A 57,198-nucleotide genomic window follows, 5' to 3' on the forward strand; every position below is an offset into this window, starting at 1 on the left:
CCGTCCCGGCCGCCGGGGCCCCTGCCGGGTCGGCCGCGGGCGCCGTCGCGCTCGGCGAGTCGGCCGAGCCGCCGGCCCCGGTCGACCGTCCCGGTTGGGCCGGCCCGCTCACGGAGCGGGAGCTCGAGGTGGCGATGCTCGTCGCGCGCGGGGCATCCAATCGCCAGGTCGCCGAGCGCCTCTTCGTCTCGGTGCGCACGATCGAGGTGCACGTCGGCCGGGTGTTCACCAAGCTCGGCGTGCGCTCGCGCGTCGAACTCGCGGTGCTCGCCCACCGCGGCGGGTCGGCGCTCAGCGCGGCGAGCTGAACGCCGTCGGGCGGGCGCTCGGCTCGCCCCGCGGATGCCCGTCGGTCGGCCTCTACGTAGTCCTGCGTATGCGGATTCCGCGGACGCGCCTGCGGCATCCGCGTCGATACCGTCGAGCCGCCCGCGCGTCCGCGCCGGCACTCCGACGAGGGGAACGACATGTCTTCGACACGAACCGGTCGGCGCAGCAGGCTGCGCTCGATCCTGGCCGCGGCAGGGCTCGCGGCCGTCCTGGGGGCGGTGCTCTCGCCGGTGGCGCCCGCCGCGACGGCCGCCGACTGCCCGCCTGCCTGGCAGAGCACGGCGGTCTACACAGGCGGCGCCGAGGTCTCCCACGAGGGGCACGCGTACTCGGCGAAGTGGTGGACGCAGCACAACGAGCCGGGTGCCGAGCAGTGGGGCCCGTGGGCGGACCAGGGCGCGTGCGGCGCGACCGATCCGACCGATCCGACCGATCCGACCGACCCGACCGACCCGACCGACCCGACCGACCCGACCGACCCGACTGATCCGACGGACCCGACCGACCCGACCGACCCCGGCGCCGTCTGGACCGACAACCCCGACGAGGGCTGCCGCCCCGACGGGCTCTACCAGACGCCCGGCATCGACGTCCCGTACTGCACGGTGTACGACGAGGACGGCCTCGAGCAGCTCCCGAACGGCCTCGACCGCCGCGTCATCGGCTACTTCACGAGCTGGCGCACCGGCGCGAACGGCGCCCCCGCGTATCTCGCGAGCGACATCCCCTGGGACAAGCTCAGCCACATCAACTACGCCTTCGCGCACATCGACGCCGACGGCGACGTCTCGGTGAACGAGGATGCGCCGGGCAACGCCGCGACCGACGTCTCCTGGCCCGGGGTCGCGGGCGCCGAACTCGACTCGACCCTGCCCTACGACGGTCACTTCAACCTGCTCAACCGCTACAAGGCCGAGCACCCCGGCGTGAAGAGCCTCGTCTCCGTTGGCGGCTGGGCCGAGACCGGCGGCTACTTCGACGCGGACGGCGACCGCGTCGCGAGCGGCGGCTTCTACACGATGACGGAGTCGCAGTCGAAGATCGACCGCTTCGCGGACTCGGCGGTCGCGTTCATCCGCGAATACGGCTTCGACGGCGTCGACATCGACTACGAGTACCCGACGAGCAACGCCAAGGCGGGCAACCCCGACGACTTCGCCATCTCGGATGCCCGTCGCGCCACCCTCTTCGCCGGCTACGAGTCGCTGCTGAAGACGCTGCGCGAGAAGCTCGACGCCGCGAGCGCGGCCGACGGGCAGCACTACCTGCTCACCATCGCGGCGCCCGCGAGCGGCTGGCTGCTGCGCGGCATGGAGGTGCACCAGGTCGGGCAGTACCTCGACTACGCGAACCTCATGAGCTACGACCTGCACGGCGCGTGGAACGAGTACGTCGGCGGCAACGCGGCGCTCTTCGACGACGGCAAGGACGCGGAGCTCACGGCCGGCGGCGTGTACGGCGCCTACAACGGCATCGGGTATCTCAACACCGACTGGGCGTACCACTACTTCCGCGGGTCGATGCCGTCGAGCCGCATCAACATCGGCGTGCCGTTCTACACGCGCGGCTGGACCGGGGTGACGGGCGGCACGAACGGCCTGCACGGCAAGGCGCCGCTGCCGGACCAGTCGCAGTGCCCGAACGGCACCGGCAACTCGATCGGCTCGACCACGAAGTGCGGCGCCGGCGCGGTCGGCATCGACAACCTCTGGCACGACTCCGACCCGCAGGGGCTCGAGGTGCCCTCGGGCGTCAACCCGATCTGGCACGCCAAGAACCTCGAGGACGGCGTGGTCGGCGACTACGCGGCGAGTTACGGCGTGCCGACGAGCATCGTCGGCGACTACACGCGCCACTTCGACCCGGTCACGAAGATCGAGTGGTGGTGGAACCCGTCGACCCGCACGTTCCTGACGGGCGACGACGACCAGGCCATCCAGGCCAAGGCCGACTACGTCGCCGACACGGGCATCGGCGGCGTCATGATCTGGGAGCTCGCCGGCGACTACGGCTACGACCAGGCGGCCGGGCAGTACGAGATGGGGGACACGCTCGTCAGCCGACTGCACACGACGCTCTCGGCCGCCGGCCCTGCTGACGGGGCGAAGTCGAACACGGCTGCGCCGACGAAGGCGATCGACCTGAGCGTCGACTTCGGCGAGTTCGCGCTCGGCGACAACAACTACCCGATCAACCCCAAGGTCACGTTCACGAACCGGTCGGCGACCGCGATCCCCGCGGGCTCGACGATCACGTTCGACACGGCCACGAGCGACACCGGCGCGATGGGGGAGCAGAACGGGTGGGGCATCGTGAAGGTCTCGAGCGACCACACGGGCGACAACGTCGGCGGCCTCGACGGCGACTTCCACACCTACCGGATCACCGTACCCGCGGGCGGCATCCTGGCCGGCGCCTCCGTGTGGACGAAGTTCTCCTGGCGTCTGCCGATGTCGTCGCCGTCGAACTTCCGGGTGGCGATCGGCGGGGAGACCTACGCGATCCTGCAGGACGGCGTCCGGGGAGTCTCCCTCGTCGAGCCCGCCGGCTCGGGCGGCGGCACGCCGGGCACCGGCGGGGGCACGGGCACGTGCGACGCGGCCGCGTGGAGCGTCTCGGCCGTCTACGTCGGCGGGGCCGTGGTGTCCTACGGCGGGGCCGAGTACACCGCGAAGTGGTGGACGCAGGGCGAGACGCCCGGCGCCGCCGCGGTCTGGGGCAGTGCCGCGGCCTGCTGAGCGACGTTCCACCTGACGTGTGGGGGCGGGTTCCGGTGTCCGGAACCCGCCCGTACGCGTTTCCACGTAGTCGCCCGCCGCCCCGATATGTGGATCCCGCGGACGACGCCGCCCCCGAGGCGTTCCTAGCGTGGGCAGCGCCCCGCGATGCACCCGCATCCACCGGACGAAGGATGGACATGCACACTCAGAGAACCGGACGGCGGGGCCTCGGCGCCCTCGCCGCCGTCGCGACCGGCGCGCTCGTCGCCGGCCTCGCGGCCGTCGGCGGCATCGCGCTGCCCTCGAGCGCCGCCGAGCCCGAGAGCGCGCCGAGCGCCCTGAACGGCTACCGCAACGTCGGGTACTTCGCCCAGTGGGGCGTCTACGGCCGCGACTTCAAGCTCAACCAGCTGGATGACTCGGGCGCCGCCGCCGACCTCACCCACATCAACTACGCGTTCGGCAACATCCACTATCAGAACGGCACGTGCTTCATCGCGAACAAGGCGCAGGGGACCGGGCCGACCGGTTCCGACGGCGCCGGCGACGCCTGGGCCGACTTCGGGATGGGCTACACGAGCGCGAACTCCGTCGCCGGCACCGCCGACGCCTGGGACCAGCCGCTCGCCGGCAACTTCAACCAGCTCAAGCAGCTCAAGGCGAAGCATCCTGGTCTGAAGGCGATGATCTCCCTCGGCGGATGGACCTGGTCGAAGAACTTCTCGACGGTCGCCAAGACGGATGCCTCCCGCAAGAAGTTCGTCTCGAGCTGCGTCGATCTCTACCTGCGCGGCAACCTGCCGGTCATCGACGGCCGAGGGGGCACGGGCGCTGCGGCCGGCGTGTTCGACGGCATCGACATCGACTGGGAGTGGCCCGGCTCGCCGAACGGCGAGGTGGGCAACGTCGTCGACGCGGTCAACGACAAGGCGAACTTCCGACTGCTGCTCAAGGAGTTCCGCACGCAGCTCGACGCCCTGACCGCCGAGAACGGCCACCCGTACCAGCTCTCCGCGTTCCTCCCGGCGAACCCCGCCGACATCGCCTCGGGCGGTTGGAACGACCCCGAGAACTTCGAGTACCTCGACTACGGCAACATCCAGGGCTACGACCTGCACGGCGCGTGGAACCCGACGCTGACCGGTCACCAGGCCAACCTCTTCGACGACCCGGCCGACACGCGCCCGGCGGCGCAGCGCTTCAGCGTCGACAAGGCCGTGCAGGAGTACCTGAAGACCGGCATCGACCCGGCGCAGCTCGGCCTCGGCCTGGCCGCCTACGGCCGCGGCTGGCAGGGCGCGACCTCGGCGAACGCGTGGGGCCCGGCGACCGCCGCCGGTCCCGGCACCTGGGAGAAGGGCAACGAGGACTACTCGAAGCTGAAGACCCTCGGCACCGACTACTACGACGCCGCGCTCGGCGCCGCCTGGCGCTACGACGGCAACCAGTGGTGGTCGTACGACAGCCCCCGCTCGATCGCCCGCAAGGCGCAGTACATCGTCGACACGGGCCTGGGCGGCGGCATGTTCTGGGAGCTCGACGGCGACCGCGAGGGCGAGCTCGTCGGCACGCTCGCCGACGCGCTGCGCGCCGCCCCGACCGGTCCCGGCAGCGACCCGACCGGCCCGACGGATCCCACCGACCCGACGGATCCGACCGACCCCACCGATCCGACCGATCCGACCGACCCGGGCGAGTGCGCCTCGACCGCCTGGTCGTCGAGCGCGGTCTACACGGGCGGGGCGACCGTGTCCTACCAGGGCAGCGAGTACTCGGCGAAGTGGTGGACGCAGGGCGAGACGCCCGGCACCGCCGCGGTCTGGGCGCTCGTCGCGGCGTGCGACCCGACCGACCCGACCGATCCCACCGACCCGACCGACCCGACCGACCCCACGGACCCGACCGACCCGGGCGAGTGCTCGGCCGCGGCCTGGAACGCGGCGACGGCGTACAGCGGCGGCGCGGTCGTGAGCTACAACGGCTCGACCTACTCGGCCAAGTGGTGGACGCAGAACAACGTCCCCGGTGCCGAGCAGTGGGGCCCCTGGGCGCTCCAGGGCGCCTGCTGACCCGGCGCTGAGACGACGGATGCCCCGGAGAGAACGTTCCCTCCGGGGCATCCAGCGTGCACGGGCATCCCGCTGGTCGAGTCGCGACGACGGAGCGAATCGAGACCCCGCAACGCGCCTCGCCGGGTCTCGATACGCTCCGCTATTCGACCGACGGTTCGATCAACCGAAGCGGCCGGAGACGTAGTCCTCGGTGGCCTGCACGGTCGGGTTCGAGAAGATCGTCGTGGTGTCGGAGTACTCGATGAGCTTGCCGGGCTTGCCGGTGCCGGCGATGTTGAAGAACGCCGTCTTGTCGCTCACGCGCGAGGCCTGCTGCATGTTGTGGGTCACGATGACGATCGTGTAGTCCTGCTTGAGCTCCTCGATGAGGTCCTCGATCGCGAGGGTCGAGATCGGGTCGAGCGCCGAGCAGGGCTCGTCCATGAGGAGCACGTCGGGCGAGACCGCGATCGCGCGGGCGATGCAGAGTCGCTGCTGCTGGCCGCCCGAGAGACCCGAGCCCGGGCGGTCGAGGCGGTCCTTGACCTCGTTCCAGAGGTTCGCGCCCTGCAGCGACTGCTCGACGAGCGTGTCGGCCTCGGACTTCGACATGCGTCGGTTGTTGAGCTTCACGCCCGCGAGCACGTTGTCGCGGATCGACATCGTGGGGAACGGGTTCGGCCGCTGGAAGACCATGCCGACCTGACGGCGCACGAGCACCGGGTCGACGCCGGGGCCGTAGAGGTCGTCGCCGTCGATGAGCACCTCGCCCTCGACGCGCGCGCCGGGGATGACCTCGTGCATGCGGTTGAGGGTGCGCAGGAACGTCGACTTGCCGCAGCCGGACGGGCCGATGAACGCGGTCACCGACCGGGGCTCGATCTCGATGTTCACGCCTTCGACGGCGAGGAACTTCGAGTAGTAGACGTTGAGGTCCTTGACTTCGATTCGCTTGGACACGTGGATTTCCTTCGTGAGGGGGTCAGCGGCCGAACTTCGGCGCGAAGAACTTGGCGATCAGGCGGCCCGCGAGGTTGAGCAGCATGACGATGAGGATGAGGGTGAGGGCGGCGGCCCACGCGCGGTCGAGGTACGCGGAGGCCGGGTTGCCCTGGTTCGCGTACTGCGTGTAGACGTACACCGGCAGCGACTGCATGCGGCCCTCGAAGAGGTTGTAGTTCATCGACTGGGTGAAGCCCGCGGCGATGAGGAGCGGTGCCGTCTCGCCGATGACGCGGGCGATCGAGAGCATGATGCCCGTCACGATGCCCGCGATCGAGGTCGGCAGCACGACCTTGACGATCGTCAGCCACTTCGGCACGCCGAGCGCGTAGGAGGCTTCGCGGAGCTCGTTCGGCACGAGTCGCAGCATCTCCTCGCTCGAGCGCACGACGACGGGGATCATCAGGATCGACAGCGCGACGGCGCCGGCGATGCCGAGCCGGATGCCCGGGCCGAAGAAGAGTGCGAACAGGGCGTAGGCGAACAGGCCAGCGACGATCGACGGGATGCCGGTCATGACGTCGACGAGGAACGTGATGCCGCGCGCGAGCTTGCCGCGGCCGTACTCGACGAGGTAGATCGAGGTCATCAGGCCGATCGGGATCGAGATGATCGCGGCCGCGCCCGTCATGAGGAGGGTGCCGACGATGGCGTGGAGCGCGCCGCCGCCCTCGCCGGTCACGTTGCGCATGGAGCTCGTGAAGAACTCGAGGTCGAAGCGATTGAGGCCGAGGCTGACGACCGTGTACGCGACCGAGATGAGCGGGGCCATCGCGAGCAGGAACGCTCCCGTGACGATCGCGGTGACGAGCCGGTCGGTCGCGCGACGGCGGCCTTCGACGAGGTAGGAGAACAGCCACACCGCGAAGGCGTAGACGATGAGGCCGACGATGAGCGCGCCGGCCCAGTTGTACTCGCCGGTGCCCGTGGCGAGGACGCCGAAGACGATCGCGGACAGGGCGAGCGAACCGACGAGGATGAGCCAGGGAGTCCTCGGCTTGAGGTGGCCCGCGGTGAGCGCGCTCGGGATGCCGCCCTTGGGCGTGCCGCCGGGCGTGCCGGAGCCGGGCGCCGAGGTCTGTGCGGTCTCGGTGGCGGTCATCAGTTGGCTCCCGAGAATTCCTTGCGGCGGTCCACGATCCAGCGGGCCACCGCGTTGACGGCGAAGGTGACGATGAAGAGGATGAGGCCCGTCGCGATGAGCACGTTGACGTTGAGGCCGTACGCCTCGGGGAAGCTCAGGGCTATGTTGGCGGCGATCGTCGTCGGATTGACCGAGGTCAGCAGTTCGAACGTGACGACCTGGGAGGCCGAGAGCACCATGGCGACGGCCATCGTCTCGCCGAGGGCCCGGCCGAGGCCGAGGACCGAGGCCGACACGATGCCCGAGCGGCCGAACGGCAGCACGGCCATGCGGACCATCTCCCAGCGCGTGGCGCCGAGGGCGAGGGCCGCCTCCTCGTGGAGCACCGGGGTCTGCAGGAAGACCTCGCGGCAGATCGCGGTCATGATCGGGAGGATCATGACGGCGAGCACCATCGCGGCGGTGAGGATGGTGCGGCCGGTCGCGGACGCGGTGCCGCCGAAGAGCGGGATCCAGCCGAGGTACTCGTTGAGCCAGGCGTAGACCGGCACGACGGCCGGCGCGAAGACGCCGATGCCCCACAGGCCGAAGACGACCGAGGGCACCGCGGCGAGCAGATCGACGATGTAGCCGAGCACGGCCGCGAGCCTGCGGGGCGCGTAGTGCGAGATGAAGAGGGCGATGCCGATCGAGATCGGCACGGCGAAGACGAGGGCGATCGCGGCGGCCCAGACGGTGCCGAAGACGAGCGGCCCGACGTAGGACCAGAAGTTCGTCTCCAGGATGCTGGCCTCTTCGTTCGTCGCGAAGAGGGCCGGGATCGCCTGGACGATGAGGAAGATCGCCACGGCGGCGAGCGCCACGAGGATCATCGAGCCCGCGAAGACCGCGGAGCGCGAGAACACGAGATCTCCGAGCCGGGCTTTCGCCTTGATCGGAGCGGGGGCGGTGGTCATCTGGGTTCGATTCCTCGGATTCTGGAGGGTGATGGCCCGGCGCCGCACTCGTGGTGCGGCGCCGGGCCGATTCGACTTACTGGATGGAGTCGATCGCGGCGACGACCTGCTCGCGGAGCGAGTCGGAGATCGGGGCCGAGCCGGCCGCGGAGGCCGCCTCGTCCTGGCCCTCGGCGCTGGCGATGTAGGAGAGGTAGGACTTCACGAGCTCGACGTTGTCGGCCTCGGCGTACTCCTGGCAAGCGATGAGGTAGGAGACCAGGACGATCGGGTAGACGCCGGCCTCCTCCGAGGTGCGGTCGATGTCGATCGCGAGGTCGCCCTCGGCGCGGCCCTCGGCCAGCGGCGAGTGGTCGACGATCGCGGCCGCGGCCTCGGGCGAGTACGCCACGTACTCGTCGCCGACCTTGATCGAGACGGTGCCGAGGTCGCCGGCGCGCGAGGCGTCGGCGTAGCCGATGGTGCCGTTGCCGCCGGTCACGGTGTCGACGAGGCCCGAGGTGCCCTGAGCGGCCTCGCCGCCCTCGATCGGCCACACGCCGTCGGCCTCCCACGTCCAGACGTCGGCCGCGGTCGCACCGAGGTACTCGGTGAAGTTCTCCGTCGTGCCCGAGTCGTCGGAACGGTGGACGGGCGTGATGGCGAGGTCGGGGAGGTCGACGTCGGGGTTCTGGTCGGCGATCGCCGGGTCGTTCCAGTTGGTGATCGTGCCGGCGAAGATGCCCGCGACGGTCGCCGCGTCGAGGTCGAGCGACTCGATGCCCTCGACGTTGAAGATGACGGCGATCGGGGAGATGTAGAGCGGGAGCTCGACGATCGAGGTGTCGGGCGCGCACTTGGCGAAGCCGCCGGCCTCGAGCTCCTCGTCCTTGAACGCGCGGTCGGAACCGGCGAAGTCGCTCGCACCCTCGAGGAACGTCTCACGACCGGCGCCCGAACCCGAGGGGTCGTAGTCGATGGTGACGTCTTCGTTCGCCGTCTGGAAGGCGGCGATCCACGCCTGCTGGGCGGCGTCCTGCGAGGAGGCGCCGGCGCCGACGAGGTTGCCCGAGAGCGTCGAGGCGGACTCGCTCGGGTCGGAGGAGGAGCCGCCCTCGTTCGCGGCGCAGGAGCTGAGCGCGAGCATCGCGACGGCGGCGATGGCGACGGGGGCGCCGAAACGCTTGAAGTTCACGTGATTACCCTTCCGGGGATTCGTCTGCAGGATTCGGGCCGGTGCCGACCCGCAGGCGACGTTAGGCAGCAGGCTTTACGAGATTCCCCCGCGGCGGTGAACTCCAGGTGAACGAGGGTCGACCGGGGAGTGCACGCGCCTGGGAAGGCGCCGGAAACGTCCTGCCCGTCCCCGTTCGGGGGTGCGCAGGGCTCGGCGAGGCGGGCCGCGTCGTCGTGCATCAGCCGATCACGGCGATCGCAGCCTCGACCCGCTCGCGGAGCGAATCGGAGATCGGCGCCGAACCCGCGGCTGCGGCGCCGGCCTCCTGCCCCTCGGGGGAGGCGACGTAGGCGAGGTACTCGCGCACGAGCGCGCCGTCCTCCGCGTCGAGGTAGTCGGCGCACGCGATGAGGTAGCTGACGAGCACGAGCGGGTAGACGCCCGACTCGGTCGTCGAGCGGTCCACGGCGATGGCGAGGTCGACGTCGCTGCGGCCGGGCTCGAAGGGGGAGTGGTCGGCGACGGCCGCGGCCGCCTCCGGCGAGAAGGCGACGAACTCGTCGCCCACGCCGAGTCGCACCGTGCCGAGGCCCCCCGCCCGCGAGGCGTCCGCGTAGCCGATCGCGCCGGAGCCGCGGCCCACGGAGTCGACGACGCCCGAGTTGCCCTGGGCCGCCTCGCCGCCCTTGATCGGCCAGACGCCGTCCGCCTGCCAGGTCCAGGCGTCCGGAGCGACGGCGCCGAGGTACTCCGTGAAGGTCTCGGTCGTGCCGGAGTCGTCGGAGCGGTGGACGGGCGTGATCGCGATGGCGGGCAGTGCGACGTCGGGATTGGTCGCGGCGATGGCGGGATCGTCCCAACGGGTGATGGTGCCGGCGAAGATCTCCGCCAGGACGTCGGGGGACAGGTCGAGCGAATCGATCCCGTCGAGGTTGAAGATCACGGCGATGGGGGCGATGTAGAGCGGGAGCTCGACGATGTCGGAATCGGGGACGCACGCGGCGAACGCGCCGTCGGCGAGCTCGTCGAGCGTGTAGGCGCGGTCCGAAGCGCCGTAGTCGGCCGCGCCCTCGATGAAGGTCTCGCGGCCGGCGCCGGAGCCGTTCGGGTCGTAGTCGATCGTGACGTCGGGGTGCGCGGTCTGGAACGCGGCGATCCACGCCTGCTGGGCGGCATCCTGCGCGGACGAGCCCGTGCCCACGAGGTTCCCGGAGAGATCGGAGTCCGTCGCCGCCTCGCGGGCGGCCCGCTCGTTGGCCGCGCAGGACGAGAGGAGGAGCGCGACGGCGACGGCGAGTGCGGCGGCCGGGATCGGGCGCAGGGCGTTCACTGGGGTTCCTCCGCGGGGGTTCGGGCGACGAACGGCCCCGAACGCGCGCGTGCGACTCGCCGGGGCCATGCGTCGAGCGTCCCTTCTTTCGGTGAACGGGAGGTGAACGACACGCGACGCGACGGTGCTCCGGGCTGGGAGGGTGCTCCGACTCCTCGATTCAGGTGCGGGGCGGGTACGTCTCGATCGAGATGATCCCCGACGCCGGATTGGTCTTGGAGAGGTGCACGACCGAGAACCCGCCCGGCTCGAGCGCGGCCGCGTCGTCGAGGTAGGACCCGAGCGGCGTGCCCGTGGCGAGCGCGATCTCGCGCAGCACGTCGGGCAGGACGGGCCGGTGGGTGCAGAGGACCGCCGTCTTGCCCGAGCGCACCCGCTTGCCGACGATGCGCCGCACCGTCCCGTTCCCGTTCTCGTGGGCGGCCTGCCCGAGTCCGGCCTCACGGCGGATGTCGATGGTGAGCGCCGCGGCGAGCGGCATGACCGTCGCGACGCAGCGCGTCGCATCCGACGTGACGATCCGCTTCGGGCCCCAGGCGGCGACCGTCGGCACGAGGGCGGCGGCCTCCCGCACGCCGAGGGCGACGAGCGGTCGCTCCACGTCGGCGCCTGACCACGTGCCGCGCGAGCGCGCCTTGCCGTGCCGCAGGACGATCAGGGAGAAGGTCTCGGTCACGTCCTGCGCGACGAGCTGCTCGAAGGCGTCGAGGACGGCGACGTCGGTCTTGTAGGTGAGATAGGTGCGCGCCCGCTTGAGCGTGACCCACTCGATCGCCGCGATCTCCGAGTTCGGCCGGAACGTCGAGTGCAGGATCGCGGACTCCCGCGCCTTCGCCGACCAGTAGTGCACGATCTTCTCGCGCCCGTTCGGCATCCGGTAGCGCGAGACGGCGACCGAGGCGCCGAGGTGCACGGCGAGGCCGGTCTCCTCGGCGATCTCCCGCACGGCCGTCTGCGGCAGTGTCTCGCCGGGATCGACCTTGCCCTTCGGGATGGTGACGTCGCCCTGCGCGGTGCGGTGCACGACGAGGATGTGCAGCTTGCCGTCGATGAAGCGCCAGCACACGGCGCCTGCGGCGTAGATCGCGGTCTCGCTCACCGGCGGCCCCCCGTCCGCGAGCGGTGGGCGACCTGCTGCATCACCCGCAGTTGGAGGTCGTCGAGGGGGCGGCCGGCGTCGTCGAGGTGGTGGCGGGTCCAGGTGCCGTCGGCGTCGAGCTGCCAGGCCGACGTGCTGGGGTCCATCGCGAGGTCGAAGAGCGCGGTGATCTCCTCGATGTGGTCGGCCTGCGTGAGGCGCACGAGGGCCTCGACCCGGCGGTCGAGGTTGCGGTGCATCATGTCGGCCGAGCCGATGAAGACCTGGGGATCGCCGTCGCCGACGAAGGAGAACACCCGCGAGTGCTCGAGGTAGCGCCCCACGATGCTGCGCACCCGGATGTTCTCGCTGAGCCCGGGGATGCCCGGTCGGAGCGAGCAGATGCCGCGCACCCAGACCTCCACAGGCACGCCCGCGTTCGAGGCGCGGTACAGCCCGTCGATGATGGCCTCGTCGACCATCGAGTTGACCTTGATGCGGATGCCCGACGGCTTGCCCTCCTCCGCGTTGCGGATCTCGGCGGCGATGAGCTTCAACAGCCCCTTGCGCAGGTGCAGCGGGGCGACGAGCAGTCGCTTGAACTTCTTCTCGATCGCGTAGCCGGAGAGCTCGTTGAACAGGCGCGTCAGGTCTTTGCCGACCTGGTCGTCCGTCGTGAAGAGGCCGAGGTCCTCGTAGATACGGCTCGTCTTCGGGTTGTAGTTGCCCGTGCCGATGTGGCTGTAGTGGCGCAGCACGCCGCCCTCCTGGCGGATGACGAGCGCGAGCTTGCAGTGGGTCTTGAGCCCGACGAGGCCGTAGACGACGTGCACGCCGGCCTTCTCGAGCTTGCGAGCCCACGTGATGTTCGCGGCCTCGTCGAAGCGCGCCTTGATCTCGACGAGCGCGAGCACCTGCTTGCCGGCCTCGGCGGCGTCGATGAGCGCCTCGACGATCGGGCTGTCGCCCGAGGTGCGGTAGAGCGTCTGCTTGATGGCGAGCACGTGCGGGTCGGCGGCGGCCTGCTCGAGGAAGGCCTGCACGCTCGTCGCGAACGACTCGTACGGGTGGTGGACGAGCACGTCCTTGCGGCTGACCGCCGAGAACACGTCGATCGGGCGGTTGGGTTCGCTCGGCTGGAAGGCCGCGGCGGTCACGGGCGGCTGCGGCGGGTAGTGCAGCTCGGGGCGGTCGAGCTTGGAGAGGTCGAAGAGGCCCCCGAGGTCGAGCGGCGCCGGCAGGCGGAAGATCTCCTGCTGCGAGATGTCGAGCTCGCGGACGAGGAGCTCGAGCGTGGCGCCGTCCATGTCGTCGGAGACCTCGAGCCGGATGGGCGGTCCGAACCGACGGCGCAGCAGCTCCTGCTCGAGCGCCTTGATGAGGTTCTCGGTCTCGTCCTCCTCGATCTCGACGTCTTCGTTGCGGGTGACGCGGAAGACGTGGTGCTCGATGATCTCCATGCCGGGGAACAGGTCGCCGAGGTGGTTGGCGATGAGGTCCTCGAGGGCGATGTAGCGGGCGTCCTCGACGGATTCGCCCGGGTCGACCCGCACGAAGCGCGAGAGCATCTGCGGCACCTTGACGCGCGCGAACTCCTGCTTGCCGGTGCGCGAGTTGCGCACGATGACCGAGAGGTTGAGCGAGAGCCCCGAGATGTAGGGGAACGGATGCGCCGGGTCGACGGCGAGCGGCATGAGCACGGGGAAGAGCTGCCGGGCGAAATAGTCGGAGAGGTGCGCCTGCTCGGACTTCTGCAGCTCGTCCCACACGACGACGCGCACGCCCGCCTCGGCGAGCGTCGGCTTGACGAGCTCCTGATAGGCGAGGGCGTGGCGCTCCTGCAGTTCGTGCGCGCGGCGCGAGATGTCCGCGAGCACGTCGTGCGGCGCGCGGCCGACGTTGGTCGGCACGGCGAGGCCCGTCATGATGCGGCGCTTGAGGCCCGCGACGCGCACCATGAAGAACTCGTCGAGGTTGGAGGCGAAGATCGCGAGGAAGTTCGCGCGCTCGAGGACCGGCAGCGTCGGGTCCTCGGCGAGCTCGAGCACCCGCTGGTTGAACGCGAGCCAGCTCAGCTCCCGGTCGAGGTAGCGCTCGACGGGCAGATCGGGTGCGCCGTCGAAGTCGAACGGCTCGAAGTCGTCGTCGAAGTCGCTCGCGGTGCGGTCTTCCTGCTCGAGGTCGGGGCTCATCCGCCCATATTGGCATGCGGCCCCGACGCGAGACAGCCGCCGGGTGACGCCCAGGTGAACGCCGGGTGACGGGAAGCGTCGCGCGGCTCGACCCCTGGAGCGGGGTCTCAGCCCGCGGACACCGGCTTTGCCGGTTCGTCTTCCTCGTGGACGTTGAAGCGGTACCCCACGTTGCGGACGGTGCCGATGAGCGACTCGAGGTCGCCGAGCTTGGCGCGCAGGCGCCGCACGTGCACGTCGACCGTTCGGGTGCCGCCGAAGTAGTCGTAGCCCCACACCTCGCTGAGCAGCTGCTCGCGGGTGAAGACCCGCGACGGGTGCGCGGCGAGGAAACGGAGGAGCTCGAACTCCTTGTAGGTGAGATCGAGGGGCTTGCCGTGCACCTTGGCCGAATAGCTCGCCTCGTCGATGACGACGCCCGACGTCTGGATGCGCTCCGACTGCGGCGCCGCCTGGGCGCGGCCGAGCGCGAGCCGGATGCGCGCGTCGACCTCGGCGGGCCCCGCGGTCTCGAGCACGACGTCGTCGACGCCCCAGTCGGCGTTGACCGCCGTGAGGCCGCCCTCGGTCACGATGAGCAGCAGCGGGACGCTGAGCCCCGTGGTGCGCAGGATCTGCGAGAGTGCGCGGATGCCGGCGAGATTCGTCCGGGCGTCCAGGAGGACCAGATCGGCGTCGGGCGCTCTGACGAGCTGCTCCGGCGAGGCGGGGATGATCCGCACCCGATGGGACAGCAGAGAGAGCGCCGGGAGGACCTCATCGTCGGATGCCGGCGACAGAATCAGCAGCTGCGCCACGCGACCCCTCCTCGTCAGGTTGACTCATGCTACGGGATAGCCGGGACCGGCTCCGCCACTCGGGGCGGCGGGAACTCGCCGGGTTCGGGTGTCAGAATGCTACCTGGGCGTGAACGACGCGTTTCGCCGATGGGGGATCGGCGACGGGACAGGCCCGGGGAAGGTCGAGATGGAGCACGTTGACGGACGACGTCGCTGGGGCAGCATCCTGCTGGTCTGGGCGGTCGCGCTCGCCGGGGCCGTTTCGGTCGTGGCGTTCGAGTTGGGCGGCGCCCACGTGCAATTCGGCACGCACTCGCTCGGGGGCTACGACGCGCTCGTCGCGGTTCTCGCGATCTGCGTGCTCGTCGGTCTGATCGTCGAACTGGCCACCCGGCGTCCCGCCGGATTCGTCTTCCGCCTCACGACCTCGTTGGCCGGCGTGGTCGCAGTGCTGCTGCTCGCGGCGATCGTGCTCCTGCCCGCGTTCCTCGCGGGCTGACGGTTCGGCGCCGATCGGCCCCGAGCCGACGGCCGGAAGCCCCGCGCGCGCGGCGTAGACTCGCACGCATGGACCACAACGCACTCTTCGCGCTCGAGCTCGCGTTCATCGGGCTGCTCGGACTCGCCAGCCTCGCCATCGCCTACATCGCGGGCGTCGTCGTCTTCAAGCTCTTCAAGGGCCAGCGCTAAGAGGTCCGGCCGTGCTCGAGCTGCCCGTCGACCTCCCGCCCGAACTCGTCCCGCTCTCGTGGCTCCTCGGAGTCTGGGAGGGGACGGGCGTCATCGACTTCGCCACCGGCGACGGGGACGACGACCGCGTGACCCGCGAGTTCGGGCAGCGCCTGAGCTTCAGCCACGACGGACTGCCGTGGCTCAACTACCACTCCTACGCCTGGCTCATCGGCGAGGAGGACGCGGACCCCGAGCCACTCGTGACCGAGACGGGCTACTGGCGTCTCGACCGTCCGCTCGGCGCCGGCGACCCCGGTCCGGCGATGCTGCCGGGCACCGGCGAGTCCGCCTATCCCGACGCCGAGGCCGTCGAGTCCCTGCGCAACGCCGACGGCGGGTTCGATCTGCAGGTCCAGCTCATCCATCCGACGGGCGTCAACGAGCTCTACCTCGGCCAGGTCAAGGGCCCGCGCATCGACCTCGCGACCGACGCCGTCATGCGCACGGCCGGCGCCGAGGACTACTCCGCCGCCACCCGCCTCTACGGGCTCGTCGACAATCACCTGCTGTGGGCGTGGGACATCGCCGCCCTCGGCCGCCCGCTCGCCACGCACGCCTCGGCCCGGCTCGCGAAGGCCGACTGATGGCCTCCCCGCTGCTCGGGCTGCCCGGTGCCGTCGCCGCGGACGGCATCGACGAGGGCGTCGTGGCCCACTACGGCAACCCGTTCGTCGAACAGCGCCGTCTCGAAGACGGTCGCGCGCTCGCGGAGGTGCCGCGCGGCATCGTCGCGGTCGCCGGCCCCGATCGGCGCAGCTGGCTCGACTCGATGACGAGCCAGTCCCTCGCGAGGCTCGCGCCCGCCGAGTCGGCCGAGACCCTCTTCCTCGACCCCAACGGGCACGTCGAGCACGCGGTGCGCGTCGTCGACGACGGCGAGACCGCCTGGCTCGTCGTCGAGCCGGCCGAAGCGGCGCCGCTGGCGGCGTTCCTCGACCGGATGCGGTTCATGCTCCAGGTGGAGGTCGCCGACCGCTCGGCGGAGTTCGCCGTGCTCGCGGGCGCCGACGGCCCGGTCTGGGACGCCGCACCGGAGGCGGCCGCCCCGCACGGCACGCCGCTCGAGTGGCGCGACCCGTGGTCGGACGCGCCGACGCCCGGGGGGCATCCGTACGCGAGCGCCGACGGGCATCCGGGGCAGTTCTGGCACTGGCGCGAACGGCTCGTGCCGGTCGACTCGCTCGGCGCGCTGGCGCAGGATGCCCGTGCCGGCCGCATCGAGCTCGCGGGCTCGCTCGCGGTCGAGGCGATCCGCGTCGCCGCGTGGCGACCGCGGTTCGCGACGGAGGTCGACGCGAAGACGATCCCGCACGAGCTCGACTGGCTGCGGAGCGCGGTGCACGTGAGCAAGGGCTGCTACAAGGGGCAGGAGACCGTCGCCAAGGTGCTGAACCTCGGCCGGCCGCCGCGGCGGCTCGTGCTGCTGCACCTCGACGGCTCCGACACCGTGCTGCCGGTCGCGGGCGACCCCGTGTTCGCCGACAAGACGGCGGCCGACGGCTCGCTCGACCGCCGCGAGGTCGGCCGCATCACGACCGCCGTGCAGCACCACGAACTCGGTCCCGTGGCGCTCGCGGTCGTCAAGCGCGCCGTGCCCGGCGACCTGCCGTTCGTCGTCATCGCGCACGACACCGAGGTCGCGGCGGCCCAGCAGCAGATCGTGCCCGCCGACGCGGCGCCCGCCGTGGACGTGCCCCGCCTGCCGCGCCTCGGCGCCCGTCCGTGATCGCGGTCAGAGACCTCCGACCCGCCCTGAACCCCCGTGCGCGCCTGCGTGCCGGCGGCACCCGCCTCGTCACGTCGATCCCGGCGATCGTGCAGATCACCGTCACCGCGGTCGCGTCGTGGTCGTTCGCGCACTTCGTGCTCGGCCACCAGCAACCGCTCCTCGCGGGAGTCGTCGCGATCTCGGCGCTCGGTTTCGTCGGCGACGCCCGGCCGAAGCGCGTCGCGGAGACGGTCGTCGGCATGGCCCTCGGCATCTTCCTCGCGGAGGCGCTGCTCGTGGTGGCCGGCTCCGGTCCGTGGCAGTACGCGCTCGCGCTCGCCCTGACGCTCGCCATCGCCCGGTTCGTGTCGTCGGCGCCCTCGTTCACCGTGGCGGCGGGCCTGCAGTGCACGCTCATCATGCTTGTGCCCGCCGTGCCGGGCGGGCCGTTCCTCCGCACGATCGACGCCGTCGTCGGCGGCGTCTTCGCGCTCGTGGCGACGGCGCTCCTGCCCCGCGCACCCTGGCGCACCGCCGTGCGCGCGGGCCGTCGGGTCATCGCCGACCACCTCGCGGTCTGGCGTCGCCTCGCGGAGTCGGTCGAGTCCGGCTCGTCGGTCGACGCGGAGGCCGCCCTCGCCGCGGCCCGTGCGAGCGACGACCACGTGCGCGACTGGGCGGAGGCCGTCGACTCCGGCCTCGCGATCGCGCGGGTCTCGCCGTTCACGCCGCGCGCCCGTGCGGAGCTGCCGCGCCAGCGGGAGATGCAGGCGGCGTTCGACCTGGCGACGCGGAACCTCCGTGTCATCGCCCGCCGCACGGCCTGGCTCGAGCGCGACGGACGCCCGGTGCCGGCGCTCGCCGATCTCGCCGGGCGCATCGTGCGCGCGCTCGAGCTCATCGACGCCCAATCGCTCGACCCCGAGAACCTCGCGGCCGCGCGGGCGACGCTCGCCGATCTCGTGCGCCACCTCGACCCCGCCCGGGTGCTGCCGCACGGCACGGTCGACGAGCTCAACGTCGCGCACGCGCTGCGGCCCTACCTGATCGACCTGCTGCAGGCCACCGGGATGCCGCTCGACGACGCCCGCGGGCTCCTGCCTGAGCTGTAGCGGCTCGGGAGCGACGTCGCTGGTCGAGTAGCCGAGCGTATCGAGACTTCGCTGGTCGAGTAGCGAAGCGTATCGAGACCTGATGAGGCGCCCTGCGAGGTCTCGATACGGCGCCGGCGCGCCTACTCGACCAGCGGACGCGGCGCCGGCGCGCCTATTCGACCAACGGACGCGGCGCGACCGCGGCCCAGTCGAGGGTGAGCTCGCCGAGGCGGTGACGCCGCACGCCTCCACGGACCGGCCAGCCGCCGGAGCGCAGCGTCTCGACCGCGGCGATCCAGCGCTGGGTCGGGCTGTAGACCGAGAGGGCGGCGTGCAGTCGCCAGGCGCGGTCGAGGTCGCCGAGCAGCGCATGGATGCGCTCGCCGGGCACGTTGCGGTGGATGAGCGCCTTCGGCAGCCGCTCGGCGACGATCGACGGCACGTCGAGCCCGCGCAACCGGAGCGAGATCGTGAACGTCTCGGGGCCCGCGGGGGAGAGGCCGACCCACGCGGCGACCCGGCCGATCTCGTCGCAGGTGCCCTCCACCAGGAGGCCGTCCGGCGCGAGGCGCGCGCGCATCCTCGACCACGCGTCGGCGACCTCGGCCTCGTCGTACTGGCGCAGCACGTTGAACGCGCGGATGACCGCCGGCCGGCGCCCGCCCGCCACCGGCACCTCGAAGCCGCCGAGCGCGAACGACACCCGCGCGTCCGGCGCGAAGCGCCCGCTGCCGAGGCCGAGCCGGATCTCGGCGAGCTGCGCCGTCGCGCGCGCGACTCGGGCGGGCTCGATCTCGAGGCCGAGCACGTCGACGTCCGGCCGCGCCGGCGCGAGCCGGGAGTGCAGCTCGAGCGCCGTCGTGCCGCTCGCGCCGTATCCGAGGTCGACGACGAGCGGGTCGTCGGCGCGACGCAGCGCCGGGTGCGCCGCGATCCAGCGATCGACACGGCGCAACCGGTCGGTGCCGGTCGTGCCGCGCGTCACCTGTCCGATGGGCATCCGGCAATTCTCCTGGATGCTCCCCGAACGTTTCCCGACCGTCCCGCCGTCATCCGCCGAATGCGCCGGCCCGCCCGTCGGTAGGCTGGCCGTATGGCTTACACGCTCGTGCTGCTGCGTCACGGCAACAGCGAATGGAACCAGAAGAACCTCTTCACCGGCTGGGTCGACGTGCGGCTGTCCGAGCAGGGCCGCGCCGAGGCGAAGCGTGCGGGCGAGCTCCTCGCCGAGTCGGGCCTGCTGCCCGACGTGCTGCACACCTCCGTGCTCTCGCGCGCGATCCAGACCGCCGACATCGCCCTCGACGAGGCCGACCGCCTGTGGATCCCGGTCCGCCGCTCGTGGCGCCTCAACGAGCGCCACTACGGCGCGCTCCAGGGCCTCGACAAGGCCGAGACGCAGGAGAAGTACGGCAACGAGCAGTTCATGCTCTGGCGCCGCTCCTTCGACGTCCCCCCGCCCGTGCTCGACGACGACTCCGAGTGGTCGCAGGTCGGCGACCCGCGCTACGCGGACCTGGCCGACTCCGACCTGCCCCGCACGGAGTGCTTGAAGGACGTCATCGCCCGCATGCTGCCGTACTGGCAGTCCGACATCATCCCCGACCTCGAGACCGGCAAGACCGTGCTCGTGACGGCGCACGGCAACTCGCTGCGCGCACTGGTCAAGCACCTCGAGGGCATCGGCGACGCCGACATCGCCGAGCTCAACATCCCGACGGGCATCCCGCTCGTCTACCGTCTCGGCGACGACTTCATGCCGCTCGCCCCGGGCGAGTACCTCGACCCGGAGGCCGCCGCCGCCGGCGCCGCCGCCGTGGCCGCGCAGGGCGACAAGAAGTAGGTCCTCGCACGTCGAAGCGCCCCGCCCGATCGATCGGGCGGGGCGCTTCGCGTTGCGGGCATCCGGCGGGCGTCGGATGCCTCGCGCGTCAGTTCGCGGGCTCGGGCACCCAGTCGCCGGTCGCGAGGTACTGCACCTTCTTGGCGATCGCGACCGCGTGGTCGGCGAAGCGCTCGAGGTAGCGGCTCGCGAGGGTGGCGTCGACGGTGTCGGACGCCTCGCCCTTCCAGCTCTGGCCGAGCACCTTGTCGAAGACCGAGAGGTGCAGGTCGTCGACGAGGTCGTCCTCGTTGCGGATCTGGTCGGCGAGCTCCACGTCCTGCGTGTCGAGGAGCTCGGCGAGCTTGCGCGCCATCTCGACGTCGAGCCGGCCCATCTCGGCCATCGTCGGGCGCAGCGACTTCGGCACGACCTTGTCGGGGTAGCGGTAGCGGGCGAGCTGGGCGATGTGCGTCGCCATGTCGCCCATGCGCTCGAGCGACGCCGAGATGCGCAGCGCGCTCACGACGATGCGGAGGTCGCGCGCGACCGGCTGCTGCCGCGCGAGGATCGTGATCGCGAGCTCGTCGAGGGCGACGGCCCGGGCATCGATGAGGTGGTCGTCGGCGATGACCTCCTCGGCCAGCGCGACGTTCGATTCGTTGAACGCGGTCGTCGCCTTCTCCATCGCGTCGGCGACGAGCCGGGCGATCTCGACCAGCCCGGTCTGCACCTCGTGCAGCTCCTGCTGGAACACTTCACGCATCTTGATTCCGTCCTGTTCGCCGCGCGCGCGGGGGTGCGGCGCGTCGGGCCCGTCCAGTGTTCCCGGCGAAGGTGAACGGCAGGTGCCGGTCCGCTGAACAATCTCCAACCTAGCGCCGGAGAGCGCGAAACCGCCGGAGAGCCCGATTTCGCGCGGTTATGCTCGCACTATGCAAGACGCCTGGGTGGTGCTCGCCGCGCTCGCGATCGGGGCCTTCCTCGGCGCCGGGTTCGTCGTCATCCTCATCATCGCCCGCGAACGCGGCGAACAGGCCCAACGGGTCGTGAACCCCGTCGTACCGGAGGGCGTCGATCAGGTGATCGCCGCCCTCGACTCGGCCGGCATCGTGCTCGACCCGTCGAACAACGTCGTCCGGGCCTCGCCGGGCGCGCTCTCCCTCGGCCTCGTGCGCGGGCTCGCCGTGACGAACCCGGAGCTGCTCCGGTTGGCCGGGCTGGTGCGCGCCGACGGCGAGACCGTGCAGGAGGAGATCGAGGTGCCGCGCGGCCCCTACGGCGACGCCTCCGTCACCCTCCTCGTGCGGGTGGCCCGGCTCGGCACGCGCTTCGTGCTGCTGCTGGCCGAGGACCGCACCGAGGCCAAGCGCCTGGACGCCGTGCGCCGCGACTTCATCGCGAACATCTCGCACGAGCTGAAGACCCCGATCGCGAGCGTCGGCCTCCTCGCCGAGGCCGTCGACCAGGCCGCCGACGAGCCCGAGCGGGTTCGCCGCTTCGCGAGCCGTCTCTCCGAGGAGTCGAGCCGGCTCGCCCGCATCACGAACGAGGTCATCCAGCTCACGCGGCTCCAGGCGAACGACGCCGTCGCCGAGCGAGCACTGCTCGACCTCGACGAGATCGTCGCCGTCGCGATCGACCAGAACCGCGTCCTCGCCTCCGGCAAGCGCATCGAGCTCGCGCTGCGCACCCGCAGCAAGGCCCGGGTGTGGGGCGACCGCGAACTGCTCATCGTCGCCGTGCACAACCTCGTCGCCAACGCGATCGCGTACTCGCCCGAGGGCGGCCGCATCGGCATCGGCACCGCCCGCCGCGACGGCATCGTCGAGATCTCCGTGACCGATCAGGGCATCGGCATCCCGGAGGAGGACCTCGACCGCGTCTTCGAGCGCTTCTACCGCGTCGATCAGGCCCGCTCCCGGCACACCGGCGGCACGGGCCTCGGCCTGGCCATCGTGAAGCACACCGCCGAGGAGCACGGCGGCGATGTGCGCGCGTGGTCGACCCTCGGCCGCGGCTCCACCTTCACCATCCGCCTCCCCGAAGCCGCCTCCGCCGCCGACGCGGCGGACGCCGGCGCCGAACGACCCCGACCCAGAAGGACAACCGCGTGACCCGCATCCTGCTCGTCGAAGACGAGATCTCGCTCTCCGAGCCGCTGTCGTTCCTCCTCGAGCGCGAGGGCTACGACGTCGAGGTGGCCGACGACGGCAATGCCGCGCTGGCGGCGTTCGACCGCGGCGGCGCCGACCTCGTGCTGCTCGACCTCATGCTCCCGGGGCTGCCCGGCACCGAGGTGTGCCGCCAGCTCCGCACCCGCTCGACCGTGCCCATCATCATGCTGACGGCGAAGGACTCGGAGGTGGACATCGTCGTCGGGCTCGAGCTCGGCGCCGACGACTATGTGACGAAGCCGTACTCGACGCGCGAGCTGCTCGCCCGCATCCGGGCCGTGCTCCGCCGTCGCATCGACACGCTCGAACCCGACGACGCGATCCTCGCGGGCGGTCGCGTGCGCATGGACGTCGACCGCCACACGGTCGAGGTCGACGGCGGTCCCGTCGCGATGCCGCTCAAGGAGTTCGAGCTGCTCGAGCTCCTCATGCGCAACGCCGGCCGCGTCATGACGCGCGGGCAGCTCATCGACCGGGTCTGGGGCTCGGACTACTTCGGCGACACCAAGACGCTCGACGTCCACATCAAGCGCATCCGCGCCAAGATCGAGCAGACGCCCTCGGAGCCCGAGCAGCTCGTGACCGTGCGCGGCCTCGGCTACCGCTTCGAGGCCTGAGGGCCCGAGTACCGCGAAGGGCGGATGACGCGGCTGCGTCATCCGCCCTTCGACGTCGTCGGGGGTCGGCTCAGCCGAGCAGGTCCTCGTACTCGGGCAGCGTGCCGTCGAGCACGGGAACGAGCTTCTCGACGCCCTCTTCGCCGCCGTACTGGAAGTAGAGCGGGGTGAGCGAACCGGCGTCGGCGCCGAGGCCGGGCAGTTCGATCGCGGGCTCGGCGTCGTCGGCGCTGCCGCCGAAGACGGTCATGGTGCCGGCCGGCACCTCGACCTCGACGGTCTCGTCCTCGTACTCGATGCCGAGGGTCACGTCGGAGTCGGAGTCGTTGGCGATGGAGACAGCGAGCACCGCGTCCTCGCCGTCGTCCGTGATGACGAGCGCGTTGCGCACCTCGAGGTCGCCCACCGAGAGGTTGACGCCGTCGCTCGCCTCGTACTTCTCGGTCGTCGCCTGGTAGGTCACGAAGGTGCAGCCGGACGCGCCGAGCGCGATGCCGGCGGCGAGCAGAACGGATGCCGCGAGACGGGCCTTCACTGAACCTCCAAGTGCAGTTGTCACGGTCGACGTCGACCGCTCGAACCGCGGCCGCGTTCCGCGCGACGGCCAGTCGCCGGGCACGGAGAAACCGCAGGAAGTCTATCCCATGGCAGCGCGCTCGGACGGTGCGCATGCCGGGGACGGGCACCTTAGCACGAAACCGCTGTGGTATCCTGATAGACGCCGAAAGGACTACTATTCATGCTTTTTGAGGTTGGCGAGACGGTCGTCTATCCGCACCACGGTGCAGCGACGATCACCGAAGTCAAGAAACGCATCATCAAGGGCGAGGAGAAGCTCTACCTCAAGCTGAACGTCACGCAGGGAGACCTCGTCATCGAGGTGCCCGCCGAGAACGTCGACCTGGTCGGCGTTCGCGACGTCATCGGCAAGGAGGGCCTCGACCGGGTCTTCGAGGTACTGCGCGCTCCCTTCACCGAGGAACCGACCAACTGGTCGCGCCGCTACAAGGCGAACCTCGAGAAGCTCGCTTCGGGGGATGTCATCAAGGTTTCCGAGGTCGTTCGCGACCTCTGGCGCCGCGATCAGGACCGCGGCCTGTCGGCCGGGGAGAAGCGGATGCTGGCCAAGGCCCGGCAGATTCTGATCTCCGAGCTGGCGCTCGCGGAGAAGACCGACGAAGAGGCGGCGTCGCTCGTCCTCGACGAGGTCCTCGCTTCCTGAGCGATCCGAACGGGCCGATCCCAGAACCGGGATCGGCCCGTTCGTCGCGCCCGGGGGTGCTCCGCCGTCGCGGCGGGCGGTGACTACGCTCGGAGGGTGACCTCCCCGCGCATCGCCGTCATCGTCGTCGCCGCCGGCAGCGGCAGCCGGCTCGGCCATCGGCTGCCCAAGGCGTTCGTGCCACTCGGCGATCGCACCGTGCTCGACACGGCGCTCGACCCCGTGCTCGGCATGGCCGAGACGCCGGTCGTCGCGGTCGTCGTCCCCCCGGACTGGGAGGAGCGGACGGCGAGCCTCCTCGTCCCGCGCGCCGAAGCCGCGGGAGCGCCGCTCATCGTGGTGCCCGGCGGCTCGGAGCGCTCGCACTCGGTCGCCGCTGGCCTCGCGGCGCTGCCCGACTCGGTCGACGTCGTCCTCGTGCACGACGCCGCCCGACCCTTCGCCCCCGCCGCCCTCTTCGACGAGGTCGCCGCGGCCGTCCGCACCCGCGGCGTCGGCATCGTGCCCGCCGTGCCCGTCGTCGACACGATCAAGCGCGTCGAGGGGGAGCAGGTGCTCGAGACCGTCGACCGCAGCGAGCTGCGCGCCGTGCAGACCCCGCAGGGCTTCCCCCGCGGCGCCCTCGAGCGCGCGTACCGCCTCGCCGACCGGGAGCACACGGACGACGCGGCGACCGCCGCCGCCGCCGGGCTCGCCGTCGAGACCGTGCCGGGCGACGCCCGGGCGTTCAAGATCACCGTGCCCACCGACCTCGCCCGGGCCGAGCGGCACGCGGCCGACGCCGCGGCGACGAGCCCTGACGCCTCCGCCGACGGTGCGGCCGCGCCGCGCGAGGCATCCTCGGCCTCGGACCTGCTCCTGCCGCGCATCGGCACGGGCGTCGACGTCCACGCGTTCGCCGAGGAGGACGGCGCGCCGCTCTGGGTCGCCGGCCTCGAATGGCCGGGGGAGCGGGGGCTCGCCGGCCACTCCGACGGTGACGTCGCCGCACATGCGCTCTGCGACGCGCTGCTCTCCGCGGCCGGGGCCGGCGACCTCGGGCAGGTCTTCGGCGTCGACGACCCGCGCCTGGACGGCGCCCACGGGGAGGTGTTCCTCCGCGAGACGCTGCGCCTCATCGAGGCCGCGGGATTCCGGGTCGGCAACGCGACCGTGCAGCTGATCGGCAACCGGCCGAAGCTCGCGCCGCGCCGGGCCGAGGCGGAGGCCGTGCTCTCGGGCATCCTGGGCGCCCCCGTGTCGGTCTCGGCGACGACGACCGACCGGCTCGGCTTCACCGGCCGCGGCGAGGGCGTCGCCGCGATCGCGACCGCCCTGCTCGTGCCGGCCTGACGCAGCCGACCAGACCCTGCCACGCCGGTCGAGCCGGTCGCGCCGGTCGGAGCCGGTCCCGCGCGCCCTCGACGTCATGCGCGGCGGCCTCCCGGTTCCGCCGCAGGGTGCCCCGGTAGGATTCCCTGGTGACCGTGCGCATCTACGACTCGAAGGCCCAGGGCCTTCGCGAGTTCACCCCGCTCCGCGACGGCGAAGTGGGGATGTACGTCTGCGGTCCCACCGTGCAGTCGAGCCCGCACATCGGGCATCTGCGCAGCGCGCTCGCGTACGACCTCATGCGCCGCTGGTTCGCCTACCGCGGCTTCCGCGTCACGTTCGTGCGCAATGTCACCGACATCGACGACAAGGTCCTGCTCAACGCAGCGGGCACCGAGGAGGAGTGGTTCGCCCTCGCCTACCGCGTCGAGCTCGAGTTCACTGCCGCCTACTCGGCGCTCGGCATCCTGCCCCCGACCTACGAGCCGCGCGCGACCGCGAGCGTGCCGCAGATGCAGGAGCTCATCACCCGTCTCATCGACGCCGGCCACGCCTACGCGGCTCCCGACGGCTCGGGCGACGTCTACTTCGACACCGGCTCGTGGGCCGCGTACGGCGAGCTCACCCGGCAGTCGCGCGACAAGATGGAGGCGGCCGCCGACGCCGACCCGCGCGGCAAGCGGGACCCGCGCGACTTCGCCCTCTGGAAGGGCGCCAAGGCCGACGAGCCCGTCTCGGCGACGTGGGCGAGCCCGTGGGGCCCCGGCCGGCCCGGCTGGCACATCGAGTGCTCCGCCATGTCGACGCGCTACCTCGGCCCGACCTTCGACATCCACGGCGGCGGTCTCGACCTGCGCTTCCCGCACCACGAGAACGAGCTCGCCCAGTCCACGGCGGCCGGCGACGGCTACGCCCGCTACTGGGTGCACAACGGACTCGTGAACGTGACCGGGCAGAAGATGTCGAAGTCGCTCGGCAACTCGGTGTACGCCGCCGACCTGCTCGGCGCCGCGAGCCACCTCGCTGTGCGCTACCTGCTCGGTTCGGCGCACTACCGCTCGACGATCGACTACAGCCCCGACGCCCTCGCCGAGGCGGAGTCCGCCGTCGACCGCATCCGCACGTTCCTCGAGCGCGTCGAGCGACGCCTCGCGGGCACCCGATTCGCCGGGGCGGGCGCGCACGTCGTGCCCGACGCCTTCGCGAACGCGATGGACGACGACTTCGGCGTGCCCGAGGCGATCGCCGTCGTGCACGAGACCATCCGCCGCGGCAACCAGGCCCTCGACGCCGAAGAACTGCACGACGCGGCCGACGCCCTCGGCGCCGTGACCGCCATGCTGCAGGTGCTCGGCCTCGACCCCCGCGACCCCGCCTGGGGTTCGCGCGAATCCGGCGGCGCTGCCGCCCTCGCCCTCGACGCCCTCGTCGAGCGGCTCATCGAACATCGACGCGAGGCCCGATCGGCCCGCGATTTCGCCACCGCCGACCGCATCCGCGGCGAGCTCGCCGATGCGGGCATCGTGGTCGAAGACACCCAGACCGGATCGCATTGGAGTCTGTCATGAGCAAGCCGTCGCGCAGCGGGGCCGTCCGCAAGAGCAGCAAGGGCAAGTCCGTCGGCACGGGCGGCCACGGCCGCAAGTCCCTCGAGGGCAAGGGCCCGACCCCGAAGGCCGAGGACCGCGCCTGGCACGTCGCCGGCAAGCGCAAGGCCGCCATCGAGCGCTACCAGGCGGCCGGCGGCAAGGGCACCCCGGGGGGCAAGCCCAAGCAGGGCACCCCGCGCGGCGCGTCCGGGGCGGCCAAGCGCGGCAAGTCGGGCGACGGCGACGAGATCGTCAACGGCCGCAACGCCGTCGTCGAGGCGCTGCGGGCCAAGATCCCCGCGACGAACCTCTACATCGCCCAGCGCGTCGAGATGGACGACCGGGTGCGGGAGGCGCTGAAGCTCGCGACGAACCGCGGCATCCCGGTGCTCGAGGTCACGCGCCCCGAGCTCGACCGTCTGGCGGGCGAGGGCGCCGTGCACCAGGGCATCGCCATCAAGGTGCCCGCCTACGCGTACGCGCACCCGCTCGAGCTGCTCGACGAGACGCTCGCGAAGGGCACCACGCCGCTCTTCGTCGCCCTCGACGGCATCACCGACCCGCGCAACCTCGGCGCGATCATCCGCTCGACGGCCGCGTTCGGCGGGCAGGGCGTCATCGTCCCGCAGCGCCGCTCCGTCGGTGTGACCGCGTCGGCGTGGAAGACCTCGGCCGGCGCCGCGGCGCGCGTCCCCGTGGCGATGGCGGCGAACCTCACGCAGACGCTCAAGGCCCTCAAGGAGCGCGGCGTCTTCGTGCTCGGCCTCGATGGCGGCGGCGACGTCTCGCTGCCGGGCCTGTCGTGGGCCGACCGCCCGATCGTCGTCGTCGTCGGCAGCGAGGGCAAGGGCCTCTCGCGCCTCGTCACCGAGACGTGCGACGCCGTCGTGTCGATCCCGATCTCCTCGACGACCGAGTCGCTGAACGCCGGCATCGCCGCCTCCGTCACGCTCTACGAGATCTCCAAGCTGCGGGTCGAGTCGGCGAGCTGAGCGCGACCCCGCGAACGCGAGGATGCCCCGGGGCTTCGGCTCCGGGGCATCCGTCGTCCTGCAGGTCGTCGCCGACCGCGGTGCTCAGACCTTCGAGCGCCAGTCGTCCTCGTCGTCCTCGTCGTCGCCGATGGCGGCGATCGGCATCGTCAGCGTGCCCGTCGGCGGGTTCACGAGCGTCGCCTCGTCGCGCCGGTGCCGCAGCACGGTGTTGATGTAGCTCGACACCGCCTCAGCGAGCGGCACGTCGTGGCCGATCTGCTCGGCGAGGTACCAGCGGTGGTCGAGGAGCTGGTGGAAGACCTCGGCGGGCTCGAGTTTGCCGCGCAGGTCGGAGGGGATCGCCCGGATGACCGGTTCGAAGACACGCACGAGCCACTCGTGGGCCACGACCTCCTCGTCGAGGTCCTGCTTGCCGTAGGCGGCGCGGTAGGAGTCGAGGTCGTTGAGGAGGCGGCGGGCCTGGTTCTCGCCGGCGTCGAGGCCGGTGAGTCGCAACAGGCGGCGCTGGTGGTGGCCGGCGTCCACGACCTTCGGCTGGATGCGGACGGTGGAGCCGGCGGCATCCGTGCGGATCGCGAGCTCCTCGATGTCGAAGCCGAGGTCGTTCAGGCGCGTGACGCGCTCGTTGATGCGCCACCGCTCCGCGCCCGGGAAGGACTCGGGGCCGGTGAGCTCGGTCCAGAGGTTGCGGTACGCGGTCACGATGCCGTCGGAGATGCGCACCGGGTCGAGTTCGTCGGCCACGCGGCCGCCCGCCTCGAGGTCGAGCAGCTCGCCCGCGATGTTGACGCGCGCGATCTCGAGGTCGTTCTCGCGCTGGCCGTTCGAGAGCCCGCCCTCGTAGAGCTTGCCGGTCTCGGCGTCGACGAGGTAGGCCGCGAACGCGCCCGCGTCGCGACGGAAGAGCGTGTTCGAGAGCGAGACGTCGCCCCAGAAGAACCCGATGATGTGCAGGCGCACGAGCAGCACGGCGAGTGCGTCGACGAGGCGGGTCGCGGTGTCCGGGCGCAGGGTCTGCGAGAACAGGGCGCGGTAGGGCAGCGAGAAGCGCAGGTGCCGGGTGACGAGCACCGGCTTCAGCGGGTCGCCCTCCGCGTCGGAGCGGTTCGTGATGACGGCGACCGGGTCGACGCACGGGATCTCGAGGCGCTGGAGCGTGCGCAGCATGTCGTACTCGCCGCGGGCCATCTCGGCCGTCGTCTCCTTGACGGCGACGACGTGCCCGCCGAGCTTCGCGAATCGCACGAGGTGGCGCGAGATGCCCTTCGGCAGCGCCGCGATCGCCTCGCTCGGCCATGCCTCCAGCGGCACGTCCCACGGCAGGTCGAGCAGCCCCGGGTCGACGGTCGCGGCGGTGATGTTGAGCGATCCAGCCATACGGGCATCCTCTCAGTTCGGGCGCACGGATGCGCCGGTCGCGCCGGTCGCCGGCGCGGTGGTGCCGAGGCCGGCAGGGGGAGTCGCTGCAGGCGGGCGAACGGCGGATGCCGGCCGGACCCAGAGGTCCGACCGGCATCCGTTCGATTCGGTGCGACGTCAGCCGACGACGACCCGGTGGCCCAGGCGCTCGCCCGACTCGGCGTCGAAGACGTGCACGTGGTGCGGAACCGGGGTCAGGTAGACGGTCTCGCCCGCGAACGGGTGGCTGCGACCATCGACGCGCGCGACGATGTCGGTGCGCTGGCCGTCGACCTCCGAGTGGCCGTAGAGGTAGCCGTCGGCGCCGAGTTCCTCGACGAGGTCGACGACGACCGGCAGGCCCGCGGAGGCGTCGTTCGAGACGGTGATGTCCTCGGGGCGCACGCCGACGGTGACCTTGCCCGCGCTCGTGTGCTCGAGCACGTCGCGCTCGACCGGGACGACGGCCGCACCGAACTTGATGCCGCCGTCGACGATGTCCGCGTTGAAGAGGTTCATCGCGGGCGAGCCGATGAAGCCGGCGACGAACACGTTCTGCGGCTTCTCGTAGAGGTCGCGCGGCGTGCCGACCTGCTGGAGGAGGCCGTCCTTGAGCACGGCGATTCGGTCGCCCATGGTGAGGGCCTCGGTCTGGTCGTGGGTGACGTAGACCGTGGTGACGCCGAGGCGGCGCTGGAGCGAGGCGATCTGGGTGCGGGTCTGCACGCGGAGCTTGGCGTCGAGGTTCGACAGCGGCTCGTCCATGAGGAAGACCTGGGGCTGGCGCACGATCGCGCGGCCCATGGCGACGCGCTGACGCTGACCGCCCGAGAGGGCCTTCGGCTTGCGGCCGAGGTAGTCCTCGAGGTCGAGCAGCTTGGCGGCCTCGAGCACGCGAGCGGCGCGCTCCTCCTTGCCGACGCCGGCGATCTTCAGGGCGAAGCCCATGTTCTCGGCGACGGTCATGTGCGGGTACAGCGCGTAGTTCTGGAAGACCATCGCGATGTCGCGGTCCTTCGGCGGCACGTCGGTGACGTTGCGCTCGCCGATGAAGATGTCGCCCTCGTTGACCTCTTCGAGGCCGGCGAGCATGCGCAGCGACGTGGACTTGCCGCAGCCGGACGGGCCGACGAGGACGAGGAACTCGCCGTCGGCGACTTCGAGGTCGAGCTTGTCGACTGCGGGGCGGGTGCCGCCCGGGTACAGGCGCGTGGCCTTGTCGAACGTGACGGATGCCATCGTTGTCTCTCTCCTTCACCGGCAGGTACGTGCCGGACGATCCGTAGTGAATGGAAATGCGTCGACGACGTCGTCGACACGGGCTTCAGTATACGCAGGCGCGGAGGGTCGTCCGACCGCCCCCCGAGGCGGGACCCGTCCCGACGTTTCACAGCCGGGCTCCCTACTATCGTTGAGGCGCGCCGACGCGCTGCCCGAACCACGCACTGACCGGAGTGACCCCATGACCTACGGCGGATCGAATCAGCCGCGCCCGACTCGCAACGACCGCAGGGACGCGGCGCGCGAGAAGGCGCGGCAGCTCCGCGAGGACCAGAAGAAGCGCGATCGCCGGCAGCGATGGCTGCTGCAGGGCGGCGTCGCCGTCGTCGTGGTCGTCGCGATCGCGATCGTCTCCCTCGTCGTCATGAACTCCATCACCCCCGCGAAGCCGGGGCCGCAGAACATGGCGAGCGACGGCATCCTGCTCGTGCAGGGCGAAGACGGTGCGAGCATCTCCGCCGTCCGCACCGGCGGGGTGCCCGCCGACGGCGAACCCGTGCCGACCGTGCCCGACGCCTCGGGCGACGTCGCCAACATCGTGATCTACGTCGACTACCTCTGCGCGAACTGCGGCGACTTCGAGGCCGCCAACGGCGAACTCCTCCAGACGATGGTCACCTCCGGGTTCGCGACGCTCGAGATCCATCCGCTCGGCATGCTCAAGACGCTCTCGCAGGGCACCCAGTACTCGGTGCGCGCCGCGAACGCCGCGGCCTGCGTCGCGGACGCCTCGCCCGACGACTTCTTCGCGTACCACCAGGCGCTCTTCGCCCAGCAGCCCGAGGAGAACACCCCGGGACTCACCGACGAGGAGCTCGCCGACCTCGCGAGCGACACCGGCGTGGGCTCCCTCGACGCGGTGACGACGTGCATCACGGACCGCGAGTTCACGACCTGGGTCGGCCAGGCGACCGAGCGCGCGCTCGACGGGCCGCTGCCGAACACGGAGGTCGAGAACGTGCAGGGCACGCCGACCGTCCTCGTCAACGGCCTCCAGTACACGGGCGCGAACGACGACAGCGACGAGTTCCGCTCCTTCGTGCAGCAGGCGCTGAGCACCGCCGCCGAGAAGGCGACGCCGACGCCTACGCCGACCCCCGGCGGGTAGCATGTGAGACCGGGCGCGCGTCGCCCAGGCCGGCTTGGCGCAATTGGTAGCGCACCGCTCTTGTAAAGCGGTGGTTGCGGGTTCGAGTCCCGCAGCCGGCTCGCAATGGATGCTGTGCCGAACCCGGCCGCCCCGGTCGGGCGGCACCGCGTGCGGAACGCGCTCGCGCTCGGCGGGGCGGCGCTCTGCGGGGCGCTCATGGCGCTCCAGTCCCGGTTGAACGGTCAGCTCGGCGCGGAGCTCGAGGACGGGTACACGGCGGCGCTCGTCTCGTTCGGCAGCGGACTGGTCGTCATGTCGGTGCTCCTCGCGTCATCGCCGCGCGGCCGCCAGGGCGTCGGCCGGGTGCTCGAGGCCGTCCGCACGGGCGGGCTGCGCCGATGGATGCTCGTCGGCGGCGCCGCCGGCGCCGTGTTCGTGCTCAGCCAGGGTCTCGTGGCGACGCTCCTCGGCGTCGCGCTCTTCACGGTCGCCTACGTCGCGGGGCAGACGGTGTCGGGGCTCGTCGTCGACCTCGTCGGACTCGGCCCGAGCGGGCGGCATGCCGTGACCGTGCCGCGGGTCGCCGGCGCGGCGCTCACCGTCGTCGCCGTCGCGGTCGCGGTCTCCGGCGGCATCGATGCCGGGGTGGCGTGGTGGGCGCTGCTGCTGCCGCTCGGCTCCGGGCTGCTCTCGAGCTGGCAGGCCGCCGTCAACGGCCGGGTCCGGGTTGCGGCGGGCAGCGCGATCACCGCGACGTTCAACAACTTCCTCGTCGGCACCGCGGTGCTCGCGGTCGCCGCCCTCGTCCACGTGCTGGCCGCGGGGCCTCCGAGCGAATGGCCCGACGAGCCGTGGCTCTACCTCGGCGGGGCGGTGGGCTGCATCTTCATCGCGGGCGCGACGATCCTGGTGCGCGCGACCGGGGTGCTGCTGTTCACGCTCGCGAACGTCGCCGGCCAGCTCGTCGCGGCGATCGTGCTCGACGCCGTGCTGCCGGGCGCGCATCCGTCGGTCGGACCGGCGACGATCGCGGGCACGGCCCTCGCCCTGGTCGCCGTCGCCGTCGGCGGGCTCGACGGGATGCGGGCGCGCCGCGCGGCGCGGGCCGCGGGGGCAGCGCCGGGCGTCAGCCCAGAACGGTGAGGAACTCTCCGCCGTCGACGGTCTTCGGGTCGTGCTTGCGGCGCTCGGGGACGCCGCCGACGTAGAGCCAGCCGAGGAGGCGCTCCCCGTCCTCGAGCCCGTGCACGGCCGCCACGGCCGGGTGGCGCACGCCGCCCCCGGTGCGCCACATGACGCCCCAGCCCGCCTCGTCCAGCAGTAGCGCGAGCGCGTGCGCGACGCCCGCGGCGACGGCTTCCTGCTCCCAGTCGGGCACCTTCGGGCTCGGGACGCTGCGCGCGACGACCGCCACGAGCAGGTCGGCCCGCAGGGGCTTGCCGGCGAGCTTGGCCGCCTCGGCGCCCTCGGCGCCGGAGGCCGCCACGAGCGCCGCGCCGAGACGGACGCGGGCGTCGCCCCGCAGCGCGACGATGCGCCACGGCCGGAGCCCGGCGTGGTCGGCGACGTGCGCGGCGGCCCCGATCAGGCGCGCGAGCTCGGCGTCGTCGGGCGTCGCCGACGTCACCTTCGGTTCGGAGCGACGCCGCGAGAGGGCGTCGAAGACGGGGTGGCGGCTCACGCCTCGTCGGCGCTCGCCGCGACCTCGGCGGCGGCGAAGTTCAGTGCGATCGAGTTCATGCAGTAGCGGTCGCCGGTCGGCGTGCCGAACCCGTCGGGGAAGACGTGGCCGAGGTGCGAGCCGCAGTTCGCGCAGCGCACCTCGGTGCGCACCATGCCGAGGCTCGTGTCCTCGATGAGCTCGACGGCCTCGGGACGCACGGACTCGTAGAAGCTGGGCCAACCGCAGCCCGAGTCGAACTTCGTGCCGCTCTGGAAGAGTTCGGCGTTGCACGCGGCGCACGTGTAGACGCCCGCGCGCTCCTCGTCGAGGAGCTCGCCCGTCCACGCACGCTCGGTCGCGGCCTCGCGGAGGACCGCGTACTGCTCGTCGCCGAGCTCATCGCGCCACTCGGCCTCGCTCTTGTCGACGTTGTAGCCCATGGTGACCCCTTTCCGAGGAGCCATCCTAGGCGCGCTCCGCCGAGTGCCGGCCGAGGATGACGCCCCGTCGCGCGGGCACGCCGCCCGCCGACCGGGAGTCCGTCGGAACCGCCGAGGCGCTCGGCTCCGGTCATGGGGCGGCGGGTTAGGATGCCTCGAGCCGCAGGGCTGCACCGAGCGGAAGGAGCGATGTGGACCGATCCGAACCGCGAACGGCCGTGCCGCCGGCGGTCGCCGCAGGCCCGGGCCTCGCCGAATCCGATCGTCGGCTGCTGGGCTTCGAGGCCCGCGAGTGGCCGCATCCCGGCGTCAAGGAGGAGGCCATGCGCGTGGAGCTCGGCTTGTCCGCCGCTCGCTACTACCAGCGCCTCGGCGCGCTCCTCGACGAGCCCGAGGCGCTCCGCGCCGACCCGCTGCTCGTCCGCCGCCTGCAGCGCCTCCGGGACGCCCGCGAGGCGGCCAGGCGCCGCAGGATCCCGCCGGCCGTCGCCGGCTGAGCGCACGAGAGATCACCGGACGAGACAGACGAGGACCATGCCCGAGACATTCCCGAAGGACCGCTTCGACTCCATCCCGCGCGGCATCGAGCGCGTCGGCGCCCACCGGGCCCCCGCCCGCCGCGGCCGCGGCTGGGTGTGGGCGGGCTGGACGGCCCTCGCCGCCGTGATCGTCGCGACCGCCGGCATCCTCGGCGCGATGGGCTATCTCGGCAAGCTCGGCGGCTCCGACGAGACCGTCGTGGCGAGCGAGGCGCCGGCCGTCACGGCCGCGCCGACCCTCGACGCGGCGACCCCGGTCACGGTCCTCAACGGCACCGACGTCGACGGACTCGCCGCGACCGCCGCCGATGCGCTCACCGGTGCCGGCCTCACCGTCGCGGCGACCTCCAACGCGAGCACGAGCGACGTCGCCGAGTCGATGGTCTACTACTCGCGGCCGGACCTCGAGGGCGCGGCGCGCGGCATCGCCGGACTGCTGCCCGGGTCCGACGTGCAGGAGACCACCGAGTTCACCGCCATCGGCTCGGACCTGACGGTCGTCGTCGGCGCCGACTACGCGGCCGCGGTCGGCGGCTGAGCCTCCACCCCCGTTCGCGGGGGCGCGTTGCCGAATCGTTGCCGTCGCCCGGCGTCATCCGGTGCGAACCCCTTGCGCCGCGCCGTTGCGGCGTTGTTCACTCTGAACGGTCGCCCGTGTCCCGTGCGAACGACCGATCCCGCGTTGCGCGCGTCCGACGGTCGTGCGGAGGCGTGCGCCCGGCGGGGGCGCCGCGCCTCGCCGATCGAAACGGCACATTGGGAGCACTGCATGGCGAACGGGACCGTCAAATGGTTCAACGCTGAAAAGGGATACGGGTTCATCACCGTCGACGGCGGAGGGCAGGACGTCTTCGTCCACTACTCCGCCATCGACATGGCGGGCTACAAGGTCCTCGAAGAGGGCCAGGCGGTCGTCTTCGAGGTCGGCTCGGGGGCCAAGGGTCCGCAGGCCGAGGCCGTCCGCCCGGCCTGAGACCGGTCCGCCGCCGTGCGCGGCGGTCGCGTCATCCCGCATGCGCCGTCGGGGGTCCGCCCCTGACGGCGCATCGGCGTGCACGGCCGGACGCCCGCTCCCGTTCGTCGACGGTCGGCGCATCGGCGTTCCCAGCGGCCGGGTCGGCGGGCTCGGGCGCCGGGACCGAGGGGCTCGGCTTCGGGGACGCGTCCGGCGTGCCGCGCCGCCGCTGCGATCGATGCGGCCCATACGCTGTGCCGCATGGCGAGGGGGACGCGGTCACGGGGGTTCGTCGGTCTGGTGGTCGTCGCCGCGGTGACGTCCGCGCTCGTCGGCTGCACCGAGGAGGCGGCCCCCGAGCCGACGCTGCCGCCGCCGAGCATCGCGTCGCGGCCGCTGCCGACGACGCTGCCGGATCCGATCCCGTTCGCGGTCGCGCCGTTGCGCGGCACCCTCGTGGCGCCGGCTAGCGCGAGCGGGCCGTCGCTGGCCGCCAAGATCGACGATCACGAAGAGGCCCGTCCGCAGCTCGCGCTCAACCGCACGGACCTCGTGTACGAGGAGCTCGTCGAGGGCGGGCTGACCCGCTACGCCGCCGTGTGGCAGAGCGACGTGCCCGAGCAGGTCGGCCCCGTCCGTTCGATCCGGCCGATGGATCCCGACATCCTCACGCCCCTCGGCGGGATCGTCGCCTACTCCGGCGGGCAGGAGCGCTTCGTGGAGATGATGCAGGCCACGCCGCTCGTGAACCTCGTCTTCGACTACGACGACACGGGCCTCTTCGAACGCGCCGACGACCGGCCGAGCCCCCACGACGTCATCCTCGCCGCCTCGGTCGCGGTCGAGCGGAACTCGGAGCTCGCCCCGCCCGCGCGGCAGTTCCGCTACGGCGGCGTCGACCCGCTCGCCGATCCGCGGTTCGCGGCGACGCCGACCTCGCGCATCGACCTCGTGTACTCGCCGGCCCGCTTCCCGAGCTGGGAGTGGGATGCGGCATCCGGCTCATGGCTGCGTTCGCAGGAGGGCGCGCCCGATGCGGACTCCTCGGGCGAGCGGGTGCGCGCGGCGAACGTCGTGACGCTGCGGGTCGCGATCGACTGGACCTACGGCGAGGTGCCGAAGACGGAGCTCGCGGGCTCGAGCGGGGAGGCGTGGGTCTCGGCCGGCGGCCGGACCGCTCACGGGACCTGGTCGAAGGCCGACCAGTCCGCGCCCATCGTGCTGACGGCCGACGGCGGCGGCGAGCTCGAGCTCTCGCCCGGCAACACCTGGATCCAGCTCGTGCCGACGACCGGGTCCGCGACGTTCGTCCCGTGAGCGGAGGTCGCCGATCGAGGATGCCTCGCGCGCATCGCGCGCCCGCCGGATCGACCGCCGTGGGGGCGCGGGTTCGCCCGTGACGAACGGAGTCCGCGAGGTCGCGGCTCGGCTTGCACTCACCTGGCACGAGTGCCAGAATCGTGTTTAGCACTCAGTGGTTTGGAGTGCTAAACCAAGAATCTTCAGACGTCCGGGAAGGGACGAGTTACACAATGGCGAAGATCATTGCTTTCAACGAGGAGGCCCGTCGCGGTCTCGAGCGCGGCCTCAACACCCTCGCCGACGCCGTGAAGGTGACCCTCGGCCCGCGCGGTCGCAACGTCGTGCTCGAGAAGAAGTGGGGCGCTCCCACCATCACGAACGACGGCGTGTCGATCGCCAAGGAGATCGAGCTCGACGACCCGTACGAGAAGATCGGCGCCGAGCTCGTCAAGGAGGTCGCCAAGAAGACCGACGACGTCGCCGGCGACGGCACGACCACCTCGGTCGTCCTCGCGCAGGCGCTCGTCAAGGAGGGCCTCCGCAACGTGGCCGCCGGCGCCGACCCCATCTCGCTCAAGAAGGGCATCGAGAAGGCCGTCGCCGCCGTCTCCGAGGAGCTGCTCAAGGCGGCCAAGGAGATCGAGACGAAGGAAGAGATCGCCGCCACGGCCTCGATCTCGGCCGCCGACCCCCAGATCGGCGAGATCATCGCCGAGGCGATCGACAAGGTCGGCAAGGAGGGCGTCGTCACCGTCGAGGAGTCGAACACCTTCGGCACCGAGCTCGAGCTCACCGAGGGCATGCGCTTCGACAAGGGCTACCTGTCGGCGTACTTCGTCACCGACCCCGAGCGCCAGGAGACGGTCTTCGAGGACCCCTACGTCCTGATCGTCAACCAGAAGATCTCGAACATCAAGGACCTCCTCCCCATCGTCGACAAGGTGATCCAGACGGGCAAGCAGCTCGTCATCATCGCCGAGGACGTCGACGGCGAGGCGCTCGCGACCCTGATCGTCAACAAGATCCGCGGCATCTTCAAGTCGGTCGCCGTCAAGGCCCCCGGCTTCGGCGACCGCCGCAAGGCCCAGCTCCAGGACATCGCGATCCTCACCGGCGGCCAGGTCATCTCCGAGGAGGTCGGCCTCAAGCTCGAGAACGTCACCCTCGACCTGCTCGGCACGGCCCGCAAGGTCGTCGTCACCAAGGACGAGACGACCATCGTCGAGGGCTCGGGCGACTCCGAGGCCATCGCCGGCCGCGTCGCGCAGATCCGCTCGGAGATCGCGAACACCGACTCCGACTACGACCGCGAGAAGCTCCAGGAGCGCCTCGCCAAGCTCGCCGGCGGCGTCGCCGTCATCAAGGCGGGCGCGGCCACCGAGGTCGAGCTCAAGGAGCGCAAGCACCGCATCGAGGACGCCGTCCGCAACGCGAAGGCCGCCGTCGAGGAGGGCATCGTCGCCGGTGGTGGCGTCGCCCTCATCCAGGCCGGCAAGCTCGCCTTCGAGAAGCTCTCGCTCACGGGCGACGAGGCCACCGGTGCGAACATCGTCAAGGTCGCCATCGAGGCGCCGCTCAAGCAGATCGCCCTCAACGCCGGCCTCGAGCCGGGCGTCGTCGCGAACAAGGTCGCCGAGCTCCCCTCGGGCCACGGCCTCAACGCCGCGACCGGCGAGTACGGCGACCTGCTCGCGCAGGGCATCATCGACCCGGCGAAGGTCACCCGCTCGGCGCTGCAGAACGCCGCGTCGATCGCCGGCCTCTTCCTCACGACCGAGGCCGTCGTCGCCGACAAGCCCGAGAAGGCCGCGGCCCTCCCGGCCGACCCGACCGGCGGCATGGACTTTTGACCTGAAGGTCGAAGCTTCGAAGAAGGTTCGACCGCAAGGTCAAGGTCGAGTAGGGCGCGAAGCGCCCGTATCGAGACCCAGTCCGACCAGCACGAAGCGCCCGTCTCCCGCAAGGGAGGCGGGCGCTTCCGCGTTCCTGCCGTGCGGCGTCGGACTCAGCCGAAGAGGCGCGCCGCCGAGAGTTCGGCGTCGGCGTAGTGGGTGGCGGCGGTCGCGAGCGAGCGGTCGAGCGCCGCGAGGGACGCCTCGACCTGCTGCTGCATCGTGCGCCACTGCGAGGCCGCACCCTGGAACGCGGTCGCGGCCGGACCGGTCCAGGAGGCCTGCAGGCCGTCGAGGCCCGACATGAGGGCGGACACGTCGGCCTGCACGCGGTCGATCGTGCCCCGCACCTGCTGGGCGGCCGCGGCGACCTGGTCGCTGTCGACGGTGAAACGGGTCATGGGAGTTCCTTCCGCTCGGGCGCCGCGGTTCCGCGGCGGCTGCCCCGAACGTAGGAGGGACGGCGAGCGGGAGCAGGACGGGGTCGCGGGTGCCGCGGTGGCGGCGCGCCATCCGGCTGCTGGGGAGGACGAGCGGGGTCGCCGCCGCGACGAGCCGGTCGGGCCGGGCTCAGGCGCCGGCGGCCTGCGGCGCCGCGGGGGAGTCCGCGAGCGGGAACGACAGCCGGAAGGTCGCGCCGCCGCCGGGGGTCTCCACGACCTCGACGGTGCCGTTGTGCGCCGCGACGATCGAGGCGACGATCGCGAGGCCGAGGCCCGTGCCGCCCGTCTCGCGCGTGCGGGAGGTGTCGGCGCGCCAGAAGCGCTGGAAGATCTTCTCCCGGATCTGCGCCGGGATGCCCTCGCCGTGGTCGACGACGTCGAGCACCGCGCGGGCGGCGTCCTCGTCGATGGCGACCCGCAGTTCGAGCGGGGAGCCGTCGGGCGAGTAGCGCAGCGCGTTGCCGAGGATGTTCGCGATCACCTGCCGGACCTTGTTCTCCTCGGCGAGGATCTCGGCGCCGTGGTGCACGGGAACCGACGCCGTCGCGGGCTGCGGCTCCGGGGCCGTCTCCGGCGCGGACTCCACGACCGGCTGGGACTCGGTGCGCGGCCGGCGGCGCAGGAGCGAACCCGTGCGCGCGGCGATCGACCGGATCGACGCCCGCGAGGCGCCCGTGTCCGTGCCGTCGACGGGTGCGGCGTCCGGGGCGAGCGCGGGGGCCGGCGCGGAGCCGTCCTCGGTACTGGCATCCGGCGCGATGAGCGTCACCACGCGGTCGGGCGCCGCGGCGCGCACGTCGAGCGCGGCATCGCGTGCGAGCGGCACGAGGTCGACGCGCGTCAGTTCGAGCGGCTTCGCCTCGTCGAGGCGGGCGAGCGCGAGGAGGTCCTCGACCAGGAGGCCCATGCGGATGGCCTCCTTCTCGATGCGGTCCATCGCCTGCGCGACGTCCTCGGGCGTCTGGAGCGCGCCCATCCGGTAGAGCTCCGCGTAGCCGCGCACGGAGACGAGCGGCGTGCGCAGCTCGTGCGACGCGTCGCCGACGAAGCGGCGCATCTGGTCGATCGTGCGGGCGCGGTCGCGGAACGCGCGGTCGATGCGGTTGAGCATCGTGTTGAGCGACCGGTTGAGCCGGCCGACCTCGGTGTTCGGCGTCGCGCCGCCGAGGCGCTGGCTGAAGTCGCCGCCCTCGGCGATCGCGGCCGCGGTGCGCTCCACCTCGCGCAGCGGCGCGAACGTGCTCGTCACGAGCATCCGGGTCAGCAGCCCGCCGACGATCACGACGCCGATGCCGAAGCCGAGGTAGATCGTGAGGAATGCGGTCAGCAGGCTCTGGTTCTCGCTCGCGGAGATCGCGACCACGGCCGGGTAGAGCACGCCGTCGACGGAGATGTAGGCCGCGACGGCCCGGTAGGACGAGTCGCCCTTGGCATCCTCGAGTTCGAAGACGCGGAGGTCGTTCGCGTAGACCTGCTGGATGGTGACGGAGTGCGGGAAGCCGGGCTGGAGCTCGTGCGCGCGGTCGGCCCAGTTGTGTTGGAGGAAGTCGCCGTCCGGGGCGTAGATCGCGACGAACACGTCGTCGTCGGCGGTCGCGTCGCCCGAGCCCGTCGTGTTGCGGTCGCCCGTGTCGATGCCGCTCGGGAAGTACTGCGACAGGTCGCCGTTGGCGATCGTGCGGAGCTTGACCGCGAGCTGCTGCTCGGCGAAGGAGCCGAGCATCCCGGCAGTGCCGAAGCCGGACACGAGCACGCCGAACGCGAGCATCACGACGGTCACCCCGGTGATCTTCGTGCGCAGGGAGATGCGGTTCCACCGCTCGCTCAACGTCTGGTGCATGGCCCGGTCAGCCTAGGCGTGCGTGCCTGAGCCGCCGCTGGGACGAACCGGGGCGGCGGCTGGACGTCACGACTTGGTCTTCAGCATGTACCCGAAGCCGCGCTTGGTCTGGATGAGCGGCTCGGCCGAGTGCTGGTCGAGCTTGCGGCGGAGGTACGAGATGTAGCTCTCGACGATGCCCGCGTCGCCGTTGAAGTCGTACTCCCAGACGTGGTCGAGGATCTGCGCCTTCGAGAGCACGCGGTTGGGGTTGAGCATCAGGTAGCGCAGGAGCTTGAACTCGGTGGGGGAGAGCTCGACCGGGACGTCGCCGACGAGCACCTCGTGGGTGTCCTGGTCCATGGTGAGCTCGCCGGCGCGGATGACCGCGTCTTCGTCGGCGTGCATCGTGCGGCGCAGGATCGCCTTGATGCGCGCGACGATCTCGTCGAGGGAGAAGGGCTTGGTGACGTAGTCGTCGCCGCCGACCGTGAGGCCGGTGATCTTGTCCTCCGTGTCGTCCTTCGCCGTGAGGAAGAGGATCGGCGCGGTGTACCCCGCGCTGCGGAGCCGCTTGGTGACGCCGAACCCGTTCATGTCGGGCAGCATGACGTCGAGGATGATCAGGTCGGGTTCCTCTTCGAGGACCGCCGAGATGGTTTGGGCGCCGTTCGCCACGGCGCGGACGGCGAAGCCGGCGAAGCGCAAACTCGTGGTGAGCAGGTCGCGGATGTTGGGCTCGTCGTCGACGATGAGAATACGAGGGCCATCGCTCATTTCCCCATTGTCTGATAGTCGACTGTGCCTCGGCTGAGCATGACTCGCATTCGGGCCGCAAGTCGGGACGATTGGCTCTGAGTGCGCGCTGTGCATCCGCCATCAGCGCGGACCGCCGGAGAACCGACCGCGCCTCGCGGGACCGGGTCCCGCGGCGCCGCGGCGGGCGTGGGACACTCGGCGCATGACTGGGGGACGGGTGGTCGTGGTCGGCGGGGGGCTCGCCGCCGCGCGGGCGGTCGAGGGGCTTCGGGACGCGGGGTTCGACGGCGATGTCGTGCTCGCCGCGGAGGAGCCGCTGCGACCCTATGAACGGCCGCCGCTGACCAAATCGCTGCTGCTCGGCACGGATCCGCCGGAGTCGGTCTTCCCGCACGACGAGCGCTGGTACCGCGACCGCGGCATCGACCTCCGACTCGGGGTGCGGGCCCTCGCGATCGACGTCGGCACCGGCACGGTCGCCCTCGCCGACGGCACCGAAGCGGAGTACGACCGGCTGCTGCTCGCCACCGGCGCGAGCCCGCGGCGGCTGCCGATCGTCGGGTACGTCGTGCCGGGCGTCTTCCACGTGCGGCGACTGCCCGACGCGCTCGCGCTCCGGGAGGAACTCGTCGACGGCGGGCGCCGCGTCGTCGTCTTCGGCACCGGGTGGATCGGCATGGAGGTCGCGGCCGCGGCCCGCACGCTCGGCAACGACGTCGTCGTGGTCGGCCGGGGGCCGGTGCCGCTCGCCGGCGCGCTCGGCGCGGAGCTCGGCGCGGTCTACGCCGACGTCCACCGCGAGCACGGCGTGCGGTTCGAGCAGGGCGAGTTCGCCGCGGCGCGGACGGACGCCGACGGCCGGATCTCGGCCGTGGAGCTCGCGGACGGCCGCGTGCTCGACGCCGACGTCGTCGTCGCGGGGCTCGGCGCGACGCCCAAGACGAGCCTCGCGGACGCGGCGGGCATCGAGATCGGCGACGGCATCCTCACCGACGCGGGTTTCCGCACGAGCATCCCGAACGTGTTCGCCGTCGGCGACGCGGCGGCGCCGCTGCATCCCTTCCTCGACCGGCACCTGCGCGTCGACCACTGGGGCAACGCGAACGACGCCGGCTACGCCGCCGGGCGCTCGGTCGCGGGCGAGGAGATCGCCTACGACCGCGTGCCCTACGTCTACTCCGACCAGTTCGAGCTGGGCATGGAGTGGTCGGGCTTCGCCCCGCTCGCCGCCGACGCCGAGCTCGTCGTGCGCGGCTCGCTGGAGTCGCGCGAGTTCATCGCGTTCCGCACCCGCTCCGGCCGGGTCGTGTCGGCGATGAACGTCAACGTGTGGGACGTGCAGGACGACCTGCAGGCGCTCATCGCCTCCCGCAACCGAGTCGAACCCGAACTGCTCGCCGACCCCGGCGTGCCGTTGGCCGAGCTCTCCTGAGCCCGGCGTCCGCCTCCGGCCCGGTGGGAGGATGGCCCCATGCCGCGTGACGCGACCGTGATCGGCAGCGGGCCCAACGGGCTCGCCGCGGCCGTCGCGCTCGCCCGGGCCGGGTACGCCGTGCGCGTGCTCGAGGCCGCCGACGAGCCGGGCGGCGCCGCGCGCACGGGCGAGCTCACGCTGCCGGGATTCCGGCACGACCTCGGCTCGGCCGTGCACCCGGCGGCGCTCAGCTCGCCGTTCTTCCGGGCGTTCGGCCTGCGCGACCGAGTCGACTGGGCGGTGCCGGATGCCTCCTACGCGCAGCCCCTCGACGGCGGCGCCGCGGCCGTCGCGTGGCGCGACCTCGACCGCACGGCCGACGGCCTCGGCTCGGACTGTCAGCGGTGGAAGGACATCGTCGGGCCGCTCGCCCGTCGGCTCGCGGGCGTCGTCGACTTCACCGGCCACCAGCTGCTGCGGGTGCCCCGCCACCCCGTGACCACCGTGCGCTTCGGGCTGCGGGCGCTCCTCGTCGGCTCGCGGGCGGGCGACGGGTTGCTGCGCACCGAGCCGGGCCGCGCGCTGCTCGCCGGCGTGCTCGCGCACGCGAACGCCCGGCAGCCCTCGCTCGGCGCCGCGGCGTCGGGGCTCTTCCTCGCGGCCCACGGCCACACCGGAGACGGCTGGGCGTACCCCCGCGGCGGCGCGCAGGCCATCGCCGATGCGCTCCTGGCCGACCTCGCGGCCCACGGCGGCACCGTCGAGACGGGGGTGCGCGTCGATACCCTCGACGGCTTCGACCGCGGCGACCCGGGCGCGGGCGACGTCCTGCTGCTCGACACCTCGCCGCGGCTGCTGCTCACCGACCCCGCGCTCCCGGCGGCCTACGCCCGGGCGGTGCGCCGCTACCGCTACGGCTCGGCCGCGGCGAAGGTCGACTTCGCGCTTTCCGGGCCGGTGCCCTGGACGCATCAGGACGTCGGCCGCGCCCCGACCGTGCACCTCGGCGGCACCGCCGCGGAGATCGCGGCCGCCGAGAACAGCGTCGCCCGCGGCATCCTGCCGCTCCGCCCCTACGTGCTCGCCGTGCAGCCTTCGATCCTCGATCCGACCCGCGCCCCCGGTGACGCGCAGACCTTCTGGGCTTACGTGCACGTTCCGCCCGGCTCGTCGTTCGACCCCACGGAGACGGTCATCCGCCAGGTCGAGCGCTTCGCGCCGGGCTTCCGCGACCGCATCCTCGCCGATCGGGCGACGACGGCGCGCGAGTTCGCGGCCGCGAACCCCTCGGCGGTCGGCGGCGACATCCTCGCCGGGGCGTTCACGTTCGCGCAGGCGATCCGGCGCCCCGTCGTTTCGACGACGCCCTGGCGCACGCCGCTGCCGGGCGTCTACCTCGCGGGCGCCGCGACCCCGCCGGGGCCCGGCGTCACGGGGATGCCCGGGTGGTACGCGGCGCGGCAGGCGATCGCGGATGCCGGCGGAGGCCGGCTCGAGCCCGCGGAGCTCTTCGGCGGCTGACGTGGACGGCTTCGCGGCGGTCGAGTTCGAACTCGCGCGGCAGGTGCTGCAGCGGGGCGTCGCGGCGCTGTTCGTCATCGCCTTCGCGACGAACCTCGTGCAGTTCCCGGCGCTGAACGGCGAGCGGGGGCTGCTCCCGGCGACCGAGCTGCTCGAGTGGGCGCGGGGCTCGAAGCGCCGGGGCCGGATGCTCGGGCCGACGCTCTTCCGCGTCGTCCGGTACACCGATCGGCGCCTGCGCGCGCTCTGCGCCGGAGGCATCCTGCTCGGCGCCCTGCTCGTCGTCGGGGTGCCGCAGCTCGGCCCGCCGTGGGCGCCCATGCTCGCGTTCCTCGCGCTGTGGATCGGCTACCTCTCGCTGCTGCCGCTCGGACGGACGTTCCTCGGCTTCGGGTGGGAGATGCTGCTCTGCGAGGCGGGGTTCGTCGTCGCGTTCCTCGGTTCGGACGACCAGCCGCCGCCGACCGCGACGATCGTGCTCTGCTGGTGGCTCGTGTTCCGGCTCGAGTTCGGCGCGGGCATGATCAAGGTGCGCGGCGGCCGCGAGTGGCGCGACTTCACCGCGCTGACCTTCCACCACGAGACGCAGCCCATGCCGGGGCCCCTCAGCCGCCAGGCGCACCTGCTGCCGCGCTGGTTCCACCGGGCGGAGGTCGCCGGCAACCATCTCGCCCAGCTCGTCGCGCCGTGGCTGCTCTTCGTCCCGATCGTCTCGATCTGGACGCCCGCGCCGTGGCCGCTCGTCGTCGGCGCGGCCGGCGCGGCCGTCGTCATCGGCACGCAGGGCTGGCTCATCCTCACGGGCAACTATGCCTGGCTCAACTGGGCGACCGTCGTGCTCGCGTGCTCGGCGATCGGGGTGCCGGGCAGCGCCCCGCGGGCGGCGACCGACCTGCCGGCGACGATCGACGGGCTGCCGCTGTACTGGTTCGTCGTGACGGGCGCCGTCGCGCTCCTGTACGCCGCCCTCGCCGTGCGGCCCATCGCGAACCTCGCATCCCCGGACCAGCTCATGAACGCGAGCTTCAACCGCTTCCAGCTCGGCAACGCCTACGGCGCGTTCGGCACCGTCACGCGCGAGCGCATCGAGATCGTCGTCGAGGGCACGCTCGACGACGACCCCGTCGACGAGGCGTCGTGGCGCGAGTACGCGTTCCGCGGCAAGCCGGGGGACCTCGCTCGCCTCCCGCCGTTGGTGGCGCCGTGGCACCTCCGGCTCGACTGGCTCATGTGGTTCCTGCCGCTCGGCCGCTCGCCCGAGCAGTGGTTCGAGCCCTTCCTCCTGCGCCTGCTCGAGGCCGATCCGGCGACGTTGCGCCTGCTCGCGGCGGACCCCTTCGAGGGCGAGCGCCCGCGCTGGGTGCGCGCCGTCGCCTACCGATACCGCTTCGCCGACCGGGCGACGTTCCGGCGCGAGCGGGTGCGGTGGGTCCGCGATCGCCGCCGGCCCTATCTCGGGCCGGTCGGCCTGCGCGGCTGAGGGCCCGGGCATCCGATCGCCCCTCCGGCGCGCCCGGAGCGACGAAGCGAGTCCGCGGGGACCGGGTCGCGGGGAAGCGGGTTCGGGTTGAATGGGGGGATGCTCCGCACCTACGGCCCCCGCGCGTTCGACTTCGACCGCGAGGTCGCCGTGATGGCGATCGTCAACCGCACGCCCGACTCGTTCTACGACCGCGGCGCGACGTTCGCCCTCGACCGCGCCGTCGAGGCGGCCGAGCGGGCGATCGCCGACGGCGCCGACTGGATCGACGTCGGCGGCGTGAAGTTCGCCCCCGGACCGCCCGTGCCCGTCGAGGAGGAGATCGCCCGGGTCGTGCCGGTCGTCGCCGCGCTCGCCGGGTCGGGCGCCGTCGTCTCGGTCGACACGTTCCAGCCCGAGGTCGCCGAGGCGGCCATCGCCGCGGGCGCCCACGTGATCAACGACACCACGGGCCTCCACGACCCCCGCATGGCGGAAGTGATCGCCGACTCGGAGGCGGCCGTCGTCGTCACCCACTCGCTCGCGGCGCCCCGCACCGAACTGCGGATGCCCGAGTACGGCGACGTCGTCGCCGACGTCCGCGACTTCCTGCTCGCCCGCACCGACCTCGCCCTCGCCAACGGCGTGCCCGCCGAGCGGATCGTCGTCGACCCCGGACACGACCTCAACAAGCACACCCGGCACTCGCTCGAGCTCAGCCGCCGCCTCGGCGAGTTCGCCGACCTCGGCTACCCGCTGCTCGTCGCCCTCTCCAACAAGGACTTCATCGGGGAGAGCCTCGACCGTCCGCGCGACGAACGCGTCAGCGGTTCGATCGCGGCAGCGGTGCACGCGGTGCTGCGGGGCGCCCGCATCCTCCGCGTGCACAACGTGCGCGAGACCGTCGACGCCGTGCGCATGGTCGGCGCCATCGAAGGCTGGCGCCAACCGGTGTACCTGCGGCACAACGCGAACCCGGAGGGCAACGCATGAGCGAGGCCGGCTTCGCCGATCGGATGCGCGCCGCCTACGCGGCCGACGGGTCCCTGCTGCGACTGAACTTCATCGCGTCGCTCGACGGCGCCGCGACGCTCGACGGGCGATCCGGGGGGCTCGGCGGCGCCGAGGACCAGCGGCTGATGGGCGTGCTGCGCTCCCTCGCCGACGTCGTGCTCGTCGGTGCCGGCACCGTGCGCGCCGAAGGCTACGGGGCGCTCCGCGTCGGCGACGAGGATGCCGCCTGGCGGGAGTCGAACGGCCGCTCCGGTCATCCTCGGTTCGCGATCGTCTCGGGATCGCTGCGGCTCGACCCGACCTCGCCGCTCTTCGTCGACGCGCCGACGCCGCCGCTCGTGCTGACGTCCGAAGCAGCGCCGCGCGACGTCCGTGCCGCGCTCGAGGAGGTCGCCGAGGTCGTCGACTGCGGTCGGACGGCGGTCGAACCGGCGCGCCTCCTCGGCGCCCTCCGCGAGCGCGGTCTCGCGCACGTGCTCTGCGAGGGCGGCCCGCACCTGGCCGGTTCCCTCGTCGAGGCGGGCCTGGTGGACGAACTCTGCCTCACCCTCGGCATGACGCTCGTCGGCGGCGACGCCGGTCGCATCCTGCGCGGCGCCGCCGAGGCCGATCGGCCGATGCGGCTCGTGCACGCGCTGCCCTCGGCCGATGGCGCGCTGCTCTTTGTACGCGCCGCACAAGGCGATTGACACGGTTCGTGGGCCGGGCCTAGCGTGCCCCGACGGCGGAGAGCGTTCCGCCGAACGAACCGATCAGGAGTCCGCGTGAGCCTCGATGCAGCGTCGCGTCCAGCATCCCTCGAGTCCCGGGCGAGCCGCCCGGTGCTCGCGAGCCCGCAGTTCTGGTGGCGGCTGGCCATCGTGCTCGTCGGCGTCGCCGGGATGCTCGGTTGGGACCGGCGGTTCGCGTTCTTCACGACCCAGTCGAACATCCTCGTGCTCGCCTACTTCGGCGTCGGCCTCCACCTGATGCTCGCGCGCCGCACCACGGCGATGCCCGCGCCGAGGCTCCGCGGCGCCGTGACGCTGTACCTCACCGTGACGTGCCTCATCTCGCACTTCCTGCTCAACGACGGCGAGAACCCGCTGCCCGGACTCGTCGTCCCCGAGCCTGCCGCCGCGCTCGAGAACAACGCCCTGTTCCTCGTGCACTACGTCGTGCCGGTGATGGTGCTGCTCGACTGGATCGCCTTCGGGCCGCGCGGCATCGTGCGCTGGCGCGACCTGCCCGTGTGGCTGATCTACCCGACGGTGTACGGCCTGCTCATGCTGTGGCGCGGCATCGCCCTGCCGGACGTGCCCGACCGCTTCCCCTACCCGTTCATCGACCCCGAGGGCCGCGACGTCGGCGATATCGTGCTCGGGCTCGTGCAGGTCGTGGTCTACATCGCCCTGCTCGGCGTGCTCGTCATCGGCATCGACCGGATCGCGGGACTCGTCGCACGATCGCGCTCCGCCGCGACTGCGGCGGCTCGGCCGACTCCGACGCCGGAGCCCGGGCCGGCCACGGAGTCCGCATCCGAGTCTCGGACCGTCGGCTCCTGATCCGCGGCGCTCCCCGGGGCGCCGAGTCCGGATGTCCGTGCAGTTCGGCCGTTCCGTATCGCATCGGCTCCGAGTGCACTAGGTTCGCCTGCACATCGCGCCCGAAACGGGCGCCTGCGATCGGCGGACGACGACGTCCGCCGGAAGGAGGAGTTCGATGCTGCACACCCGCACGAGCAAGACTTCGTTCGCCCGAGCCACCGGCGGCCTCCTGGTCGCTGCGGCCGTGGTCGCGCTGGCCCTGACCGGACCGGCGGCGGCGAACGCCCACAACGGCAACGGCCATGGGGGGCATCCGCCGAAGGACAAGACCGTCGACGTCCAGCTGCTCTCGTTCAACGACTTCCACGGCAACCTCATGCCGCCGTCCGGGTCGAGCGGTCGACTGACCGACTCCGGCGGCGCCATCGTCGACGTCGGCGGCGTCGAATACCTCGCGACCCACCTCGCGCAGGCTCGCGAGGGTCATCGCAACTCCCTGACGGTCGCCGCCGGCGACCTCATCGGGGCGTCGCCGCTGCTGTCCGGAGCGTTCCACGACGAACCGTCGATCGAGGCGCTCAACGCGTTGCACCTCGACGTCTCGGCCGTCGGCAACCACGAGTTCGACGAGGGCTATCGGGAACTGCAGCGCATGGCCGACGGCGGTTGCCTCGCGGACGGCGACGGGGAGAACAACCAGAACTCGTGCCCGGCCGGCAAGTTCCGCGGCGCGGACTTCGATTTCCTGGCGGCCAACGTGGTCAAGGAGGGAACGAACAAGACGATCCTGCCCGCGTACTCGATCGAGCGGCTCTCGGGCGGCGTCAAGATCGGCTTCATCGGGATGACCCTCGAGGAGACCCCGGACATCGTCACGGCCGCCGGGATCGAGGGGCTCGAGTTCCGCGACGAGGTCGCCACGGCGAACGCCCTCGTGCCCGTGCTGCGGAAGCAGGGCGTCAACGCGATCGTCGTGCTCGTGCATCAGGGCGGCACGCCGAACGTGGCGAACGCCCCGTACGACGCCGCGTGCGGCAACGGGGCCGAGCTCGATCCCGGGAGCCCGATCATCCCGATCGCGCAGGGACTCTCTCCGGCGATCGATCTGATCGTGTCCGGTCACACCCACCAGCCGTATGTGTGCAACATCCCCGACCCGGCCGGCAACGCTCGGCTCGTCACGTCGGCGTCCTCGTTCGGGCGGCTCTACACCGACACGACGCTCACGTACGACAAGCGCACCGACGACGTCGTGCGCACGTCGGTCTCGAGCGCGAACATGCTCGTGACCCGTGACGTGACGGCGGACCCCGCCGAGGCCGCCATCATCGCGAAGTATCAGGCGCTCGTCGCACCGCTCGCGAACCGGGTGATCGGACAGATCTCCGCGAGCGTGACGCGCACCGCGAATCCGGCCGGCGAGACTCCGCTCGGCGACCTGATCGCCGATGCGCAACTCGCCGATCCGAGCGTCGTCGGGCCGTACGGCACGCCGCAGCTCGCACTGATGAATCCGGGCGGCATCCGCGCCGATCTGCTCTACGACGCCCCGCCGGCGGCGCCGGGTTCGGTGACGTTCGGCGCGGCGTTCACCGTGCAGCCGTTCAACAATTACCTGGTCTCGCTCGACCTCACCGGCGCGCAGATCAAGCAGCTGCTGAACCAGCAGTGGAGCGGCGCGAACGCCGCGTCGAAGAAGATCCTGCAGGTCAGCGAGGGGTTCGCGTACTCGTACTCGGGCACGACGCTCGGTGCGGTCACGCTGAACGGCGTGCCGCTCGATGACGCCGCCGTCTACCGTGTGGTGACGAACAACTTCCTCGCCGGCGGCGGTGACGGGTTCGGCGTCTTCACGCAGGCGCAGAACGTGTACTTCGGCGGACTCGACATCGACGCTTTCGCCGCGTACCTCACGGCGAACAGTCCGTACGCGCCGACGGTGCCGAGCCGCATCACGCTGACGCCGTAGGCGACGACGGCATGGGGGCCCGGCGTCGCGATGCGGCGCCGGGCCACCATGGGTCCTCAGGCCGCTTCGAGCGCGTCCGAGTCGAGGATCGTGTAGCTGTAGCCCTGCTCGGCGAGGAAGCGCTGGCGGTTCTGCGCGAAGTCCTGGTCGACCGTGTCGCGCGAGACGAGCGTGTAGAAGTTCGCCGACAAGCCGGACTCCTTGGGTCGCAGCAGCCGGCCGAGGCGCTGGGCCTCCTCCTGCCGTGAGCCGAACGAGCCGGAGACCTGGATGGCGACGGTCGCTTCCGGCAGGTCGACCGAGAAGTTCGCGACCTTCGAGACGACGAGCACGCGGATGCGGCCCTCGCGGAAGTCGCCGAAGAGCCGCTCGCGCTCGGCGACGGGCGTCGAACCGGTCAGCTGCGGGGCGTCCAGCGCCTCGGCGAGCTCGTCGATCTGGTCGAGGTACTGCCCGATGACGAGGATGCGCTCTCCCTCGTGCCGGTCGACCAGGCGCCTGACGACGTCGAGCTTCGCGGGCGCCGTCGCGGCGAGCCGGTAGCGCTCGTCGTCGGGCGCGGCCGCATAGGTGAGCCGGTCGTGCGAGGGCAGGTCGACGCGCACCTCGTAGCAGGCCGCCGGGGAGATGAAGCCCTGCGCCTCGATCTCCTTCCAGGGCGCGTCGAAGCGCTTCGGTCCGATGAGGGAGAAGACGTCGCCCTCGCGGCCGTCCTCGCGCACGAGCGTCGCGGTGAGGCCGAGACGGCGGCGCGCTTGGAGCTCGGCGGTGAGCTTGAACACGGGGGCCGGCAGCAGGTGCACCTCGTCGTAGACGATGAGGCCCCAGTCGAGCGCGTCGAGCAGCGCGAGGTGCGCGTACTCGCCGCGACGCTTGGCCGTGAGGATCTGGTAGGTCGCGATCGTGACCGGCTTGACCTCTTTGATCTGGCCGGAGTACTCGCCGATCTCCTCGGCGGTGAGGCTCGTGCGCTTGAGCAGCTCGTCGCGCCACTGGCGGGCGCTGACGGTGTTCGTCACGAGGATGAGCGTGGTCGTCTTCGACTCCGCCATGGATGCCGCGCCGACGAGCGTCTTGCCCGCGCCGCAGGGGAGCACGACGACGCCGGAGCCGCCGTCGAAGAAGTCGGTGACGGCCTGGCGCTGGTAGTCGCGCAGCTTCCAGCCGTCCTCGTCGAGGTCGATCGGATGCGGCGTGCCCGGCGTGTACCCGGCGAGGTCCTCGGCGGGCCAGCCGAGCTTGACGAGCTCCTGCTTGAGCTGGCCGCGCGCCCATGCCTCGACGCGGAAGCCGTCGTCGTCGAGCCGTTCGAGCAGCAGCGGCGCGATGCGCTTCGCGCCCGACACCTCCGTGAGCACGGCGAGGTCGTTCGAGCGCAACCGCAGCACGCCGTCGTCGGTGCGGTCGATGACGAGGCGGCCGTAGCGCCCGACGGTCTCGGCGAGGTCGACGGCGACGGCGCGCGGCACCGGATACTTCGAGTAGCGGTCGAGCGTCGCGAGCATGTCCTCGGCCGTGTGACCGGCCGCTCGGGCGTTCCAGAGGCCGAGCCGCGTGATGCGGTACGTGTGGATGTGCTCCGGCGCCCGTTCGAGTTCCGCGAAGATCGCGAGGTCGTGCCGCGCATCCTCGGCGAGAGGGTGCGCGACCTCGAGGAGGACCGTGCGGTCGCTCTGGACGATCAGGGGGCCGTCTGCCATAGCGGACCAGCCTACCCCCGCATCCTGCACCCGCGCCCGGTGCGGCCGGGCTCCCGACGGCAGCGGGCGATCGGACTACGGGGCCGGGGCGATGCCCGCGATGGCCGAGAGCGGCAGCGTGCGCTCGATGTCGGCCTTCTGGTCGCGGGCGCGGAGGCGGCCGTTGGCGACGCTCGCCGGGGCCAGCAGGTAGTCGGCGACGATGCCGCCGGGCATCTTGACGCTCACCGTGAGCGTCTCTTTCGCGCGGGCCGCCGTCTCGAGCTGCCGGGCGAGCCAGCCGGCCTCGTCGGCGCTGCCCGAGGCGGCCCGGACGCGGTCGACGAGCGCGATGAGCGGATCGACGGTCGGGATCGAGGTCGTCGGCGTCGCCTGCCGTTCGCGGCGGAGGCGCACGACCTCGCCCGCGGCGTCCTCGGCGGCGACCGGGTACTTGGCATCCGCGAGCGCCCAGAAGACGATCTCGGGGGCGAAGCGGCTCGTCAGTCTCCCCTCGCCGGCGGGGATGAGTCCGACGGGCGTCAGCGCTTGGTCGACCTGGAGGGTCGCAATGACCTGGGCGTCGTCGGCGTGGACCACGGTCTTGGCCGGGAGCTCGATCTCGGGAGCGGGGCCGACGCGGATCGAGCCGAACTTCGCCGCGGACTCGTCGATGAGGTAGGCGAGCGGTTGCGGGATGCCCGTGCGCGAGACCCGTTCGAGGAACTCGCGGATGGAGTCCGCCGTGCGCCCCGAGGCGAGCGCCCGGTTCACCGAGGCGGCCGTCACGCGGTAGCTCGTGGCGAGGTCGCGCCCCTCGACGTCGGCGAAGGCGCGGAGGCCGGCGTCGACCGCGGGCTCGAGCGGGCCGGGGGAGACGATCGAGAGGTCGTGCTGCACGTACACCTGGTCGACCTGCGTCGGGAAGAGCTCGGCCATCGTCTCGGCCGCTCCGTCGACCGACCCGGCGAGCAGCAGGTGCCCTGCCCGGGACGGCACGCCGTCGACCGTGACGCCGAGCACCTCGGCCTCGGCCATCGCGGCTTCGGCGATGTCGATGAGGCGCTTGCGCCCGGCCGGGTAGAACCAGCGGGCGTCCTCGAGGATCGCATCGGCGGTGACGGCGTCGCCGCGACGGGCGGCGAGCATGAGGAGCTCCTCGGCGATGCCGGCGCGCCAGACTTCGGCGAGCAGCCGCCAGCGGCGGCCCGACGGGTCGAGGAGCCACTCGGCGCCGGCCGGCGTCTCGAACCACTCCTGCCCCTCGCGCACGATGAGCCCCGATTTCGACGCGATCGCCGCGAGCGGCGCCACGCGTTCGAGTTCGACGCCCGCGGCCTCGCCGAGGCGCTTGACGTCGGGCAGGGCGAGCCCGCCCTTCGCGAGTTCGCGCGCCGGCTGGGCGGCGATGCCGCTCACGAGTTCGGCGAGCTGGGACACGGTCGCGTAGGCGATCTCGGCCGCGTGGTGCTCGCGGGCGGCGGCCTCGCCGTCGCCGTCGGTGCCCACGGGCACGGGCGAGGGTGCGGCGACGAGCTCCGGGATGTCGGGCAGGTCGTTGCCGAAGCGCTGCGCGAGGCGGTTCGCCAGCAGCACCGGCACCTCGCTCGCCGTCTCGCCGGGCCGGCGGATGACGAGGAACTCGGTGCGGAGCCGTTCGAGTTCGAGGTCGAGCCGGTCGAGCAGGAAGTCACCCGCACCGGCCTCGACGAGGCGCTCGCGCACCGTGGCGTCATCGACGGCGCGGTCGGCACCGCCCTCCGCGTCGAGCGCCGCGGCGCCCAGCACCGCGAGCACGGCGATCGTCGGACGCTGGAGGCTCTCGAGCGCCGTGTCGATCGCATCGGCGGAGAGGAGGGCCTCGGCGAGGTCGAAGACGTCGTGCACCGGATGGATGGCCTCGAAGCGGCGCAGGCGCAGGCCGTCGAGGAGCGCCTCCGGCGGAAGCGCGTCGAGATGGGCCGCGAGCACGAGCATGATCAGCGGCGCCGTCGCTCGCAATACTCCTGACACACCATACGTCCGACAATAGTGCGCATGGGCGACTTCACGGCGGTACTGCAGGCGGGGCGCTCGGTTCCGGAGGGTGCGACGTATCTTCCGGCCGAGCCGACGACGGTGTTCTGGGGGCGGCTGCCGGCCGCCGGCGACGCCCCGGTCCTCGTGGTGGCGCCGGGAACCGAGGTCGTCGTCGACACCGTGTCGCACGAGGGCATCCTCGAAGACCAGGGCCGCGACCCGGTCGCCTGGTTCGCCGCGCACGGCGTGTCGCGGGAGGCCGTGCTCGACGAGGCGGTGGCGCTCGCCGCATCCGACCACCCGCACGACCCGGCCGTCGACGGGCCGCACGTCGTCACCGGGCCGATCGCGGTCGAGGGCGCCATGCCGGGCGACCTCGTGTCGGTCACCATCCTCGACACGACCCCCCGCGTGCCCTACGGCGTCATCTCGAACCGGCACGGCAAGGGCGCGCTGCCGGGCGAACTGCCCGCGGCGCCCGGCAACGTCAGCGTCTTCACCCCGATCGAGCCGGATGCCTCGGGCGGCTGGGTCGGCGCCCTGCCGCTCGTCGAGGGCGGACCCCGGGTCGTGCGCTTCCCGCTCGCGCCGTTCCTCGGCACGATCGGCGTCGCCGTCGCCGACGAGGAGCGCCCGCACTCGGTGCCGCCGGGAGCCCACGGCGGCAACATCGACATCAAGCTGCTCACGGAGGGCGCCGTGCTGCACCTGCCGGTGCAGGTGCCGGGCGCGAACGTCTACGTCGGCGACCCGCACTTCGCGCAGGGCGACGGCGAGGTCGCGCTCACGGCGCTCGAGGCGTCGCTGCGGGTGACGATCCGCCTCGATCTCATCCCGCGCGAGGAGGCGCTGCGCCAGTTCGGCGAGGTGCTCGGCCCGATGGTCGAGACCGACGAGCTCCTCGTGCCGACCGGGCATGACCGCGACCTCGACGAGGCGATGCGGCAGTGCGTGCGCGCGGCGCTCTCGCTCATCGCCGCGCGGTGGGGCATGGCCGAGCACCTCGCGTACGCGTACCTCTCGGCGGCGACGGACTTCCGGATCTCGGAGGTCGTGGATATCGTGCAGGGCGTACGGGCCGAGATCCGCAAGGCCGACTTCGACGGGGTGGTCCGATGAGCGAGGCATCCTTCGACGGATCGGTCTGGCGGGCGGTCGGCGACCCGCTCGTGGCGGGCGCGGCTGCGGGACCGCTCGCGGGCCTCCGCGTCGCGGTCAAGGACGTGTTCGCGGTCGCCGGGTTCCCGATCGGCGCCGGCGTGCCGGGCTATCTCGCCGAAGCGCCCGTCGAGGATGCCTCGGCGGACGCGGTCGCGGCCCTGCTGGGCGCCGGGGCGTCCGTCGTCGGCATCGCCCGCACCGACCAGTTCGCCTACTCGATCGCGGGCCGCAACCCCGCCTACGGCACCCCGCCGAACCCCGCCGTGCCGGGCGCGATCCCGGGCGGCTCGACCTCGGGACCGTCGGTCGCCGTCTCCCTCGGCCAGGCCGACGTCGGGCTCGGCACCGACACGGCCGGGTCCATCCGCGTGCCCGCCTCGTACCAGGGGCTCTGGGGGCTGCGCACGACGCACGGCTCGGTCGATCGCACCGGGATGCTGCCCCTCGCGCCCTCGTTCGACACCGTCGGCTGGCTCGCGCGCGACTCGACGACGCTCTTCGCGGTGGTGCGCGCGAGCCCGCAGGCCGGGTGGCGCCCTGCGCCGCGGTTCCTCGTCTGGCCGGCGCTGCTCGACGGGCTCGGCGCCGACGTGCGCGCGGCGTTCGACGCGGCCGTCGAGGCGCTCGCGGCGAACGGCTACCCCGCCGGCCGGATCGAGCCCGACGTCGACCCGCCCGCCCTGTACGAGGCCTTCCGCACCGTGCAGGCGGCCGAGGCCTGGCGGGCGAACGGCGAGTGGATCGTCGCGCACCCCGACGCGCTCGCGCCCGACGTCGCGGCGCGGTTCGAGTGGGCCTCGAGCGTGGACGCCGAGCAGGAGGCCGCCGCGCGCGGCGTGCTCGCGCTCGCCGCGGGGGCGCTCGACTCCGCGCTCGGCGACGCCGTGCTGCTCGTACCGTCCGCCGCTTCGGCGGCGCCGGCGCTCGAGGCATCCGGCCCCGAGATCGAGGCGGTGCGGCAGGCGACGCTGACGCTCACCGCGGTCGCGGGGGCGACGGGCCGACCCGCACTCTCGGTGCCGGTGCTCCAGGTGCCGGGTCCGACCGACGAGGCGGCCCCGCTCGGACTGTGCCTCGTCGGACCGCGCGGCAGCGATCTCGTGCTCATCGAGTTCGGGGAGGCGCTCGCCCGCGCGCTCGCGACGCCGCCGGTCGAGTAGCGACCTCCGCCGGTCGATCACCGCCCCTCGCCGGTCGAGTAGGCGCGCAGCGCCGTATCGAGACCTCGTCACCAGGTCTCGATACGCGACTCCGTCGCTACTCGACCAGCGAGAGGGCAGGACTCCGTCGCTACTCGACCAGCGGGCGTCGTTGCTCGACCAGCGAGAGGGCAGGACTCCGTCGTTGCTCGACCAGCGGGAGGGCAGGACTCCGTCGCTACTCGACCAGCGGGAGGGGTGGCGACCGTTCACCTGGATGAAACTTCTGTTTCGTATGATGGTGTCCTGAAACAGAGGAGCCGTATGCCCGAGACCGTGAACCCGCCCGCCCGACTGCTCATGGGCCCCGGCCCCGTCAATGCCGACCCGCGCGTGCTGCGCGCAATGTCCGCCGGACTCGTGGGGCAGTACGACCCCGCGATGACCGGGTACATGAACGAGACGATGGCGCTCTACCGGGGCGTGTTCCGCACCGACAACGAGGCGACGCTGCTCGTCGACGGCACGAGCCGCGCCGGCATCGAAGCCGCGATCGTGTCCCTCGTCGCCCCGGGCGACCGCGTGCTCGTGCCGATCTTCGGCCGCTTCGGGCACCTCCTCGCCGAGATCGCGACTCGCGCCGGCGCCGACGTGCACACGATCGAGACCGAGTGGGGCACCGTCTTCGCCCCCGAGCAGATCGAGGAGGCCGTCGCCCGGGTGCAGCCGAAGCTGCTCGCCGTCGTGCACGGCGACACCTCGACGACGCTC

At 72.2% G+C, this 57,198-nt stretch carries 52 protein-coding genes and 1 tRNA gene (1 of these 53 only partly in view); 33 read left to right on the forward strand and 20 right to left on the reverse strand.

Translation table 11 applies throughout. The annotated features are described in order from the left end of the window. The 3 genes from GB864_RS03925 to GB864_RS03935 all read left to right on the forward strand — a co-directional run. On the forward strand, positions 1-308 hold a 308-nt coding region (locus tag GB864_RS03925), incomplete at its 5' end, for a response regulator transcription factor (protein WP_160423047.1). Between the two features lie 159 nt (positions 309-467). Continuing rightward, the gene (locus GB864_RS03930) at positions 468-3,068 is read left to right on the forward strand and encodes a glycosyl hydrolase family 18 protein (protein WP_160423048.1); all 2,601 of its coding nucleotides are present in this window, start codon (positions 468-470) and stop codon (positions 3,066-3,068) included. A 179-nt stretch (positions 3,069-3,247) separates the two neighbouring features. Next, entirely contained in the window at positions 3,248-5,119 is a 1,872-nt protein-coding gene (locus GB864_RS03935) for a glycosyl hydrolase family 18 protein (RefSeq protein ID WP_236778864.1), read from the forward strand. A 162-nt stretch (positions 5,120-5,281) separates the two neighbouring features. Here the strand turns inward: GB864_RS03935 and pstB are convergent, their stop codons facing one another. From pstB to GB864_RS03975, 8 genes are all read right to left on the reverse strand, one after another. Then, positions 5,282-6,061, reverse strand: a complete 780-nt coding sequence (gene pstB / locus GB864_RS03940) for a phosphate ABC transporter ATP-binding protein PstB (protein ID WP_160423049.1) — start codon at positions 6,059-6,061, stop codon at positions 5,282-5,284. Positions 6,062-6,083: 22 nt separating this feature from the next. Further along, positions 6,084-7,205 (reverse strand): phosphate ABC transporter permease PstA, encoded by a 1,122-nt coding sequence (gene pstA / locus GB864_RS03945; RefSeq protein WP_160423050.1) that lies wholly within the window; start codon positions 7,203-7,205, stop codon positions 6,084-6,086. After that, positions 7,205-8,143, reverse strand: coding sequence for a phosphate ABC transporter permease subunit PstC (gene pstC, locus GB864_RS03950; RefSeq protein WP_160423051.1), 939 nt, complete (start codon positions 8,141-8,143; stop codon positions 7,205-7,207). The genes pstA and pstC overlap by 1 nt, the downstream gene beginning before the upstream one ends. Positions 8,144-8,219: 76 nt before the next feature. After that, positions 8,220-9,317, reverse strand: coding sequence for a phosphate ABC transporter substrate-binding protein PstS (locus GB864_RS03955; protein ID WP_419672766.1), 1,098 nt, complete (start codon positions 9,315-9,317; stop codon positions 8,220-8,222). 220 nt (positions 9,318-9,537) lie between these two features. Then, positions 9,538-10,629, reverse strand: a complete 1,092-nt coding sequence (locus GB864_RS03960; protein ID WP_336603868.1) for a phosphate ABC transporter substrate-binding protein PstS — start codon at positions 10,627-10,629, stop codon at positions 9,538-9,540. A gap of 160 nt (positions 10,630-10,789) precedes the next feature. Then, positions 10,790-11,728, reverse strand: a complete 939-nt coding sequence (locus GB864_RS03965; protein WP_160423053.1) for an NUDIX domain-containing protein — start codon at positions 11,726-11,728, stop codon at positions 10,790-10,792. Beyond that, positions 11,725-13,899 (reverse strand): RNA degradosome polyphosphate kinase, encoded by a 2,175-nt coding sequence (locus GB864_RS03970; protein ID WP_160423054.1) that lies wholly within the window; start codon positions 13,897-13,899, stop codon positions 11,725-11,727. The genes GB864_RS03965 and GB864_RS03970 overlap by 4 nt, the downstream gene beginning before the upstream one ends. A gap of 107 nt (positions 13,900-14,006) precedes the next feature. After that, entirely contained in the window at positions 14,007-14,696 is a 690-nt protein-coding gene (locus tag GB864_RS03975) for a winged helix-turn-helix domain-containing protein (RefSeq protein ID WP_160423055.1), read from the reverse strand. A gap of 169 nt (positions 14,697-14,865) precedes the next feature. Here GB864_RS03975 and GB864_RS03980 point away from each other — a divergent pair, with 169 nt between their 5' ends. The 5 genes from GB864_RS03980 (at position 14,866) to GB864_RS03995 (ending at position 18,230) form a co-directional block, all read left to right on the forward strand. Further along, the gene (locus GB864_RS03980; RefSeq protein WP_160423056.1) at positions 14,866-15,177 is read left to right on the forward strand and encodes a hypothetical protein; all 312 of its coding nucleotides are present in this window, start codon (positions 14,866-14,868) and stop codon (positions 15,175-15,177) included. A gap of 68 nt (positions 15,178-15,245) precedes the next feature. Beyond that, on the forward strand, positions 15,246-15,368 hold the full coding sequence (locus tag GB864_RS18735; RefSeq protein WP_272898160.1) for a hypothetical protein: 123 nt from the start codon (positions 15,246-15,248) through the stop codon (positions 15,366-15,368). A gap of 11 nt (positions 15,369-15,379) precedes the next feature. Next, positions 15,380-15,994, forward strand: coding sequence for a heme-binding beta-barrel domain-containing protein (locus GB864_RS03985; protein ID WP_160423057.1), 615 nt, complete (start codon positions 15,380-15,382; stop codon positions 15,992-15,994). After that, positions 15,994-17,136 (forward strand): CAF17-like 4Fe-4S cluster assembly/insertion protein YgfZ, encoded by a 1,143-nt coding sequence (gene ygfZ / locus GB864_RS03990; protein ID WP_160423058.1) that lies wholly within the window; start codon positions 15,994-15,996, stop codon positions 17,134-17,136. The genes GB864_RS03985 and ygfZ overlap by 1 nt, the downstream gene beginning before the upstream one ends. Next, the gene (locus GB864_RS03995) at positions 17,133-18,230 is read left to right on the forward strand and encodes an FUSC family protein (protein ID WP_160423059.1); all 1,098 of its coding nucleotides are present in this window, start codon (positions 17,133-17,135) and stop codon (positions 18,228-18,230) included. Before ygfZ ends, GB864_RS03995 begins: the two co-directional genes overlap by 4 nt. A gap of 154 nt (positions 18,231-18,384) precedes the next feature. Here GB864_RS03995 and GB864_RS04000 read toward each other — a convergent pair whose 3' ends face one another. Next, a complete protein-coding gene (locus GB864_RS04000) occupies positions 18,385-19,212 on the reverse strand; it encodes a class I SAM-dependent methyltransferase (RefSeq protein WP_160423060.1) in 828 nt (275 codons plus the stop codon). Between the two features lie 93 nt (positions 19,213-19,305). Between GB864_RS04000 and GB864_RS04005 the strand changes: the two genes are divergently transcribed. Continuing rightward, entirely contained in the window at positions 19,306-20,055 is a 750-nt protein-coding gene (locus GB864_RS04005) for a phosphoglyceromutase (protein WP_160423061.1), read from the forward strand. Between the two features lie 88 nt (positions 20,056-20,143). On the opposite strand, the gene phoU is transcribed toward GB864_RS04005, so the two are convergent. Further along, entirely contained in the window at positions 20,144-20,800 is a 657-nt protein-coding gene (gene phoU, locus GB864_RS04010) for a phosphate signaling complex protein PhoU (protein WP_160423062.1), read from the reverse strand. Positions 20,801-20,969: 169 nt separating this feature from the next. On the opposite strand from phoU, the gene GB864_RS04015 reads away from it, so the two are divergent. After that, positions 20,970-22,151, forward strand: coding sequence for a sensor histidine kinase (locus GB864_RS04015; RefSeq protein WP_160423063.1), 1,182 nt, complete (start codon positions 20,970-20,972; stop codon positions 22,149-22,151). Next, positions 22,148-22,828, forward strand: coding sequence for a winged helix-turn-helix domain-containing protein (locus GB864_RS04020; protein ID WP_160423064.1), 681 nt, complete (start codon positions 22,148-22,150; stop codon positions 22,826-22,828). Before GB864_RS04015 ends, GB864_RS04020 begins: the two co-directional genes overlap by 4 nt. 70 nt (positions 22,829-22,898) lie before the next feature. On the opposite strand, the gene GB864_RS04025 is transcribed toward GB864_RS04020, so the two are convergent. Continuing rightward, a complete protein-coding gene (locus GB864_RS04025) occupies positions 22,899-23,363 on the reverse strand; it encodes a hypothetical protein (protein ID WP_160423065.1) in 465 nt (154 codons plus the stop codon). Between the two features lie 204 nt (positions 23,364-23,567). Here GB864_RS04025 and GB864_RS04030 point away from each other — a divergent pair, with 204 nt between their 5' ends. The 4 genes from GB864_RS04030 to rlmB all read left to right on the forward strand — a co-directional run bounded on the left by GB864_RS04030 (position 23,568) and on the right by rlmB (position 27,942). After that, positions 23,568-24,050 carry a CarD family transcriptional regulator gene (locus GB864_RS04030; protein WP_160423066.1) on the forward strand — a complete coding sequence of 161 codons (483 nt, stop codon included), beginning with the start codon at positions 23,568-23,570 and terminating at the stop codon, positions 24,048-24,050. A gap of 96 nt (positions 24,051-24,146) precedes the next feature. Continuing rightward, positions 24,147-25,382, forward strand: coding sequence for a 2-C-methyl-D-erythritol 4-phosphate cytidylyltransferase (ispD, locus tag GB864_RS04035; protein ID WP_160423067.1), 1,236 nt, complete (start codon positions 24,147-24,149; stop codon positions 25,380-25,382). Positions 25,383-25,510: 128 nt separating this feature from the next. Further along, positions 25,511-26,929 (forward strand): cysteine--tRNA ligase, encoded by a 1,419-nt coding sequence (gene cysS, locus GB864_RS04040; protein ID WP_160423068.1) that lies wholly within the window; start codon positions 25,511-25,513, stop codon positions 26,927-26,929. Then, the gene (gene rlmB / locus GB864_RS04045) at positions 26,926-27,942 is read left to right on the forward strand and encodes a 23S rRNA (guanosine(2251)-2'-O)-methyltransferase RlmB (protein ID WP_202106967.1); all 1,017 of its coding nucleotides are present in this window, start codon (positions 26,926-26,928) and stop codon (positions 27,940-27,942) included. Before cysS ends, rlmB begins: the two co-directional genes overlap by 4 nt. 84 nt (positions 27,943-28,026) lie before the next feature. Here the strand turns inward: rlmB and GB864_RS04050 are convergent, their stop codons facing one another. Continuing rightward, complete coding sequence (locus GB864_RS04050; RefSeq protein WP_160423070.1) at positions 28,027-29,322, reverse strand: DUF4032 domain-containing protein; 1,296 nt, start codon at positions 29,320-29,322, stop codon at positions 28,027-28,029. A 159-nt stretch (positions 29,323-29,481) separates the two neighbouring features. After that, a complete protein-coding gene (locus tag GB864_RS04055) occupies positions 29,482-30,582 on the reverse strand; it encodes an ABC transporter ATP-binding protein (RefSeq protein WP_160423071.1) in 1,101 nt (366 codons plus the stop codon). 223 nt (positions 30,583-30,805) lie between these two features. Between GB864_RS04055 and GB864_RS04060 the strand changes: the two genes are divergently transcribed. The 3 genes from GB864_RS04060 to GB864_RS04070 all read left to right on the forward strand — a co-directional run bounded on the left by GB864_RS04060 (position 30,806) and on the right by GB864_RS04070 (position 32,857). After that, positions 30,806-31,732, forward strand: a complete 927-nt coding sequence (locus GB864_RS04060; RefSeq protein ID WP_160423072.1) for a DsbA family protein — start codon at positions 30,806-30,808, stop codon at positions 31,730-31,732. Positions 31,733-31,760: 28 nt separating this feature from the next. Beyond that, a tRNA-Thr gene (locus GB864_RS04065) sits at positions 31,761-31,833 on the forward strand. A gap of 4 nt (positions 31,834-31,837) precedes the next feature. Further along, complete coding sequence (locus GB864_RS04070; protein WP_160423073.1) at positions 31,838-32,857, forward strand: DMT family transporter; 1,020 nt, start codon at positions 31,838-31,840, stop codon at positions 32,855-32,857. On the opposite strand, the gene GB864_RS04075 is transcribed toward GB864_RS04070, so the two are convergent. Both GB864_RS04075 and msrB read right to left on the reverse strand, forming a co-directional pair. Further along, positions 32,841-33,395, reverse strand: coding sequence for a nitroreductase family protein (locus GB864_RS04075; protein WP_160423074.1), 555 nt, complete (start codon positions 33,393-33,395; stop codon positions 32,841-32,843). The genes GB864_RS04070 and GB864_RS04075 overlap by 17 nt on opposite strands. Beyond that, on the reverse strand, positions 33,392-33,817 hold the full coding sequence (gene msrB / locus GB864_RS04080; RefSeq protein ID WP_160423075.1) for a peptide-methionine (R)-S-oxide reductase MsrB: 426 nt from the start codon (positions 33,815-33,817) through the stop codon (positions 33,392-33,394). The genes GB864_RS04075 and msrB overlap by 4 nt, the downstream gene beginning before the upstream one ends. A 191-nt stretch (positions 33,818-34,008) precedes the next feature. On the opposite strand from msrB, the gene GB864_RS04085 reads away from it, so the two are divergent. The 5 genes from GB864_RS04085 (at position 34,009) to groL (ending at position 38,463) form a co-directional block, all read left to right on the forward strand. Further along, positions 34,009-34,314: a DUF3263 domain-containing protein gene (locus GB864_RS04085; protein WP_160423076.1), complete on the forward strand. Its 306-nt coding sequence runs from the start codon at positions 34,009-34,011 to the stop codon at positions 34,312-34,314. Between the two features lie 37 nt (positions 34,315-34,351). Then, complete coding sequence (locus GB864_RS04090) at positions 34,352-34,894, forward strand: LytR C-terminal domain-containing protein (RefSeq protein ID WP_160423077.1); 543 nt, start codon at positions 34,352-34,354, stop codon at positions 34,892-34,894. A 231-nt stretch (positions 34,895-35,125) separates the two neighbouring features. Next, on the forward strand, positions 35,126-35,329 hold the full coding sequence (locus GB864_RS04095; RefSeq protein WP_160423078.1) for a cold-shock protein: 204 nt from the start codon (positions 35,126-35,128) through the stop codon (positions 35,327-35,329). Positions 35,330-35,572: 243 nt separating this feature from the next. Beyond that, the gene (locus tag GB864_RS04100; RefSeq protein WP_160423079.1) at positions 35,573-36,628 is read left to right on the forward strand and encodes a DUF3048 domain-containing protein; all 1,056 of its coding nucleotides are present in this window, start codon (positions 35,573-35,575) and stop codon (positions 36,626-36,628) included. 215 nt (positions 36,629-36,843) lie between these two features. Beyond that, entirely contained in the window at positions 36,844-38,463 is a 1,620-nt protein-coding gene (gene groL, locus GB864_RS04105) for a chaperonin GroEL (protein WP_160423080.1), read from the forward strand. 155 nt (positions 38,464-38,618) lie between these two features. On the opposite strand, the gene GB864_RS04110 is transcribed toward groL, so the two are convergent. The 3 genes from GB864_RS04110 to GB864_RS04120 all read right to left on the reverse strand — a co-directional run bounded on the left by GB864_RS04110 (position 38,619) and on the right by GB864_RS04120 (position 41,544). Beyond that, on the reverse strand, positions 38,619-38,906 hold the full coding sequence (locus GB864_RS04110; protein WP_160423081.1) for a WXG100 family type VII secretion target: 288 nt from the start codon (positions 38,904-38,906) through the stop codon (positions 38,619-38,621). Positions 38,907-39,075: 169 nt separating this feature from the next. After that, the gene (locus GB864_RS04115; protein ID WP_160423082.1) at positions 39,076-40,788 is read right to left on the reverse strand and encodes a sensor histidine kinase; all 1,713 of its coding nucleotides are present in this window, start codon (positions 40,786-40,788) and stop codon (positions 39,076-39,078) included. Positions 40,789-40,854: 66 nt separating this feature from the next. Then, positions 40,855-41,544: a response regulator transcription factor gene (locus tag GB864_RS04120; RefSeq protein WP_160423083.1), complete on the reverse strand. Its 690-nt coding sequence runs from the start codon at positions 41,542-41,544 to the stop codon at positions 40,855-40,857. 184 nt (positions 41,545-41,728) lie between these two features. On the opposite strand from GB864_RS04120, the gene GB864_RS04125 reads away from it, so the two are divergent. The 7 genes from GB864_RS04125 (at position 41,729) to GB864_RS04155 (ending at position 50,429) form a co-directional block, all read left to right on the forward strand. Further along, positions 41,729-42,958, forward strand: coding sequence for an NAD(P)/FAD-dependent oxidoreductase (locus tag GB864_RS04125; protein ID WP_160423084.1), 1,230 nt, complete (start codon positions 41,729-41,731; stop codon positions 42,956-42,958). A gap of 39 nt (positions 42,959-42,997) precedes the next feature. Next, a complete protein-coding gene (locus GB864_RS04130; protein ID WP_160423085.1) occupies positions 42,998-44,461 on the forward strand; it encodes a phytoene desaturase family protein in 1,464 nt (487 codons plus the stop codon). 1 nt (position 44,462) lies between these two features. Continuing rightward, a complete protein-coding gene (locus GB864_RS04135) occupies positions 44,463-45,941 on the forward strand; it encodes a lipase maturation factor family protein (protein WP_160423086.1) in 1,479 nt (492 codons plus the stop codon). Positions 45,942-46,040: 99 nt separating this feature from the next. After that, positions 46,041-46,913, forward strand: a complete 873-nt coding sequence (gene folP, locus GB864_RS04140) for a dihydropteroate synthase (RefSeq protein ID WP_160423087.1) — start codon at positions 46,041-46,043, stop codon at positions 46,911-46,913. Beyond that, entirely contained in the window at positions 46,910-47,623 is a 714-nt protein-coding gene (locus tag GB864_RS04145; RefSeq protein ID WP_160423088.1) for a pyrimidine reductase family protein, read from the forward strand. Before folP ends, GB864_RS04145 begins: the two co-directional genes overlap by 4 nt. 75 nt (positions 47,624-47,698) lie before the next feature. Further along, the gene (locus GB864_RS04150; protein ID WP_160423089.1) at positions 47,699-48,478 is read left to right on the forward strand and encodes a Pr6Pr family membrane protein; all 780 of its coding nucleotides are present in this window, start codon (positions 47,699-47,701) and stop codon (positions 48,476-48,478) included. Positions 48,479-48,635: 157 nt separating this feature from the next. Then, positions 48,636-50,429: a bifunctional metallophosphatase/5'-nucleotidase gene (locus tag GB864_RS04155; RefSeq protein WP_160423090.1), complete on the forward strand. Its 1,794-nt coding sequence runs from the start codon at positions 48,636-48,638 to the stop codon at positions 50,427-50,429. A 56-nt stretch (positions 50,430-50,485) separates the two neighbouring features. Here the strand turns inward: GB864_RS04155 and GB864_RS04160 are convergent, their stop codons facing one another. Further along, entirely contained in the window at positions 50,486-52,129 is a 1,644-nt protein-coding gene (locus tag GB864_RS04160; protein ID WP_160423091.1) for a DNA repair helicase XPB, read from the reverse strand. Positions 52,130-52,204: 75 nt separating this feature from the next. Beyond that, positions 52,205-54,109, reverse strand: a complete 1,905-nt coding sequence (locus GB864_RS04165; RefSeq protein ID WP_160423092.1) for a helicase-associated domain-containing protein — start codon at positions 54,107-54,109, stop codon at positions 52,205-52,207. 36 nt (positions 54,110-54,145) lie between these two features. Here GB864_RS04165 and GB864_RS04170 point away from each other — a divergent pair, with 36 nt between their 5' ends. The 3 genes from GB864_RS04170 to GB864_RS04180 all read left to right on the forward strand — a co-directional run. Next, positions 54,146-55,246 (forward strand): acetamidase/formamidase family protein, encoded by a 1,101-nt coding sequence (locus tag GB864_RS04170; protein WP_160423093.1) that lies wholly within the window; start codon positions 54,146-54,148, stop codon positions 55,244-55,246. Beyond that, positions 55,243-56,448 (forward strand): amidase family protein, encoded by a 1,206-nt coding sequence (locus tag GB864_RS04175; protein ID WP_160423094.1) that lies wholly within the window; start codon positions 55,243-55,245, stop codon positions 56,446-56,448. The genes GB864_RS04170 and GB864_RS04175 overlap by 4 nt, the downstream gene beginning before the upstream one ends. A 303-nt stretch (positions 56,449-56,751) precedes the next feature. Then, a protein-coding gene (locus GB864_RS04180) for a pyridoxal-phosphate-dependent aminotransferase family protein (RefSeq protein ID WP_236778865.1) crosses the window boundary here: on the forward strand, positions 56,752-57,198 show its start. Its footprint extends 780 nt past the window's final position; only the first 447 of its 1,227 coding nucleotides appear in the window; it begins with the start codon at positions 56,752-56,754; its stop codon lies off the right edge, out of view.

The organism is Agromyces seonyuensis, assembly GCF_009789225.1.
In the GTDB taxonomy this organism is placed as follows: Bacteria; Actinomycetota; Actinomycetes; order Actinomycetales; family Microbacteriaceae; genus Agromyces; species Agromyces seonyuensis.

Coding starts and splice junctions, on each gene's coding strand:
- ygfZ (WP_160423058.1), top strand. CDS start 15,994: ATGGCCTCCCCGCTGCTCGGGCTGCCCGGTGCCGTCGCCGCGGACGGC.
- GB864_RS04160 (WP_160423091.1), bottom strand. CDS start 52,129: ATGGCAGACGGCCCCCTGATCGTCCAGAGCGACCGCACGGTCCTCCTC.
- GB864_RS04090 (WP_160423077.1), top strand. CDS start 34,352: ATGCCCGAGACATTCCCGAAGGACCGCTTCGACTCCATCCCGCGCGGC.
- GB864_RS04110 (WP_160423081.1), bottom strand. CDS start 38,906: ATGACCCGTTTCACCGTCGACAGCGACCAGGTCGCCGCGGCCGCCCAG.
- GB864_RS04030 (WP_160423066.1), top strand. CDS start 23,568: ATGCTTTTTGAGGTTGGCGAGACGGTCGTCTATCCGCACCACGGTGCA.
- GB864_RS04170 (WP_160423093.1), top strand. CDS start 54,146: ATGGGCGACTTCACGGCGGTACTGCAGGCGGGGCGCTCGGTTCCGGAG.
- GB864_RS04095 (WP_160423078.1), top strand. CDS start 35,126: ATGGCGAACGGGACCGTCAAATGGTTCAACGCTGAAAAGGGATACGGG.
- GB864_RS03970 (WP_160423054.1), bottom strand. CDS start 13,899: ATGAGCCCCGACCTCGAGCAGGAAGACCGCACCGCGAGCGACTTCGAC.
- GB864_RS04015 (WP_160423063.1), top strand. CDS start 20,970: ATGCAAGACGCCTGGGTGGTGCTCGCCGCGCTCGCGATCGGGGCCTTC.
- GB864_RS04120 (WP_160423083.1), bottom strand. CDS start 41,544: ATGAGCGATGGCCCTCGTATTCTCATCGTCGACGACGAGCCCAACATC.
- phoU (WP_160423062.1), bottom strand. CDS start 20,800: ATGCGTGAAGTGTTCCAGCAGGAGCTGCACGAGGTGCAGACCGGGCTG.
- GB864_RS04060 (WP_160423072.1), top strand. CDS start 30,806: ATGACCTACGGCGGATCGAATCAGCCGCGCCCGACTCGCAACGACCGC.
- GB864_RS04050 (WP_160423070.1), bottom strand. CDS start 29,322: ATGGCTGGATCGCTCAACATCACCGCCGCGACCGTCGACCCGGGGCTG.
- GB864_RS18735 (WP_272898160.1), top strand. CDS start 15,246: ATGGACCACAACGCACTCTTCGCGCTCGAGCTCGCGTTCATCGGGCTG.
- GB864_RS04155 (WP_160423090.1), top strand. CDS start 48,636: ATGCTGCACACCCGCACGAGCAAGACTTCGTTCGCCCGAGCCACCGGC.
- GB864_RS04175 (WP_160423094.1), top strand. CDS start 55,243: ATGAGCGAGGCATCCTTCGACGGATCGGTCTGGCGGGCGGTCGGCGAC.
- GB864_RS04145 (WP_160423088.1), top strand. CDS start 46,910: ATGAGCGAGGCCGGCTTCGCCGATCGGATGCGCGCCGCCTACGCGGCC.
- GB864_RS04000 (WP_160423060.1), bottom strand. CDS start 19,212: ATGCCCATCGGACAGGTGACGCGCGGCACGACCGGCACCGACCGGTTG.
- GB864_RS04130 (WP_160423085.1), top strand. CDS start 42,998: ATGCCGCGTGACGCGACCGTGATCGGCAGCGGGCCCAACGGGCTCGCC.
- msrB (WP_160423075.1), bottom strand. CDS start 33,817: ATGGGCTACAACGTCGACAAGAGCGAGGCCGAGTGGCGCGATGAGCTC.
- GB864_RS04005 (WP_160423061.1), top strand. CDS start 19,306: ATGGCTTACACGCTCGTGCTGCTGCGTCACGGCAACAGCGAATGGAAC.
- pstA (WP_160423050.1), bottom strand. CDS start 7,205: ATGACCGCCACCGAGACCGCACAGACCTCGGCGCCCGGCTCCGGCACG.
- GB864_RS03930 (WP_160423048.1), top strand. CDS start 468: ATGTCTTCGACACGAACCGGTCGGCGCAGCAGGCTGCGCTCGATCCTG.
- GB864_RS04115 (WP_160423082.1), bottom strand. CDS start 40,788: ATGCACCAGACGTTGAGCGAGCGGTGGAACCGCATCTCCCTGCGCACG.
- GB864_RS04070 (WP_160423073.1), top strand. CDS start 31,838: ATGGATGCTGTGCCGAACCCGGCCGCCCCGGTCGGGCGGCACCGCGTG.
- groL (WP_160423080.1), top strand. CDS start 36,844: ATGGCGAAGATCATTGCTTTCAACGAGGAGGCCCGTCGCGGTCTCGAG.
- pstC (WP_160423051.1), bottom strand. CDS start 8,143: ATGACCACCGCCCCCGCTCCGATCAAGGCGAAAGCCCGGCTCGGAGAT.
- GB864_RS03980 (WP_160423056.1), top strand. CDS start 14,866: ATGGAGCACGTTGACGGACGACGTCGCTGGGGCAGCATCCTGCTGGTC.
- GB864_RS03935 (WP_236778864.1), top strand. CDS start 3,248: ATGCACACTCAGAGAACCGGACGGCGGGGCCTCGGCGCCCTCGCCGCC.
- GB864_RS04055 (WP_160423071.1), bottom strand. CDS start 30,582: ATGGCATCCGTCACGTTCGACAAGGCCACGCGCCTGTACCCGGGCGGC.
- GB864_RS04100 (WP_160423079.1), top strand. CDS start 35,573: ATGGCGAGGGGGACGCGGTCACGGGGGTTCGTCGGTCTGGTGGTCGTC.
- rlmB (WP_202106967.1), top strand. CDS start 26,926: ATGAGCAAGCCGTCGCGCAGCGGGGCCGTCCGCAAGAGCAGCAAGGGC.
- folP (WP_160423087.1), top strand. CDS start 46,041: ATGCTCCGCACCTACGGCCCCCGCGCGTTCGACTTCGACCGCGAGGTC.
- GB864_RS04125 (WP_160423084.1), top strand. CDS start 41,729: ATGACTGGGGGACGGGTGGTCGTGGTCGGCGGGGGGCTCGCCGCCGCG.